Source organism: Corynebacterium aquilae DSM 44791 (assembly GCF_001941445.1).
Lineage (GTDB): Bacteria > Actinomycetota > Actinomycetes > Mycobacteriales > Mycobacteriaceae > Corynebacterium > Corynebacterium aquilae.
In genome coordinates, this window is the sequence record NZ_CP009245.1 from 2304026 (window position 1) to 2361696 (window position 57671).

A 57671-nucleotide genomic window follows, 5' to 3' on the forward strand; every position below is an offset into this window, starting at 1 on the left:
TTAGGCGTATCGACCCTCAAGCAACAATGGTTTTCCAATCTGGAATAACCCCCAACCTCCATGTATATGACAGCCAAGAAGATGGCTCTATCACCCCCATACCTTTTAGTGCCCCACCGGACACAAGCGACCTAGACGGCTACGAACCCCACCTCCACGCCGTCGCGGACGAATCCCCCAACGATCCGGACGAACTGGACAACACCCCATAACCACAGGTGAACACACGTTTGCGGGGTGGGTGTCAAAATAATCCCCCACCCTTCACACGGAAGGCCAAAACCTTGCACACCTTCACCGCGCTTGAAAACCTGGCATACTCCGCCGGCATTCGAATCATCTGGCACAACGGCCACGCCCGCGGCTACTACGACAACGAACGCCGTGTGATTTCCCTCCGCAACGGAATGAGCGACAGGGAAGCCCGCTCAACCCTCGCCCACGAACTAGGGCACGCCCTCCACGGCGACACCCCAACACCCGATCCAGTGCTCCACGCACGTCAAGAACGGCGCGCCAATGAGTTCGCCGCCCGCCTACTAATCGACCCCGCGGAACTTGCCGTCGCGGAAGCCGCCTACGGCGCGGACACATTCACCCTTGCCCGCGAACTAGACGTATCACCCCACCTAATCGACACCTTCCGGGCCACAGTCCGCACCCGCTAAAACCCAAAAGCCCCGCGGCAATCGACAACCGCGGGGCAACCCTACACACTCCCCCTAGCTACGAAGGAGCGCGCCCCGCAAGCATATCAAGGCGGGGCCAAACAACTATGGTTGGCATACACAAAAAACAACTAAAAAACGGCTTTTCATGGCGAGTGTCCTACGTAACCCCCACCGGGGAACGCCGCTTTAAAGCCGGCTTCCGAACGAAAGACGCGGCAAAAGCATGGGCGGAACAACACGCCCCCGGCCAAGACACGTCAACATGGATCGACCCGAACGCCGGGCGGATAACCGTCGCGGAACTATGGCCCCTATTCGAAGCGTCAAAAGCACACCTTTCACCGGCTACGGTCCGTGCGCTTGATTCGTCCTACCGAACCCACGTGTCCCCTAAGTGGGGTGCGCGCCCCGTCGCGTCCATTCGCCGCACGGAGGTTCAAACATGGGTAAGCGGCATGAAGGATCAACCCGTCATAGCGCGGCGCGCTCATGGAGTCCTAGCCGGGATTCTGGACATTGCGGTCTATGACCAACGAATAGCTTCGAACGTATCGCGGGGCGTGTCCCTTCCCCGCAAGCCGGAACCGAAGAAAGTGTATTTCACCCCACAACAGCTACAGGCCCTTGCGGACGCGGCCGGAAGCCGGAAGCTTATCGTCCTCACACTAGGCACTGTGGGGCTTCGTTGGGGCGAGCTAGCCGGACTACAGGCTAGGGACGTTCTAGTAGACCGCCGAAGGCTTCACGTCCGGCGGGCTGTGACGTGGCAGGGCGGGCAATTCACGGTAGGGCCGTTGAAGGGGCATGAGTCCCGCGTAGTGACGGCCCCGGCGATTGTGTTTGATTCGCTTGTGGCGAAGGCGCGGGAGCTTCCGCTGGAAGGGTGGTTGTTCGGAGACAACGCGAAGGGCCGCCCGTTGAGTGGTTCGTCCTCCGCGAGGTGGTTTAAGACCGCGGTTAAGAATTGCCGGACGGCCAAGACGATTCCGGAAACGATTACCCCGCACGGGCTTCGGCACGTGGCGGCGGGGCTTCTGGTGGGTGCCGGGGCTTCCGTGAAGGCTGTGCAGCGACAGTTAGGGCATAAGTCTGCGGCTATGACTCTTGATGTGTATTCAGACCTTTTTGATGGGGATCTAGATGAAGTTTGCGCCGCGCTAGATACACTTTTTCCTGGGAAGCGGGGGTAGCTAAAAAGCAACCTGAGAATTAGATAAGCGCCCCTAGCGAGCCCTGGGGGCGGGTGACAAAATAAAAACCCCCGGTCAAGGGGGGTTTTTAGTGGTGCGCCTGGGGAGACTTGAACTCCCACGTCATAAGACACTGGAACCTAAATCCAGCGCGTCTGCCAATTCCGCCACAGGCGCATGCGTTGATTCACTTTAGCCGGAAGATAACTCATGCGCCAAAGAAGCACATCAATTCATGTCAATCCCCGCTTACGACCACCGGGAGCGCCAGGTAGACTCAACCGATGTGACAGTAAACGACACCTCAGGCAGCACCACATCAAAGACCCGCCGCAAACCCAAGCCAGCACACCTGGTCTTGCTGGCGCTGGTCTTTGCAGCCTGCCTTGGCCTGTCATGGTGGCAATGGACCCGCTTCGAATCCGGAAACGGCTCCTTCCAAAACCTGGGATACGCCCTACAGTGGCCGGTCTATGGCGTGGTTGCCATCATCGCTTACCGCAAGGTTCTCGCCTACGAGGACGATCTGGAGGAAAGCGATGAAGCCCCGGTGACCCGCGAGATGAAAGCCAAAGGCGAGATCACCCAGATTGATGAGGATTTTCTCCCACAGCGCAAGGCTGTCAGCGTGGAGGAATTCAATGCCATGAATAGGCCGACTCGCCGTCGCGGGCCCGCGGCCGACGATATTGGCTAGCCCAGCAGTTCGTTTACCCGTTTTCTCTTCCCACCCCGCATCCTGCAAAAACTCAAGGACATCCCACCGCATGAGCACCCCCACCGTTACTCCCGCCCGCCAAAAGCGCGTCGCTGACGCCCTGAAACTGTTCCGCATCGCTGCCTGGGTTACCGGTGTGTGGCTGCTGGTTCTTACCGGTCGCCTCATCCTGGACTACGGATTCAAGATGGATCTGCCCCAGTGGGCGTTCTACATCGGCCAGGTTCACGGACTGTTCTACGTGCTCTACCTGGCGGCCACCGTGAACCTGGGCACTAAGGCCCGCTGGGAGCCCACCAAGTGGATTTTGACCGCACTGGCCGGCACCATCCCCTTCCTCTCCTTCTGGGCTGAGCACGTCCGCACCAAGGAAGTAAAAGCCGCCTTCCAGCTGCCCTAATCTCCAACACCACCGTGACCGGCCTGCGTCCACCCGCACAGGCCGGTTTTTTCATACCCTCTCTCCACTGCAAGCCTTAAGCCGCACGGGCGATGGGATCCACACCCCCAAAGTGACAGTAAACCTACCTGTTAAGTGTTAGTATGACTATCAAATGATGTGTTGTTGCCGAGCACCCGCCCGGCCACCAGTGCCTTCGAGGACGAACATGCAAGCCACCTCCCCCATCACCCTTCGCGAAAAAGTCTTTTGCGCCATCTGGTTTAGCGGACACAGCCTCGCCATCTTTAGCGCCGCCGGCCAATCCCTGTTCACAGCCAGCAGCTGGTGGGAAAAACTCTGCGCAGCACTCGCCGCACTGGTCACCGGCTTCATGCTCATCCGCTACGGTTCCGCAGCCCGCACCACCCCAGCGTCCACCTTGCTCAAAGACTCCTACGACGCCCTGTTTATCGCCTACTTCCTGTGGGCGATCTCCTGGCGCGACGGCGGGCTTTCGCTGGTCGCCCTGGCCATACCCTTCATCATCTACCTCGCCTTCGTCGGCAACGACCGCTTCATCCACTGGCTCAACACCGGGGAGAAAAACTAACGCAGCCGGGGTCGAACCGTTGCACACTGTCAACGCTTCGACCCCGGCTCGAAAAGCTCGCAAACGGGCTGCTTCAGGCTTAAGCCTTGTCCTCCCCCGCCGCGGTGATCCCTTCCACGGTGGTGTCGGGTGAAGATACCGGCGCGGAATCCGCATCCGCGGCAGCTTCCTCGGCCTGCTTGGAGGCCTTTTCTTCTTCGGCTTGCTCTGGTGAGACAACCTCAATCGGAGACTGCTCCTCCTCCTGATCTTCCTCATCAGCGCGAGCGCTCACCGCCGATCCGTCCTCCGTGTACTTCTCGGCCAGCTCCCGCAACACCGGAACCAGCGCCTGCAATGCCTTGCCACGATGGGACAAGGCATCCTTTTCCGCAGCGGAAAGCTCCGCGGAGGTACGGGGACGCTCGTCCAGATCCGCCACGCGTGCATCCTCCTCCGCCGGGATAAACAACGGATCATAGCCAAACCCATTGTCACCGACCGGGGTGCGCACCAGGCGGCCCTCCCACACGCCCTTTTCCAAGTACTCATCCCCATCAGGGGTGACCACCGCGCACACGGAAACAAACTGAGCGCTGCGGCGCTTCAGCGGAACATGCTCCATCTGCGCCAACAACAGCTCATTGTTGGCCTCATCATCACCGTGCTTGCCCGACCACCGGGCAGACAGCACGCCCGGCATGCCACCCAACTCGTCGACCGCCAAACCGGAATCATCAGCCAAGGTCACCAGGTGCGTTTCCTTCGCACCCGCCCGGGCCTTAATCAGCGCGTTATCGGCAAAAGTACGGCCGTCCTCGACCGGCTCCGGGTAGCCCAGCAAATCCTCGCTGGACACCAGCTCAATGCCCTCAATGCCGGCATCCTTGATGACGCGGTTGAGCTCCTTGAGCTTTTTTACATTGTGCGTTGCAACATGCAGCAACATGTCTGAAAAAACAACTCCCCTTATTCAGCCAGCGCAGCAGCCTGCGCCTCAAATAGTTGTCGGCAACCAATCTCAGCCGCATCCAGAAGCTCATTCATTTGCTCCCGGCTAAACGTGCCAGCCTCACCGGTGCCCTGAACCTCCACGAACTGGCCAGAATCAGTCATGATGACGTTCATGTCGACCTCGGCGCGGGAATCCTCCTCATAAGGCAGATCCAAGCACACCCGCCCGTCAATCAGGCCGACGCTGACCGCAGCGACCGGCTGGCGCAAGGGTTGACCGGTGAGAACCCCGCGGCGCTTGAGTTCGGCAACCGCGTCAGCCAAAGCCACATAGGCGCCCGTGATGGCGGCCGTGCGGGTACCGCCATCGGCCTGCAGCACATCGCAGTCAATCGCAATGGTGTTCTCGCCCAGCTGGCTCAAATCAATGGCGGCGCGCAAGCTGCGCCCCACCAGACGTGAAATCTCGTGGGTGCGACCCTTGACCTTTCCCCGCATCGACTCGCGCGGCATGCGCTCGTGGGTGGCCGCCGGAAGCATGGAGTACTCAGCGGTCAGCCAGCCCTCGCCGCTGCCCAGCTTGAAACGCGGAATGCGTTCCTCCACGCTCGCGGTGCACATCACGCGAGTGTTGCCGAACTCCACCAGCACACTGCCAGCCGGATTCGTCGTGAAACCACGGGTAATGCGCACGGGGCGCATCTCGAGGCCGTGGCGACCATCGGCGCGAACAAAGGAAGAAGAATCAGTCATGCCCCTCATCGTAATGGCCAAACACACCCATCACGAATAAGAAAAATTCCCCGCATAAAAACCCACGTCACAGCGCACCCCTTGCACCACCCCACCCCCGCCAAGTGTTAGCCCAGCAGCCACCGTTGCGTTGCGCTGAACTGCCCTGAAACACCGAAAGCCCTGCCCCATTTTTAACGGGGCAGGGCTTCACGGCGAACAGGTGATCTAAAACTCGATCACGGTGCCAGATTCGCCAACGATGATCTCCCCATCGAAGGTGGAACGGGCAGCGTTGACCGCATCGGCCGGGTCGGTCCACGGCGGAATGTGCACCAGCACCAGCGTTTTCACACCGGCCTCCTGGGCGATAGCTCCTGCTTCCGCGCCGGAAAGGTGCATCGCCGGCGGTTTTCCTGCGCTGGAATCTCCCCAGGTGGCCTCGCACAGGAATACGTCCGCGCCACGCGCCGCATCGACCAACGCATCCGTCACCGCGGAATCCCCCGAAAACGCCAGCACTTTGCCGGTTTTGGGTTCCTCTAGCCGCAACGCAAAGGTTTCAATCGGGTGCACTACCCGGAAAGGAGTGGCAAACAGGCGATCCACCATGACTTTTTCCCCATGTCGCCACGGGGTGAAAGCGAAAGTGTCCGACATGTCGTCAATCTCGTCGGGGTGATCCGCGCTCAGGCGGCCCAGATGACGAAAGGTGGCTTCCGGGCCGTAACACAGATTCCGGCCGGTGCTGGGGCGCTGCGGGTGGAATCGGCGCCACACCAGCAAAGATGGGAAGTCCATGCAGTGATCCGGGTGCAAATGGGAAAACAGCACATGCACATCGGAAGGATTAGCCACGCTGGCCAATTCCGCGAACGCACCAGGCCCTAAATCCATGACCACATCAGACATTCCCTCAGAGGTCACCAGGTAACCGGATGCGGGATTGCCCCGGCGCGCCACGCTGCCAGAGCATCCGAGGATCCGTACTTTCATGCGGCTATCGTGCCACGGCAACTGCTCTTTTCGCTAACTAACCGCCTGGACTATGGCGCAGATGACGCTGATCTTGGCTTCGTGGGCTGGGCGACATTGGCTGGGGTGGTGGTGGGAACTGCCCTGCTGAGCGGGTCGGTAGTGGGGTTGGGGTGGGTGGTTTTAGTTGGCTGGGTTGGGTGAGACTTGGCTGACTGAGGTGATGTGGGGGCCGAGGAAGCGGCCGGCGAGTGCGGCGAAGAGTTCGGGGTCTCCGGTGGATTCGAAGCTGCGCGTGGGTGGGGTGTCGGTGGGTTCTGCCAGCATGTCGGTGGTGGACAGGATCCGTACGACGTCTTTGGCGGTTTCTTCTGCGCTGGAGACCAGGGTGACGTGGTCGCCCATGGCGAGTTGGATGACGCCGGATAGGAGTGGGTAGTGGGTGCAGCCGAGCACGAGGGTGTCTACTCCGGCGGCTTGGAGTGGTTCTACGTAGGCTTCGGCGACGCCGAGGATTTGTCGGCCGGAGGTGATTCCTCGTTCGACGAAGTCGACGAAGCGGGGGCAGGGCTGGGCGTAGCATTCGACGGCTGGGATGGCTTCGAAGAGTTCTTGGTAGGCCCCGGAGTTGACGGTGCCTTGGGTGCCGATGACTCCGACTTTGCCGTTGCGGGTGGTGGCTGCTGCGCGGCGCACGGCGGGGAGGATCACTCCGATGACGGGCACGTCGTAGCGTTCGCGGGCGTCGCGGAGAAATGCTGCGGTTGCGGTGTTGCAGGCGATGACGATCATTTTGCAGCCGCGGGCGACGAGTTCATCGGCGACGTCTTGGGAGTGTTGGCGTACTTGGGAGATGCTCAGTGGGCCGTAGGGGCCGTGGGCGGTGTCTCCGATGTAGATGATGGATTCGTGGGGTAGTTGGTCGACGAGGGTGCGGGCTACGGTGAGTCCGCCGACGCCGGAGTCGAATACTCCGATGGGTGAGTTGGGCCCGATCGGCCCTGGTGCGGTGACTTTTTTGTCTTCGGGTGTGTTCACTTCGCTTGCGTCGCTTCCCACGTGTTGTGTGTTTTTGGCTGCGCTGGTGGTGGCGCTGGTGGTGTTGCTCACCACGCTAGTCGGCTTGCCTGTCGGCTTTCTTGCCGGCTGGTTGTTTTTGTTTGGCGGTTACCAGGCGGGTTGGGCGGGGGTGGTGGTGTCGGGGGTTGTTTTCTTTGGTCGGGTTCCCATGAGGCGGGCTGCGATGATGCCGCCGATTGCGCCGCAGAGGTGGTATTGCCAGCTCACTCCTGGGGTTGTGGGCAGTAGTGCCCAGATCCAGCCGGTGTAGGACAGTCCGAGGACGACGCCGAGGATGAGCTGCAGTAGGTTGCTGTTGAACCAGCCACGCACCACGAGGTAGGCAAGCCACCCGTAGATCACTCCGGAGGCGCCGATGTGCACGCTGTTGGGTCCGCCGATGAGCCACACGCCCAGCCCGGAGATGATGGCGATGATGAGGGTGGATTGGAAGAAGGCGCGTTTGCCGGATAGGGCGATGAGGAAGGCAAAGAGTGCGCCGGGGATGCTGTTGGAGATTAGGTGTTGCAGGCTGCCGTGCAGGAGTGGGGCGGTGAAGATGTCGGGCAGGCTGGTGACGTCGAGGGGGTGGACGCCGAATTTGAGGGCGGATTGCCCGAAGAGGATTTCCAGCCCGTAGATCACCCACAGCACGACGAGGTAGCCTACGGCGATGGCGGCAGCGCTTTTGAGGCGTTGGGGTTTGTGGTTTTGGGGGCGGGTGGGGGTGGTGGGCAACGGTGGCTGCTGAAAAGTCACGGTGTGTTCCCTCGTGGGTTGGGGTAGGGGCACGTTTTGTGTGCCCTTTTTCCTTGTCCTGGGTTTAACGCTGCGGGCACCCGCTGGTGTTCCCGGCTATCCCGGGGCGGGTGTTAGGTGGTGGTGCGGATGTCTGCCAGGCAGGCGGTGTTAAGGCCTGGTTCGGCGGATAGTACGGCGTCGACGATGGCGGCTTCGACCATGTCGGCTGCTGCGGCGCACAACTGGCCCAGGAGGTCTACGTCTACTCCGCTGCCGTCGCCGGTGGACAGCGCGAAGAGGGTGTCGCCGTCGAGTGGCGAGTGGGCGGGGCGGATTGCGCGGGCGAGTCCGTCGTGGCCGGTGAGTGCGAGTCGGCGGGCTTGTGCTTTGGTGACGGGGGCGTTGGTGGCGATCACCCCGATGGTGGTGTTGAGTTTGGTGGCGAGGGATTCTAGGTCGGCGTAGGCGGCGGGGTCGACTGTAATGGTGGGGTCGCCGTAGAGCTGGCCGGTGTGGGGGTCGACGACGTGGCCGACGGGGTTGGCGACGACTCCGGCGGCGACCACATAGTCGCCGATGGTGGTGTTGGCGGTGCCGTAGCCGCCGCGGATTTTTCCGGCGGTGGCGCCGCAGCCGGCGCCGATGCTGCCGCGCGCTGCGGGGTGGGGGGATGTGGTGTGCGGGTCGCGCTGGGCGAGGTCGGCTAGTGCTTGGCGGGTGGCGGCGGCGCCGTCGTGGCGGGTGGGCCGGTGTTGGGGGTCGCCGACGAGGAGGTCGAAGATGACTGCGCCGGGGACGATGGGCACGATGGGGCCGGGTTTGTCGGGGCCGAGGACGGGAAAGCCGATGCCGGCTTTTTCGAGTTGCGCCATGACGCCGTCGGCTGCGGCGAGTCCGTAGGCGCTGCCGCCGGACAGGAGGACGGCGTGGACTTGGGCGACGGTGTTGTGGGCTTCGAGCAGGTCGGTTTCGCGGGTGCCGGGCCCGCCGCCACGGACGTCGACGGCGGCGTAGGCGCCTGCCGGTGCGACGACGACGGTGCAGCCGGTGTCGCCTGCGCTGGTGTGGCCGACGCCGATGCCGGGCACAGCGGCTAGTCCGAGGCGGTGGTTGTCACTGTGCGCGGGCGCTGTCACGTCAGAGATCTCCCATCATGGCTTGCAGCAGGCTGTCCTGGTTGAAGCCCAACCAGTCGACGAGGACGTCGCGGTCTTCTGCCGAATGCGGGCCCGGCCCGTCTTGTACGTCGCTGGAGGCCAGGTAGATGCGAACGTCGTTGAGGGCTTGTAACCATCCGTGGGCTTCGTCTTCGGTGATCACTACCGTTTCGGAGCCTTGCTCGCCGAGTGCCCAGATGATCAGGTTGAGGTGTTCCAGCTTGGCGGCACAAATGTCGGTTTCGTGCAGGCTGCGCAGCAGCTGGTTGTCGCCTTCGTATTCTTCGTCGCCGTCGCGTTCGAAGTTGGGCAGGAGGCGGGCGAGTTCTTTTTCTTTGGGGGGTTCTTTATGCCCGGAGGGCATGCCGGTGAGTTCGGCGAGTTCGTCTTTGGGGGCCGATTGGCAGCGCCGGATCAGTGCCTCGGAGACGGTGGCGGCGAGGTCGGCGAGGACTTCCCGTTCCACGGGTTCGAAGGTGGTGGTGTATTTGGCGGCGCGGCTCAGGCCGCGTTTGCGTTTCCAGCTTTTCATGGTGTGTCTTTAGCCTCCTTGCTGCATGGTGGCCCACAGGCCGGCGGTGTGCAGCTTTTTCACGTCAGCTTCGACTTTGTCTTTCTCGCCGGAGGACACGACGGCTTTTCCTTCGACGTGGACTTTCATCATGAGTTCTTGGGCGCGTTTTTTGTCGTATCCCAAGACCGTGTGGAAGACGTAGGTCACGTAGCTCATGAGGTTGACGGGGTCATCCCAGACGATGCACAACCAGGGCAGGTTTTCGGCTGTGGTGACTTCCACAGCTACGTCCTCCACAACGTCGGGGGTGGCCATCGGGGAACCACCGGCGGTGATGGGCGCGCCGCCGACAAGGCGCGGCAGGTGTGCGTGCATATACATACCCCTATGCTAACCGCGTTATGGGCACTTAGCCACGAATCCGCTTTGCGGCGCAAAAGATAACCGATTCTTATGGTTTGTTCTGTTGCCCCACCTCGCACCTGCGCAGCCCCTCCCCCGCCCCGGGCGGGCACCCCCACGGCGAGGCCCGTAGCTACGGCGCGGGGGTGGTGAAAACCGGGTGCTTTCGTGCACCAAGTGGTGTTCAAGCCCTACGATGGTTCCCGTGAATGAACGTCACCGCTCTACAGCCCTTTTGACCGACAAGTATGAGCTGACCATGCTCATGGCCTCCCTCGCCGACGGCACCGCCGATAGGGAGTGCACCTTTGAGGTCTTTACCCGCCGCCTGGCCGGCGAACGCCGCTATGGCGTGGTCGCCGGCACCGCCCGCGTCCTGCGCGCCATCGAGGACTTCGTGTTCACCGACGAGCAGCTCGCCGGCATGGATTTCCTTGACGACCGGACCCGCGAGTTTCTCCGCAACTACCGTTTCCGCGGCCAGGTCGATGGTTATGCGGAGGGCGAGTTGTATTTCCCCTACTCCCCTGTGTTGACGGTGCGCGGCACCTTCGCGGAGTGCGTGATCCTGGAAACCGTGATTTTGTCAATCATGAACGCGGATTCCGCGATCGCTTCCGCGGCCGCCCGCATGGTCACTGCCGCCGATGGTCGCCAGATCATCGAAATGGGCTCGCGCCGCACCCACGAATACGCCGCGGTGACCGCCTCCCGCGCCGCTTATCTCGCGGGCTTCGACGCCACCTCCAACTTGGAAGCCGCCCACCGCTATGGCATCCCTGCATCCGGCACGGCCGCACACGCCTGGACGCTGGCCCACGTCAACCCGGACGGCAGCCCCAATGAGGAGGCCGCCTTCCGCTCCCAGGTGGAAGCCCTCGGCAAAGACACCATCCTGCTGGTCGACACCTACGACATCACCAAAGGTGTAGAGACCGCCGTGAAGGTGGCCGGCACGGAACTCGGTGGCGTGCGCATCGACTCCGGCGATCTTGGCGTCCTCACCCGCCAGGTGCGCAAACAGCTCGACAGCCTCGGTGCCACCAACGCGAAAATCGTCGTGTCTAGCGACCTGGACGAATTCACCATCGCCGGATTGCGCGGCGACCCAGTAGACGTTTTCGGCGTCGGCACTTCCCTGGTCACCGGCTCCGGGGTTCCCACCGCCGGCATGGTGTACAAGCTCGTCGAGGTCGACGGCAACCCCGTCGCCAAACGCTCCCGCAACAAAAAGAGCATTGGCGGCGCCAAGCGTGGCATGCGCGTGCACCGCGCAACCGGCACCGCAGTTGAAGAAGTCGTGCGCCCCTTCAACGCTCCCGCCCCCGACACCGGCTCGTTGGAACAACGCGAACTCAGCGTGCCGCTGATGCGCGACGGCCGCACCGTTGACGGTTTGCCCGATATTCATCAGTCCCGCATGCACCTTGCGAAACAGCTCGTGTCGCTGCCCTGGGAAGGCCTCGCCCTATCCCGCGACGAGCCGGCCCTGTCCACCCGCTTCGTCGGCTTCAGCGACTAGCCACTTCCCCACACCAACAGAACCGGATGGGCGTCGCAGGAATCCTGCGGCGCCCACACCCATCTGCCCTGCCGGGTGTCTTGGCACAATCCCACCACTGCCCCTAGGGTGAACACGTACTTTTTCACCAGCTTCGACAGGACACAAACCATGGCGACTTCGGAGATCGACAAAGCCACCACGGAACTTTTGGGGCACGCCGTCACCGCCCTAGGTGGTGCGCGTCGTGATGGCCAAGTGCTGATGTCCTGCGCTGTCGCCCGGGCGCTGGCCAACGAACGACACCTGGCAGTCCAAGCCGGCACCGGCACCGGTAAATCCCTCGCATACCTGGTGCCCGCCGCCGCCCACGCCATCGCCTCAGAACAATCCGTCGTCGTCTCCACCGCCACCATCGCGCTGCAACGCCAGCTCGTCGGCCGTGATCTTCCCCGCCTCGCGAAAGCCCTCGAACCGCACCTCGACCGACCCCTAACCTTCGCAATCCTCAAAGGCCGCTCCAACTACATTTGCCTCAACAAGCTGGCCACCGGCCAAGCCGCCGAAGACGGCCTGCTGTCAGAAGAAGAACTTTCCGGCATCGGCAAAGAAGTCAGGCACCTGTCCGACTGGGCACAAGACACCGACACCGGCGACCGCGATGATCTCGAAGAAGGCGTATCCAACCTGGCGTGGCGCCAACTGTCAGTCACCGCCAACGAATGCCTCGGCGCATCCCGCTGCCCCCAGGCGGAAGAATGCTTCGCGGAAGCCGCCCGTAAAAAAGCCCGCGAAGCCGACATCATTGTCACCAACCACGCCCTTTTGGCCATCGATGCGCTTGCCGAAGTCGATGTGCTGCCCCAGCACGACGCGGTCATCATCGATGAGGCCCACGAACTCGACGGCCGAATCACCGGAGTCGCCACCAACGAACTCACCGCTAATGCGCTCGTGCTGGCCGCCCGGCGCGCCAAAAAGCTCGGTGCCGACGGTAAGGATGACGAACTGGTTGGCCTGGCCGACGATTGGCCTATCGTGTTGGACTCCGCCCCGCGGGGCCGGTGGACCACCCTGCCGGAGGAAGTGGCGGGCCCGCTGGTGAAACTGCGGGATACCTTGTGGTCGGTGCGGACCGCGATTCATACCGCCCCCGATGGTGAGGCCGCCAGTGATCCGGAAAAGAATGCGGAGCGCCATCACTTGTCGCAGCATTTGGTGGAATTGCATGACACCTGTGTGCGCATTTTGGGCGTGTTTGAGCAGGAAGATCCCGCCAAGCAGGTCGATGTGGTGTGGTTGAGTGATGAGCCGCGCCGTGGTGCGACGTTGCGGGTCGCGCCGTTGAGTGTGTCGGGGTTGTTGGCGACGCGCTTGTTTGCGGAGAAAACGGTGGTGCTCACGTCGGCGACGTTGACTGTGGGCGGGAATTTTCAGGCGATGGCGGCGTCGTGGGGTTTGGCGAAGGGCTCCTATGACCACCTGGATGCGGGCACCCCGTTTGATCCGGCCAAGTCTGGCATTTTGTATGTGCCGGTGCATTTGCCGGAGCCGGGTCGGGATGGTTTGTCCCCGGAAGCGCTCGCGGAGATCAAGGATTTGATCATGGCCGCGGGTGGTCGCACTTTGGGGCTGTTTTCTTCGCGGCGCGCGGCGGAGCAGGCGGCGGAGTTTTTGCGGCCGCGGATTCCGATGGATGTGTTGTGCCAGGGGGAGGATTCCACGCCGAATTTGATTAAGCGTTTTGCGGCCAATGAGAATGCGGTGTTGGTGGGCACGTTGACGTTGTGGCAGGGCGTGGATGTGCCGGGCAAGAGTTGTTCCGTGGTGATCATGGACCGGATTCCTTTCCCACGCCCGGATGATCCGTTGTTGCAGGCCCGCAAGGAGGCGGCGGATGCTGCGGGGCGTAATGGTTTTATGGAGGTCGCGGCGACGCACGCTGCGTTGTTGATGGCGCAGGGCGCGGGTCGTTTGTTGCGCCATGTGGATGATCGTGGAGTGGTGGCGGTGTTGGATACCCGCTTGGTGAGCAAGCGTTATGGGGGCTTTTTGCGGGCGAGTATGCCGGCGTTTTGGCCTACCACCGACAAAAAGACTGTGATTTCCGCCATAAAGAGGCTGATTTCCCGCTAATATGTGTTCCACACCACGTTTTGTTGGGGTGAGGGCTACTCCAGGTGGGACTAGCTGTCTATCAACCCCTGTTGTTTTCCGCTAGATGCACACTCTCGGCGACGAAGAGGAGGTTTTTATCCCATGATGTACGCCGATATTTTCACCACCAACCTGCCCGACCGCGCCGAGCACCCCGCGGTGACCTGCGGGGACACCACGTTGACGTATGGCCAACTGCACGAAAACGTGGTGCGCGCCGCCGAAACACTGCTACGCGCAGGCCTCTACCCCGGCGATGTGGTGGCCCTATGGCTGCCGAACAGCATTGACTATGTGGTGATGTTTCACGCCATCGCCGCCGCCGGGATGGCCTCCGTCCCAATCCCCGTGTACGCCACCGCTCGCGATGTCAATGAGGCGGTGACCGCCACCGGAGCCAAAGTCGTCATCGACGAGCAAGTGGCTGCCGCGGTCATCGGTGGTGACGCGCACGCACTCGCAGCGGCTGGTGGCACCACTAGCCTGCCCGCCGGTACACAAGTACAACTGCCCCAGGTCGCCGAACAGGCGGTGGCCAGCATGCCGCTATCCTCCGGGACGACGGGCACCCCGAAGGTAGTGCAGCTGACTCACGCCAACCTCAGCGCGAACATCCGCCAATTCGCCGAGGCGGTACCCATCACCCCCGAGGACACGGTGCTCGCGCCGCTGCCATTGAGCCACATTTATGGCCTCACAGCGACGATGAATGTGCCCTTAGCGATCGGGGCACACGTGGTGGTGATGCAATTCGACCCCAAAGCCTTCCTGCAAGCATTCGCCGACCACGACATCTCGGTGCTCTTTATCGCCCCACCGGTCGCACCGCTGCTGGCGGGGGCACCGGAATCGACCCGCTTCGAACACCTCCACCACATCATCAGTGGCGCCGCAGCACTTTCCGAAACCGCCGGCCGCGCAGTCGAGGAACGCACCGGGGCGAAAATCTTGCAGGGCTACGGCATGACGGAAGCTTCCCCCGTCACCCACCTCAGCCGCCTGGACTCCACCCCCCTAGAATCCATCGGCACCCCGCTGGTCGACACCGAGCACAAAATCATCGACACCATCACCGGTGAAGACATCACTGCCACCGGTAAAGCTGGTGAGCTGTGCGTGCGCGGACCACAAGTCATGCTCGGCTACCTCAACAACGACACCGCCACCGCCGCCGCACTACAACACGGGTGGCTGCACACCGGCGATATCGGCCAGCAGCTCGCCGACGGCTCCATCGTGCTATCCGGACGCATCAAGGACATCATCAAGTCCCACGGCGTACAGGTCAGCCCCTCCAAGGTGGAACAAAGACTCATCGAACACCCTGACATCACCGACGTTGCGGTGTTCCGTGGCACCACCAGCCGCGGGGAAGAATGCCCCCTGGTCGCCTACACCGGGCAGCTAACCCCCGAGGAAGTCCTCGCCCACAGCCGGCAGGTCCTCACCCGCTACGAATGCCCCCGCGCCGCCTACGCGGTCGACGCAATCCCCCGCAGTGCCTCCGGCAAAATCCTGCGCACCAAACTCCCCGACGTCATCGGCGCCACGGCAGCCGCCTAAACCCCACCCCCGCACACCGGCTGTGGTGGGGCAAGACCACCCCCACCCCGGCCGGGGAACTACCCCTGCAAATCCGCGGCATCATCCTCAAAGAAGCGCACTGCGTCCACCTCATCAGCATCCCCATCTCGATCCGCGTCACCAAACACCCCACTGCGCTCATCCACGGGCTCCATCCCCTGCCAATACGCCTCAATCCACATCAACGCAATAATGGGCACCAGCGGGGCAAACAACGGCAACAGGTACAAAGCGAAACGGGCAACCCCCAAGGCCGCACCCACCACCGCCAAGGTAACCGCCACCAAACCCACCGTGGCCATGCGATGCTGACGGAAAAAAGCAACACCGAAGGCAAAACTATGGCCATCGGCAACAGCGACCGGCACAAAAGACAACGGGATCAAAAGCAACAAGGAACCCACCATCGCGACCACCACAGTCGACCACACAATCGCCGGGCGCCCCTCAGCGGCCTCCAGCATCGTGCCGCCCCACACATGCTGAGAAATGCCAGCCACCGCCAAAGTGCCCACCACCCCCAGCGCCGAAGGCAAAAGGGACGCGAAAAACGTAGAAAACCAGCGGGGCCGATCGGTGGTGCGGCGCTGCGTCCACACCGCAGACACCGTCACAAAACCCGCAACCCCCACCACCAGCATCAACGCAATGATCCCCACCCACCACCAATTATCGCAAGCAACATTGTTGCTGGGCGTAACCACACACTGGTGGCTCAACTTGGTCACCGCCTGCGCCACCAAGGTGCCAAACGTGACCCCATACACGAAGCTAAAAGCAATCCATTTGGGCCAACTCATCACAAAGGACGAAGCGCCCCGCACAATCGCATCGGACAGGTGAATGCGAGCAAAAGCTGAAGTGGACACGAAAGATGAGTCTAGACCCCACCCGCCAGGCGTGCAGGCAAAGCAAGCCACACTTTTCCCAGCCACCTGCGGCACCGCACGGGGCAGCAGCCTAAACCAAGGACACCAACACCGCATCCACCACCGCGATCACCCAAATGCCCTCAATCATGCCCACCAACTTCGGAGTCATCGGGCGTTGCATCCGCGCACTAATAAAAGGCATCGCCCAGGCGCGGACCGCCACCGCAACCATCACCACAAACGGCCACACCGTGCACAGACCGGCCTGCCACAACCACGCCACCACCGCCGCAGCCAAAAGGTGATACACCACCGAAGCCGTCAACCACGACTCCTGACCCCGATGACGGATCATCGTCTTCACAAAAAAGATAGTTCCGCACTGATACAAAGCAATCACCAACGCCACCACCCACAACGATGACATCGTGGCCGAATCGGCCCCCGTCGCCAAGCCACACGCGGGAATCAGCCCGGCACTAGCCAGGGTCGTGGACAGCCCAGATGCCACAGAGCGCGGCCTTTTCCTATAGGCCTCCACCACCGCAATGACAACGAGCGGGGCAAACCACAGCGCCGACAATAGCACCCGAGGTGCCATGGCAATCACCACAGCACTAGAAACAATGCACAGCAGCCCGTAGGTGAGGCAGGCAGGCTGAAACGTTTTCTTCCGGGACGGGGGAACCTTCAGCCACAAGCCCAGTGCAAAAAATGCGAAATAGCCGCTAAACCAGGCCAAGGCCAGGGGAAGATGCACCAGGTGCGGGCGGGTGATGATGATGCCCAGCAGGATAGGCACGATAACCATGACCCAGGCGCCGTGCTGGTCGGGTACCCAGCCGGTATTTTTTCGACGAGACACAAACGCCCCCTTGAGCGACGATGTATTGCATGGTGCGGATGCGGTCAACACCCACACTTAATATGCATTAACAATACCCGTTTTAGGTGTTTGCCTCAGCACTTGCCCACCCCGCCGGAACAGCAACCACCGTATACGCCCCAGGTGAGACCTCCGTATACCCGGCATCCTGAACCACTACTGCCCCGGGCCGGGCGCACAAATCAACAAAATCCTCGTGCTCAACATCGCGCACCGACAGAGGAAAACCTTCGCGAGCCCAGCGGGTCACCTCAGCCAGGGACATGCTCGCGGCAAGCAGCATGGAACCATGACCAACCTGGGCAGCTGCCTTACCAGTGCTCATCTTCAAGCTCTGGTCGATCGCAATGAGCACCCCATCACTAGAGGCGGGCCCCGGAGCATCATCTTCCAAATCGGTGCCCTTGATCTGCAGGCGCGCCACATCCTTGTCGACTTCAGAGACCAGCCCCGGAATAAACGCCCGCGCCTGGGCCTGCCCTTGCGCTACGGTGATCCCTTCCACGCTGTGGCACCGCCGCCATCCGGCACCATGCGCCCGCCGCGCCACCTTCCTGATCTTCAACCCGTACCACTGATCCAAACGGCGATAAAACAACGATTCCTCATCCCCCGCATCCCCGACGAGGCAGGCCGCAACGCAGGCCCTGGCCGCGGCGGCGAGAATTTCGCTGCGCGCCGGTGGCTGGGACTTTTCAATATGCAACACGATCTGCATCGCCCGGGCTGTCGCTGGGGTTTCTTCTTCCCGACGCGGCTGACGTTCGACCAGGTGGGTGTGGGCCCGGGCAATGGAAGCCTCACTGGCACTCACCGTGACTAAACTTTCCACCTCACCAAGGGGCACGGTGAAAAACTGCTCGGGCGCATCGATGTGAGGGGTTCGACTGCTCATGGGCTCTCCAAAAAATGCGTAGGGGCTTTGGGGTTTTGAGGGGCTTTGAGGGCATGAAAAGACCCCGCAGGGAAAGGCTGCAGGGTCAGATCAGGCTAGTTATTTTCTCCAGAAGGCACGGTGTCTTCGAGTACGGGTTCCCGCTCCGGGAGGGGGACTCGACGATAAGTACCGTCGCCACGATCCGCCTCGTCGATTTCCTCACGGGAGATACCGAGAATGTAAAGGACCTCGTCCAGGAAGGGGTGGTTCACGCTAGCGTCGGCGACCTCCTTCAGCGCAGGCTTGGCGTTAAAGGCAATACCGAGGCCGGCCGAGGAGAGCATGTCGATGTCGTTGGCGCCGTCGCCGACAGCCACGGTCTGGTGCATGTGCAGACCGGAATCCTCGGCGAACTCCTTAAGGAACTCCGCCTTGGCTGCCCGATCCACCACCTTGCCGATGACCCGACCGGTGAGTTTGCCGTCCTCGATTTCCAGGGTGTTGGCTCGCACGTAGTCCAGCTCAAGTTCTTCCGCGAGGTCTTCGAGGACCTGAATGAAGCCACCGGACACGACAGCCGCGCGGTATCCCATCCGCTTAAGGGTACGAATCGTGGTGCGGGCACCCGGGGTGAGCTCAATGCTCTTCGCCACCTCATCAATGACGCTGGCGTCCAAGCCTTTCAGCGCAGCGACGCGCTCACGGAGAGATTCCTCAAAATCGAGTTCGCCCCGCATGGCGCGTTCGGTAACCTCGGCAACCTCGGCTTCGCGGCCGGCATGTGCGGCCAGCATCTCAATCACTTCACCGGTGATCAGAGTCGAGTCGCAGTCGAAGCAGATCAAACGCTTCGAGCGTCGCAGCAGGCCGGCGCGCTCGATGGCGATGTCGACACCGATTTCGCGTGTCAGCGCAGCTAGCGCTTTACGCATTCCAACGCCGCCACCGGGACGTGGGTTGGCGACGGTGATCTTCAGCTCCAAGCCGGTCAGGGGGTAGTCAGCGATTCCCCGAATGGTGTCGATGTTCGCGCCGTAGTCGGCCAGGGTTTGGCCGATGCGGGAGATATGGCTGGCGGTCACCGGATCGCCGAGAACAACGACGGCGTGGGTGGATAGCGGGCGATTTTGGTCGAGGTGGTCTTTCAGCTCGACGGTAACTTCCTGGCCGTAGGCCTGCATGGTGATCTCTAGTCCCTCGGATAGAACCTCCAAGCGGTCTGCTTCGAGCCCGACGAAAGCTGCGAGGTTGAGCCGGCCCCGGAACTGGGACTGTTCGACGTCGAGGATTTGTACTCGGTGGGATGCCAACACCCGGAAGAAAGCTGCGGACACACCGGGGCGGTCGGATCCGTGCACGGTGATCACGGCGGGTGTGAGGCCATCTTCGAGGGCGACTGTGATATCGGGGTCTACGGCGTTTTCGTTCACGCGTTTTATTCTTTCACTCCGGAGGAAAAGTGCCTAAATACACCACTACCCCCGGCCCACTCTCGGAGAGCAGGTCGGGGGTAAGTGGTGCGTAGTGGTCGGTATCGACCGGAGGCTTTAAGCCTTGGAGACGGTAGCTTCGTCGCGCTTCATGTCGCCAGCGTCGCGGCCGAGCATCGCATCGGACTTGTGGCCGATGTGAGCCTCAGCGCGGAAACGCTCAACCATGTGCGGGTAGTGCAGCTCGAACGCGGGGCGCTCGGAGCGGATACGCGGCAGGGAGGTGAAGTTGTGGCGCGGCGGCGGGCAGGAGGTTGCCCACTCGAGGGAGTTACCGTAACCCCACGGGTCGTCGACGGTGACGACCTCACCGTAGCGCCAGGACTTCCAAGCGTTCCAGATGAACGGGATGAAGGAGATACCCAGGATGAAGGAGAAGACGGTGGACACCTGGTTCAGGGTGGTGAAGCCGTCGGAGTCCAGGTAGTCGGCGTAACGACGGGGCATACCCATGTTGCCCAGCCAGTGCTGGACCAGGAAGGTGCCGTGGAAGCCGATGAACATGAGCCAGAAGTGGATCTTGCCCAGCTTCTCGTCCAGCATGCGGCCGGTCATCTTCGGGAACCAGAAGTACACGCCAGCGAAGGAAGCGAACACGATGGTGCCGAACAGGGTGTAGTGGAAGTGAGCAACCACGAAGTAGGTGTCAGAGACGTGGAAGTCCAGCGGCGGGGAGGCCAGCATAATGCCGGTCAGACCACCGAAGAGGAAGGTTGCGATGAAGCCGAAGGCGAAGATCATCGGGGTCTCCCAGGTCAGGTGACCCTTCCACATGGTGCCAACCCAGTTGAAGAACTTCACGCCGGTAGGCACGGAGATCAGGAAGGTCATGAAGGAGAAGAACGGCAGCAGGATGGCGCCGGTCACGAACATGTGGTGAGCCCACACGGCCATGGACAGGGCGGCGATGGAGATGGTCGCGAAGACCAGACCTGCGTAGCCGAACATCGGCTTGCGGGAGAAGACCGGGAAGATCTCAGACACGATGCCGAAGAACGGCAGTGCGAGGACGTAGACCTCGGGGTGGCCGAAGAACCAGAACAGGTGCTGCCACAGGATGGAGCCACCGTTGGCCGGGTCGTAGATGTGGCCGCCGAGCTTGCGGTCGTAGAGGATACCCAGAGCAGCTGCGGTCAGCATCGGGAAGATCAGCAGCACCAGCAGAGAGGTGATGAAGATGTTCCAGGTGAAGATCGGCAGGCGGAACATGGTCATACCCGGTGCACGGAGGCACACGATGGTGGTGATCATGTTGATTGCGGATGCAATGGTGCCGATACCACCGACGCCGACGCCGAGGATCCACATGTCAGAACCGACGTTCGGGGAGTGGATAGCGTCAGACAGCGGGGAGTACATGGTCCAGCCGAAGTCTGCGGCACCACCGGGGGTGGCGAAGCCGGAAAGCATCATGACGCCGCCGGCGCCGGTGAACCAGAAGCCCAGGGCGTTAAGACGGGGGAAAGCCACGTCGGGAGCGCCGATCTGAAGGGGCATGATGTAGTTTGCGAAGCCCCACACAACGGGGGTTCCGTACAGCAGCAGCATCACGGTGCCGTGCATGGTGAACAGCTGGTTGAACTGCTCGTTCGACAAGAACTGCAGGCCCGGGTGGTAGAGCTCGGCGCGGATGAGCAGCGCCATAAAGCCACCGAGGAAGAAGAACATGAAGGACATGATGATGTACATGATGCCCAGCGTCTTATGGTCGGTGGATGTCAGCATCTTCCAGGCGAAAGTGCCCTTGCGGGCGTTGCCCGTGGGGGCAGGCCGGGCCGGTGCGACCTGGTGGTCGCCCTTTGGCGCGACAGCGGTCATAGGTTCCTCCTGACTACGCGGTCGTCCCCGCACAATTGCAGGGACGTCCTCTTGGTGCCTTTAGATCGTATCGAAGGCACGCTCGGGTATCTAGCCTTTTCGTTAGATATCGCAGTCGAGATTACCGCCTTTACCGCCTGTGATCTAACTGGATAAGGGCTACATAAGGGCTGGAAAGTGGCTTTCAACTCACCAAACGAATATTTACTGTGACAAATGCCACTGCCCGCTGTGACCCAATGCGCAAATCGCACGCGTCACACCCGTCACCCATAGCCCCCTATTGAGTCATCCTTAAGTTGGAGAGTTAACCCTTGGGCGCGTCGCTTCGACCATTGTGGGACCAACCTCGTCTAGTTCACCCCCTAATTCGCTTCTGCCCAGCTCTCGCGAACAATATTCAACACACAGAGGTTCACTACTACCCCACCCCACCGGCTTGGGCGCGGAGTTCTGGACGAAAAAATCCCCATACCCTGCGGGGTATGGGGATTTGGAGGGAAAACTTAGAAGTCCCAGTCGTCGTCTTCGGTCGCTTCGGTCTTACCGATCACGTACGACGAACCGGAACCGGAGAAGAAGTCGTGGTTCTCGTCAGCGTTGGGCGACAGTGCGGACAAGATAGCCGGGGAGACCTTGCATTCATCTGCCGGGAACATCCCTTCGTATCCGAGGTTATTCAGCGCCTTATTCGCGTTGTAACGCAGGAAGCGCTTGACGTCCTCGGTCCAGCCCAGCGGGTCGTACAGATCTTCGGTGTACTGCGCCTCGTTGTCGTAGAGGTCGAACAGCAGGTCGAAGGTCCAATCCTTCTGTTCCTCACGCTCCGCTTCGGTCAGCTGCTCGAGCGCCTTTTGGTACTTGTAGCCGATGTAGTAGCCGTGGACGGCCTCATCGCGAATGATGAGGCGAATGACATCGGCGGTGTTGGTCAGCTTCGCATGGCTGGACCAGTACATCGGAAGGTAGAACCCGGAGTAGAACAGGAAGGATTCCAGCAAGGTCGAGGCAACCTTGCGCTTGAGCGGATCCCCACCCTCGTAGTAGTCCAAGACGATCTTGGCTTTCTTCTGCAGGTTGTCGTTTTCCTCAGACCAGCGGAAAGCATCATTGATTTCCGGGGTGGAAGCCAGGGTCATGAAGATGGAGCTGTAGCTCTTGGCGTGCACGGATTCCATGAAGGCAATGTTGGTGAGCACTGCCTCCTCGTGGGGGGTCTTCGCGTCCTGAATCAGCGAAACCGCACCCACGGTGCCCTGAATGGTGTCCAGCATGGTCAAGCCTGTGAAGACTCGCATGGTGGTTTGCTGCTCCAGGGAGTTCAGCGTGTTCCAGGACTTGATGTCGTTAGACAGCGGCACCTTTTCGGGCAGCCAGAAGTTACCGGTCAGACGGTCCCACACCTCGAGGTCTTTTTCATCCGGGATGGTGTTCCAGTTGATTGCAGACACCGGAGCGTTGCGATCCTCCGGGTGGTACTCGTGTTGTGCCGGGGAAATGGCGGCCTTGTCGTTAGCCATGGGGATTCCTTTTGCCTCTTTTTAAGGTGCGGCGCGTACGCCCTCGAACGGTCGTCTTCCAACTCTCGCCTTCACCGACCGCCCCACCCGAAGCACACCCCTATATAGAGGTATGTCTTTTTACGGCAGCCGGTGCGCGAGAAAGCTCGTTGTGTGGCGCCCTGTCTAGGGCGCACTTTCTAACGAGGGTACGTCATATCAGCCGGCCGGGGAGACACCCACCCCACCCATCTCCCCTACTCCTGAAAAAACCCTGCGCTGATGTGCCGTTTTGTGCGCCCCGCACGGCTTCGAAGATTATCTCCCGCCCACTTTTATCCCTTGCAATGGCGTCTTGAGGGCGCACAGCCCGAGAGCAGCGATACGGGTTTGTACCCTGCCTCAGCAAGGGAAGTGTGGACCCTCAGGAAACAGGAAATCGGTGCGGACACTCGGGTTGTGCCGGATTCGATTACAGGAAAGGGATCAACGCCTGGAAAGCCAAAGCGGAGATCCAAGAAAATTGGATCGGTAGCAAGGCTTGGGCGCTGAAATGCTCGGCTACATCTCGTGATTTGTAGCCCGTTCGGTGTTGGCAAGTGTTTCCGTTGGGGCTACGACAGTCATTTAATTATTCATCTAATTGATAGGTGTGGCGGTTAAGGATAGGGAAACTTTGCAGGCGAACTGGAAAAACAGGCGGTAGACTGAGCCCCATGAAACTTTCTGACACTCTTGCACAGGCTTTCAACAAGCAGGTTACTGCCGAGTACGAAGCATCCCTCGTCTACCGCCAGCTCTCCTTCCTTCTCGACGATCTCGGCCTCGTCGGCATGCGCGACTGGATGAAGCTCCAGGCCGACGAAGAGCTCACCCACGCCCAGATGTTCGCGGACCACATGCTCAACCGCGACGCGGTTCCGCAGATCGGCGCCATTGAGGCTCCCTCCCTGACCGTGAACAATGCCGTCGACGCTTTCGAAGCCTCCCTGGCTCACGAGCAGAAGATCTCCGGCATGATTCGCGACCTGGCCGCACTGACCCAGGATGAGCGCGATTTCGACTCCCGTCCGCTGATCGACTTCTTCCTGGCAGAGCAGATTGAGGAAGAGTCCACCGTCGGCGAGATCCTCGACCGTCTTCGCCTCATCGGCTCCGACGGCTCCGGCCTGCTGCGCATCGACGCCGAGCTCGGCGCCCGCAACGCTGAGTGATATTGCTCACTAAAGAGCGCGCCTTTATGTAAAGGCTTCATGCAGTGCCCCCGCCCTCCGGTGGGGGCACTTTTGCGCGAGCAGCCTCCATCAACCACACACAACTCCCCCACCCGCTTGCCAGCCACCGCGTTTACCGCATAGATAAGGCCACACGCTGGAACAATGGCCAGGCCCACTAAAGATTGTGGCTGCCACTATGCAGCGCGCTATACGTTGTTTAATTTTTAGGAACCGAAAACCCCATGAACTCACCCAGTGCCCCACTGGAATAATCTTGCAATAACACATAAAATGAGGTGTTTTCACATGTGCTAACCCTCGCCATCACGGCGGGAAATTCATAAGAGTATTAACATATGATTATGGCCCCGTTTTTGGGAGGTTGTCGTGCAGCGCTCATCGCGCCCATCGACGGCCCACCTGCACGCCACTGTCTGGCATCTGCCCTAAGGCAGCTGTCGACTGTGTCGTCTTCCCAAAAAGGACCGTGGAACCGAAGGAGCTCCGTGGTAGCGCCGCCTCATGGCGGACGCCGCGAACTTCGCTTTCGCAAGGAACGCTCATTGGCTGAGATTTCTTTTCGAAAGTTTTCGGATTATGCCCCCACCCGCGGGGCCGTCCGTACTACCATAAGCCCAAAGCGCATGCATTCGTTTTCGATAGTAAGATGCATGCTTCTGGCAATATCGTGCCAACGCCAATATTGCGCACTGGAAGGGAGGTAACAGTGGCTGTCATACATCAAACGACGAAGCTCGATTACGCCCTCAATCAACTGGGCACCGAGATCGTCTCCGGGGTGCTACCCGCTGGTGCCACCTTTACTCTCGCCACCATCTGCGAGCGCTTCGATATTTCGCGCACTGTCGCGCGTGAGGTGATGCGCGCCCTCGAGCAGTTAAACCTGGTGAAGTCTTCCCGCCGTATTGGGTTGAAGGTGTTGCCGCGCAGCCACTGGTCGGTGTTCGATGAGGCCATCATTGAGTGGCGTTTGCGCACCCCCGGCGAACGCGATCACCAGTTGCGTTCCCTGACCAGTTTGCGCCTGGCGGTGGAGCCTCAGGCCGCCCGTGGCATGGCTCATCACGGTACCGATGAGCAGATTGAGCAGCTGCTTGAGTTGTCTAATCGCTTGCACAATTTAGGTGCGGCCGGTCGCGCGAACTCTATGGAGTTCCTCAAGGCCGATGTGGATTTTCACACCTTGATTCTGACCTGTAGCGGAAATGAGATGTTTGCGGCGCTGGCGCCGACGGTGACGACGGTACTTATCGGCCGAACCGAATTGGGTATCCAGCCGCATCATCTTCCTGAGACCGTGCTGACTGGCCATGATGCGCTGGCGCACGCGATTGCGGTGCGCAATCCCGATCGTGCGGAACGGTGCGCACGGATGTTGCTGGATGAAGTGCGTGACGCGCTGGACTTGACCTAAGGCAGCTGTTGTAAGCCGCTTCCCAACCTTTGTGGGAGGCGGCTTTTTGCTGCGCATATAGACAACTCCCCGGCACCGGGGCCGCAGTTGCGGTTTTCGGTGCCGGGGAGTACGCCTCACCGGGTGGGCTTAGAGCATGCAACTCACGCAGCCCTGGACTTCGGTTCCTTCGAGCGCGGTTTGGCGCAGGCGGATGTAGTAGATGGTTTTAATGCCTTTACGCCAAGCGTAAATTTGGGCCCGGTTGATATCACGGGTGGTGGCGGTGTCTTTGAAGAACAGCGTCAGCGACAGGCCCTGGTCGACGTATTTGGTGGCTTCCGCGTAGGTGTCGATGATGGCTTCGAAGCCGATTTCGTAGGCGTCCTGGTAGTAGTCCAGGTTCTCGTTGGTCATGTAGGGCGCCGGGTAGTAGACGCGACCAATCTTGCCTTCCTTGCGGATCTCGATGCGGGATGCGATCGGGTGGATCGACGACGTCGAGTTATTGATGTAGGAGATGGAACCGGTCGGCGGCACGGCCTGCAGGTTGCGGTTGAACATGCCGTAGGTGGCGACGTCCTTTTTCAGTGCCGCCCAGTCCTGCTCGGTGGGCGTGTGGATGGAGGACTTCGCGAACAGATCCTTGATGCGCTGGGTGCGCGGCTGGAAGTCCGCCGGGTCGTAGGAGTCGAAGAATTCGCCGGTGGCGTAGGTGGAGTTTTCGAAGTTGTCGAACTTCTGGCCCCGCTCCTTGGCGATCTGGCAGGACGCCTTGATGCATTCGTACATCACGGCTGCGAAGTAGGCGTTGGTGAAGTCGAGGCCTTCCTCGCTGCCGTAGTGGATGCACTCGCGACCGAAGAAGCCGTGCAGGTTCATCTGGCCCAGGCCGATGGCGTGTGCGGCGTCGTTGCCTTTGCGCACAGAGGGGACGGAATCGATGCTGGTTTGTTCACTGACGGCGGTCAGCCCGCGGATGGCGGTTTCGATGGTGGCGGAGAAGTCCGGGGAGTCGAAGGCCTTGGCGATGTTCAGGGAGCCGAGGTTGCAGGAGATGTCTTCGCCGATGTGGTCGTAGGTGAGGTCGGCGTGGTAGGTCGAAGGGGTCGACACCTGGAGGATCTCGCTGCACAGGTTGGAGTGGGTGATGCGGCCCTGGATCGGGTTCGCTTTGTTCACCGTGTCCTCGAACATGATGTAGGGGTAGCCGGATTCGAATTGGATTTCGGCGAGAGTCTGGAAGAACTGGCGGGCGTTAATCTTTTGCTTCCGGATCCGCGGATCCTCCACCATCTCCTCGTAGTGCTCGGAGATCGGCACGTCGGCGAAGGGCTTGCCGTAGATGCGTTCCACGTCGTACGGGGAGAACAGGTACATGTCGTCGTTGCGCTTGGCGAGCTCGAAGGTGATATCCGGGATCACCACACCCAAAGACAGGGTCTTGATGCGGATCTTCTCGTCGGCATTTTCGCGCTTGGTGTCCAGGAACTTCATGATGTCCGGGTGGTGCGCGTGCAGGTAGACGGCGCCCGCGCCCTGGCGTGCCCCGAGCTGGTTGGCGTAAGAGAAGGAGTCTTCCAGCAGCTTCATCACGGGAATGACGCCACTGGACTGGTTCTCGATCTTCTTAATCGGGGCGCCGGATTCACGCAGGTTGCTCAGCAGCAGGGCGACACCGCCGCCGCGCTTGGACAACTGCAGCGCGGAGTTGATGGCGCGACCGATTGATTCCATGTTGTCTTCGATGCGCAACAGGAAGCAGGACACCGGCTCGCCACGCTGGGCCTTGCCGGAGTTCAGGAAGGTCGGGGTAGCCGGCTGGAAGCGGCCCTCCATGATCTCGTCCACGAGGGACTCAGCCAGCTTCGTGTCACCGGCGGCCAGCGTCAAAGCGACCATGCACACCCGATCCTCGTAGCGCTCCAGGTAGCGGCGACCATCGAAGGTTTTCAGGGTGTAGGAGGTGTAGTACTTGTAAGCGCCCAGGAAGGTGGGGAAGCGGAACTTCTTGGCGTAGGCCCGCTTAAACAGGCTCTTAATGAAGGCGAACTCGTACTGATCGACCACTTCGGGCTCGTAGTAATTGTTGCTCAGCAGGTAGTCGAATTTTTCTTCCAAATCGTGGAAGAAAACCGTGTTCTGGTTGACGTGCTGCAGGAAGAACTGGTTAGCAGCTTCACGATCCTTGTCGAATTGGATCTTTCCGTCGTCGGAGTACAGGTTCAGCAGTGCGTTGAGCGCATGGTAGTCGAGCTGCTCGGAAGCGTTTACTGGCTCGGCTACGGTTTTTCCCAGGTCGGTCACGGCGGTAGAGGTCCCTTAGTGTGTCAGTAGTGAAGTTGTTTCACAGCCTTTTGCCTGACCGCGTAAAAGCGGCAGCGCGAGACTGGATGCTTTAAAAATTTTGCTCGTCATGTGCGCACGTGGCGCGCTGTGATGAGGTGCGCCCCCTTTCCCGATGAGGGGCTTAAAAGGGGCGGGGTGCTGCGCCCCAGTATTCCGAAAAAATTCGGGATGCGCAGCGGTGCTGGTCACGCAGCTTCTAAACCCAGCTGCTGCGCATTGTCCAAGAGGCCTTGGCGCACCGCGTCGACGTCTTCTGGGGTTCCCAAAAGTTCAAAGCGGTACACGTAGGGCACTTGGCATTTTTTGGAGATCACCTCACCTGCTTTGCCGTAGTCGCTGCCGAAGTTGGTGTTGCCGGAGGCGATCACTGCGCGGATGAAGCTGCGATTGTGTTCGTCGTTGAGAAATTTGATGACCTGCAACGGCACCGGGCGGGAGTTCTCGCCGGTGATTGAGGCTCCTCCCCCGTAAGTTGGGCAGATCAGCACATAGGGCTCATCCACCCGCAGGGGCGGGTCGGTCTTCTTTAAGGGGATGCGCTGGGCGGGCAGCCCTAATTTCTTGACGAAGCGGTGGGTGTTTTCCGTCGCACTCGAGAAATAGACGACGAGCATATGCAGACGCTTCCTCGGAGGGTCAATGGTGGGTTTGCGGGTGCGACCGCACGAAGGCAGCCACAGAAAAACCCGCCCAGGATGCCGGTTGATGGGTGATGGTGTCCAGTTCCGGCTGGGGCGGGTTGAGGGCATGGCGGGCGGCCCAGGGAGCTTTTAGGCGACCTGTGCGGCAGCCAGGCCGCGGATGCGCTCGGGGCGGAAGCCGCTCCAGTGCTCGGAGCCGGCGACGACGACCGGGGCTTGCAGGTGACCGAGAGCCATCACGTACTCGCGAGCCTCATCGTTGGTGCTGATATCAATGAGCTCGTATTCCAGACCTGCGCGGTCGAGAGCCTTCTTGGTAGCGGTGCACTGAACGCAAGCGGGCTTGCTGTAGACGGTGATAGCCATGCGGTTTCCTAACGCTTCAAATTCACAAATTCTGGGAAGACACGAGGTCGTTCAAACGTCACCCCAGGTGGGGTGCGTGCCACGTCTGGGCGAACGTTTCGGGTTCCCCTTGCGACATGGAGAGACACTATACGTAGTGGTTAAATAGTGCAACCAGCACAACATATAGTAGTTACATCGGGGGAATTCCCAGGATGACAGCCGGTACAGCCACAACATCTAGCGACCACCCATCAACATCTCGGGCATAGCTTGCCGCGAGCGAAACCTCACGGATGTCATTTTGCCAGTTCGCCCCTTCCCGCCCCCGATTAGATATGACGCACATCACACATATTATTGGCAGGATCCCCCAATAATTACCCCCATGTGATTCCACCACCGGCACCAGCCCTCTCCCCCTTACCCGCACACACCACCAAGCAACGCACGCAACGGCCGCAGCTGCCGACGAACACACCACAGCCACTCCCCCACCCCTCACAACCGACAACACCGCCACCACCGCCCTAAAGGCCACACAGGCCCCACAACCACCCAAGCCAGCACCTTGCCCCGCCCCGCCCCGCACACCACAGCAAGCCACCCACGCACTCACGCGCCGAACCCGCCACAAACCCGTTCCGCCAGCCCCCTCCCCTACCAGGAAGCCCCGGAACTCAGCGGGCACAAAACGGCGCCCCAACATCCCACCACACCCACCACAGAGGCGTCCTATAGGACAAAAAGTGTGTCCGCACCCCGTGGGCAAGCCACAACAAGTGTGTGTGAAACCCCGCCCTGACTCCTGGGCGCACTGCATTCACACCGAACGCATAAGGAAACCCCACCGGCAAAAACCGGTGGGGTGTACCCGAGCCCGCGTAACCGCAGGCGGTTTTCTTAGCCCTGGCGAGCCTTGAAACGGGGATCCTTCTTGTTGATCACGTAGACCTTGCCACGACGACGCACGACCTGGGCGCCCGGCTTGTTCTTCAGCGACCGAAGGGACTTACGGACCTTCATCGGGCGCTCCTTTCTCTTCGTTGCGCGACTACCACCACCGGCAAGAAAACCACACGACCGCAAGGATCGTTACTGAGAGGTAAAGCTCTTACCGTGCGGCCGGGCAACTGCACATGTTGGTGCCCGGTCTATGGCATTTCCATAACACACCCGAATTTAGGCATCCGGATGCGACACGAAAGAACATACTAGCCCCATATGTCGGTTTTATCCAAACCCGCAACCACCCCACGGTCATAGTGCCACCCATCCTAGGCGCTAGCACCCCCAGCACAGCGCGGGCGACACACCGCACAAGCGCCCGAGAACTACACTCGTGCACATGACTTCCTCCCCCACCCCAGAACAACACTTAAACTTGCGCCGCCACATTCAGCAGCGCCTCGAGGTCAAGCCCACCATCGATGCTGCGCAGGAAATCGCCGCACGCGTGGACTTCCTGGCCGATTACCTGAAAAATGCCCACGCCCGTGGCTATGTGCTCGGCATCAGCGGCGGGCAGGACTCCACCCTGGCAGGCCGCCTGGCCCAGCTGGCAGTGGAGAAGCTACGCGCTGACGGCTATGAGGCGCACTTCCACGCGGTACGCCTGCCCTACGGCGTGCAGGCCGATGAGGACGACGCCCAGATGGCGTTACGCTTCATCCAGCCCGATAACACCCACACCATCAATATCAAGGACTCCGTTGATGCGATGAGCCAGGCGGTGGCCTTAAGCATCGATGCGCAAGACTTGAGCGATTTCAATAAGGGCAACGTCAAGGCCCGCGCCCGCATGCTCGCACAGTATGCCCTCGCCGGGGAGACCGGCAGCCTGGTCATCGGCACGGATCACGCCGCCGAAAACATCACCGGCTTTTTCACCAAGTTCGGCGACGGGGCGGCGGACATTCTTCCCCTGGCGGGGCTGAGCAAGCGTCAGGGCGCGGCCCTGCTGCAGGAACTAGGCGCCCCCGAGCGGGCCTGGAAGAAGGTCCCCACCGCCGACCTGGAAGACGATCGCCCCGCACTGCCCGATGAGGAAGCGCTCGGCGTCACCTACCAGCAGATCGACACCTACCTGGAAACGCAAAAGCCCATCGCAGCGGAAGCTGTCGACAGGCTCGAACATTTGTGGCGCATCGGTGAACACAAGCGCCACCTGCCGGTCACCCCGGCAGACACCTGGTGGCGCTAGTAGCGCTCCGGCTCCTCCCCGAGGTCAAACTCACGACCGGAGACCTCGGTGGGGGTAATGGTGACGTAGTTGTATTTCAGCGTCGGCACCCACGGCTTCAGCGGCAAGGAATCCGCATGGTGAATGGCTTCCGCGTCCTTGAGCACCTCGGCGCGCCCCTTGACCACCACAGACCAGGCGTGGCCATTATCGACGTGGTCGGCCTCAAACAACACATCGTTGTTCAACGCGAGGCTGAACAGCTTATTGCCTTCCGCGGTGCGCAGGTAGATGATTTCGTTATCGATGACGTAGTTGACCGGAAAAATATCCATGTCATCTTTACGGCGGACAACAATGCGCCCCAACGAGACTTCACTCATTCGGTTCAGAGCGTCAGTGCGGTCCAGGACAGTGATTGCTTCGTGGTTCGACATGCCCCCATTGTCCCATTAACCGGGTGCCATGTGTGGGAAATAGGAGAAAACCTCACCAGAATGAGACCAAATCAATAGTTTGACGCTCAATTAGTGGGCTGTCAGGCACACCTCACCCGGGGTGAGCCATGGCAACGAAAAAGGTGCCGGCGTGGATAAAAATCCATGCCGACACCTTGTGTCAGTGGAGCTAACGGGACTCGAACCCGTGACCCCCACACTGCCAGTGTGGTGCGCTACCAGCTGCGCCATAGCCCCTCAAAAGTTATCCAGCCGAAGCTGGAGCTTTTTGTGGTGTTTAGTTGTAGCGTCCCTCGCGGTGCGAGTTTCGCTGTGGAGCTAACGGGACTCGAACCCGTGACCCCCACACTGCCAGTGTGGTGCGCTACCAGCTGCGCCATAGCCCCATAAAATGGTTGCGCCGATGACGGTAACAACCCATTATGGGTTGGTCATTCGACTGTGAATAATTTACACGCCCCAAACCAGGCGAACAAATCACCTGCTCAATGGCCCCCATCACAGCGAAAGACCCGCCGCGGACGATGGCGTTGCGGCGGGTTTAGCGTAGAAAGGTTCCTGCGATCTCAGCGAGTTTACTTATTTCGCTTTGGTGACCTCGGAAACCCAGTTGGAGATGTCTTCGACGTCCTTGCCGTCGACCAGGACACGCGGGGAAGAAACCTTGCCGGTCAGCTGGTTGAGCTTCTCGGCGTCCTTCTTGGCCATCTCGCGCATCTCGTCAGCATCCTTGCCGTCGCGGATGGCGTCGACGGTTGCGGAATCCATGCCGAAGGACTGTGCAGCGTTGGCGAAGTCCTCGTTGCTCCACTTGTTGTAGATCTTGGCCTGGTCGCGCATCAGCATTGCGCGGTAGTTCCAGTAGTCGGTGGCGTTGCCGCTGTTAGCGACGGCGAGGGCGGCGGCGCCGGCCTTGGTGGAGTGGCCGTCCGGCTCATTGCGGTCGAGGAAGTTCAGGGGGTGGATGTTGACGATCATCTTGCCGGCTTCCACTGCGGCACGCATGTCGTCGTCGGTGGCTTCAGCCAGTTCCGCGCAGTGAGGGCAGGAGTAGTCCTCGTAGAGGTCTGCGACCGGGGTGCCGGCGGCGTCGCCGCCGTCCTTGGACAGGGTGATCATGCCGTCGTGAACCTTGACGGACATGTTGACCTTGTCGACGTTTCCTTCGGTCAGTTTCTCCGATTCGGCCTTTTCACCGTTGGTGACAATGTAGGCGAGCACCGCGGCGATGACCATGGCCACGATGACGAGAGCCCAGATAAAACCGTGGCTCTTTTCGTTGGGGGACTTAATTTTGTTACTCACGCGTCGTTTCAGCCTTCGCTTGAATGTGTTGAAGAAAAAGGGGGGGTGCGGTTCACCGGGGTTTCGCGGAAAATTAGCGAGGGGTGAACGCTTAACCTAGGTCAACCTTAAAGGAGTTGGCCTGGTTGTGTGTAGCCGGGGGGAATGCCTGGCTGGGGCGGTGCCGTGGGTCACTGTGGGTCAGGGCCATACGGCGAGTTTGGTCCAGGGGCGTCGCGCGGTGATGACGGCCATGGCCACGAAGATGGTGTCGCGCAGAATTTCGCTGGCGTATGTCCACCAGGTGACGTCTTCGTTGTAGCCGCCGGCGCCGAAGCAGCCGCAGTCGATGGTGAGGCCGCGCGCCCATGCGGAGGCGATGCCGGCGATGAAGCCAAGGAAAATCAGGGCGGATAGTCCGCCCAGCCAGCGCAGGGCGATGCCGAGCAGGATCAGCACTCCGAGGGCGATTTCCACGGGCGGGAGCACGGTGGCGATCAGGTCGGAGACGTTTTGGCTGAACAGCTCGTAGGCGGCGACGGATTGTTTGGTGGCGACGGGCTCCGTGATTTTGGTGGCGCCACTGATGATCCAGACCAGGGCGAGACCGAATCGACAGGCCATGGACAGCCAGTCGCGCCAGCTGGTGGCGCGTGCGCTTGCGGTATCGTGCGGCATGCTTTAAACCCTAGTTCACCGGCACATTGCGGGGGTATTGGTGGGGCTTCCCGGCCGGTTTTTCACAGCATTCTTGCAGCTTTGGGTTGGTGGTGAGCCGCTGGGCGCACAGGGCTAGGCCCCACATCGTTGGGTTGATGTGGGGCCGTGCGGGGTGCGCCGTCGGGTTTTAGGAACCGAGGACGCTGGAGACCAGTTCTTGGGCTTCTGCTTGGACGCGGGCGAGGTGGTCTGCACCCTTGAAGGATTCGGCGTAGATCTTGTATTTGTCTTCGGTGCCGGAGGGGCGGGCGGCGAACCACGCGTTTTCGGTGGTGACTTTGAGTCCGCCGATGGCTGCGCCGTTGCCGGGGGCTTTGGTGAGCTTTGCGGTGATGTCTTCGCCGGCCAGGGTGGTGGCGGTGACGTCTTCCGGGGATAGCTTTTTCAGGATGGCTTTTTGCTCGCGGTTGGCGGCGGCGTCGGTGCGCGCGTAGACGGGGGCGCCGAATTGTTCGGCGAGTTCCGCGTAGCGCTGGGAGGGGGTTTTGCCGGTGACTGCCAGGATTTCGGAGGCCAGCAGGTCGAGGATGAGGCCGTCTTTGTCGGTGGACCAGACGGTGCCACCACGGCGTAGGAAGGAGGCGCCGGCGGATTCTTCGCCGCCGAAGCCGATTCCGCCGTCGATCAGGCCGGGGACGAACCATTTGAATCCGACGGGGACCTCGATCAGGGTGCGGCCGAGGTTGTTGACGACGCGGTCGATCATGGAGGAGGACACCAGGGTTTTGCCGACGGCGGTGCCGGGCGCCCAGTCGGGACGGTTGGTGTAGAGGTAGTCGATGGCGACGGCGAGGTAGTGGTTCGGGTTCATCAGGCCGGCGTCTGGGGTGACGATGCCGTGGCGGTCCGCGTCGGCGTCGTTGCCGGTGGCGATGTCGAAGTGTTCACGGTTGCCGACGAGGGAGGCCATGGAGTTCGGGGAGGAGCAGTCCATGCGGATTTTGCCGTCGGTGTCGAGGGTCATGAATCGCCAGGTGGCGTCGACGCGGGGGTTGACGACGTCGAGGTTGAGGCCGTAGTGCTCGCCGATGGCGCCCCAGTAGTCGACGCTGGCTCCACCCATGGGGTCCGCACCGATGTGGATGCCGGCTTTTTTGATGGCGTCCATGTCGACGACGTTGTTGAGGTCGCCGATGTAGTGGTGCATGTAGTCGTGGCGCTGGCAGCGGGGGTCGAGGACCCCGGCAACGCTGGTGCGCCGGAGGTCTTTCATGCCGCCGCGCAGGATCTCGTTGGCGCGGTTGGCGATCCAGTCGGTGGCGTCGGTGTCGGCGGGGCCGCCGTTGGGGGGATTGTATTTGAAGCCGCCGTCGCGGGGCGGGTTGTGGGAGGGGGTGATGACGATGCCATCGGCCCGCTTGGGGTCGGTGCCGGTGACGCCGCCGGTGAGGGTGGCGTTGTGGCTGAGGATGGCGTGGGAGACCGCCGGGGTAGGCGTGTAGCGACCGGCGGCATCCACCAGCACGTCGATATCGTGCGCGAGGAGGACTTCCAGGGCGCTGATCATGGCGGGCTCGCTCAAGGCGTGGGTGTCCCGGCCGATGTAGACGGGGCCGCCGATGCCGTTGGCGGCGCGGTATTCAACGATGGCTTGGGTGGTGGCCAGGATGTGGTTTTCGTTGAAGGCGGTGTCGAGGGAGGAGCCGCGGTGCCCGGAGGTGCCGAAGACGACCTGCTGATCGGGGTTGTCGGCGTCGGGGGTGCGGGTGTAGTACGCGGTTACGAGCTCGGCAATGTCGATCAGGTCGCTGTCTTGCGCAAGCTGACCAGCGCGGGGGTGAGCCATGGCTCCTCCTAGGAGTGAAATGTGGTGTGTGAAAACTTTTGGGGCTTTCCCGCCCGCCACCAGCCGCGGTGTGCGCCTGCGCGCCAAACTTGAGGTGTTCACAAGGTTCTGCGGGTGGCGGTTCGGGTGAGACCTAACGCTTCCATTGTTCCCCCAATCCCGGTGGCTTCGCAGGCGATATACCCCCCTTTTGTTTCCCCCTGAGGTACTAGGGCTGAATAGTACCCATGCCACCGATGGTGGCGCGGGGCGGTTGTTTTCACCCGTGTTGGGACACCTGCGCTGCAGTTGGCGTGGTCTCCTGTCCCCGGGCGGGGCGGATGGGAGGCGTGGGGAGCCTTTTCCGCTGTAGAGTTGCCAAGGTTTTGCCAGGTTCACAGAATTCAAGTCACATAGGCGGGGGTAGCGATTGGGGTGAATGATGGGTTAAAACAATGACAGTTAACGCATAGTATGAGATAGTAGTCACACTCACCAGCAGAGGTGGTCTCCCCCACCCCTGATCGGCTGGTTGCGCACAATGCCAACCGCCGACCTCGTTTTCATCGGCACTGCACCCCCTTAGTGGGTACGGACATGGTCGATGCTGTCATCCCAAGGAGTCCGCCATGGCGACACTACAGTCAACGCTGGATACTGTTTCCGGCTTTATTTGGGGCCCGTACCTGTTGATCCCCCTCCTCGTGGGGGCGGGCCTGTACCTCACGATCCGTCTCGGCGGCATCCAGTTCCGCGCCCTTGGTCGCGGTTTGCGACACGGCCTCATCGACGGGAGTGATTCCGGCGCGGGCGATATCTCCAACTACCAGGCGCTGACTACCGCCCTGGCCGCCACGGTGGGTGTGGGCAATATCGTCGGCGTGGCCTCCGCACTGTCGATTGGTGGCCCGGGTGCCCTGTTCTGGATGTGGATGACCGGCCTCGTCGGCATGGCCACCAAGTATGTCGAGTGCTACCTGGGTGTCCGCTTCCGCGTCACTGACGCCGCCGGCGAGCAATCCGGCGGCCCCCAGTACTACCTCAAGCGCGGCATCAAGGGTGGCCTCGGCAAGGTGCTGGGCGTCGCCTTCGCAGTCTTCGCCGTAATTGCGGCTTTCGGTATCGGCAACATGACCCAGGCTAATGCCGTCGCAGAAGGGTTGAGCAACTCCTTCAACATCGATCCGGCGATCACCGGCATCATCCTGTTCATCCTCGTTGGCACCGTGCTGCTGGGTGGCATCCAGGCCATCGGTAAAGTGACCGCCGCCTTCGTGCCACTAATGATCGTCGTCTACATCGTGGGCGCCATCATCGTGCTCATCCGCAACGCCGCGGATATTCCGGGCGCCATCGAGCTGATTTTCACCGATGCTTTCACCGGTACCAGCGCAGTCGGCGGCTTCATCGGCTCCGGTATCGCCTTGGCCATCCAGATGGGTGTGGCCCGCGGATTGTTCTCCAACGAGTCTGGCCTGGGTTCCGCCCCGATCGCTGCAGCCGCCGCGCAGACCACCCACCCGGTCCGCCAGGGTCTGGTCTCCATGACCCAGACCTTCATCGACACCATCGTCGTGGTCAGCTTCACCGGCCTAGCAATCGTCACCACGAACAGCTGGGACCTCGGCAGGGAAAACGCCGGCATCATCACCGCCACCGCTTTCAGCAAGGGTCTGCCCGGCTCCTGGGGTGACACCGTGGTCAGCCTGTCTGTGATCTTCTTCGCGTTTTCCACCATGCTCGGCTGGTCCTACTACGGTGAGCGCTGCCTCGAATCCCTCGTTGGACGTAAAGGCACCAAGCCCTACCGCATGGCGTTTACCTTGGTGGTGCTGGTCGGCGCCACGACCCCGTTGACTATCGTGTGGACCATCGCCGACATCATGAATGGCCTGATGGCGCTGCCGAACCTCATCGGATTGCTGATTCTGTCGGGCTTGGTCGCCCGCGAAACCCGTGCCTACCTCAAGTTCGACCCGCAGCTGCGCAAGAGCCCCGAGGAAGTGGCGGCATTCATCGAATCCCAAAACATGAACTGGAAGTAGCACTGGTGGCCACACCTTAAACGTGAACCACAGGTGCACTAACTAGGCTGCACCCAACCAGCCACACAAGCAGCCACACAACCAGCCAAACAACCAGCCACTGTGTTCCTACTCCTGCTTTGAAGGGGGAGTTCGAATACAGTGGCTTTTGTGAAAAGCACACACATACCCACCGCCATTGTTGCGGGTGCAGGAGCCTCCTTGGGGGCGATCACCCGCTATGCGGTGGGTATTGTCATTCCGGGACTTGCCGGCCTGCTCATCATCAATATTCTGGGCTGCTACGCCATGGGAAGGTTGAAGCCACCGGTATTTTGGTCAACGGGTTTCCTCGGGGGATTTACGAGCTTTTCCAGCTATATTGCTGTCTCCCACGCGCAAAGCATCACCACCCAAGTCGGCTATCTACTCGGCACTCTTCTTTTGTGCGTGGCCGCGTGGCTTATCGGGGACACAAGGGAAGAAAAAAGTGCTGGGAGCAAACCATGACGCTCCTGACGCACACTCTGATCCCGATCATCGTCGGCGGCTTTTGTGGCGGCGTGAGCAGATATACGTTGTCGAAACTTCCGCACGGAACCCACGTGGCGAACATGTTCGCCTGTATCGTGCTGGGAATCGTCACAGCGATAGCCTCACACGCCCCGTGGGCTGTGTTTTTAGGCGTTGGCTTTGCAGGCGCCCTATCGACGTGGTCGACGTTGGCAAAAGAGTTGGGACAACACTTTAAACAGCACCGCCCTACTGCTTATCTCCACGCGTCGATCGCTGTAACAACGGGTATGGCCATGTTTGTCCTTGGAAGCGCACTCGGCTCCTTAGTGCACTAACTACGCCGATTATGAAACGCCCCAAAGAACACTGCACCTTTCAATATCAAGCAGAGACACTAGCGGCGCGAGGTTGGGAGAAACCCCTCCCGGTGGGGAATGGGTCAAAGAATAGGGCTCAAGCATCCCAGACACCACACCAGGCGCCTTATCCCCTACCCTGTGCGAGCACTACCCTAGAATTACCCTTATCAAGACGTCAGGCCCCATCCCCCGCCGTTGCTTGGTGGTATCGGGCAATCGGTGACTCCCGATAACCCCTCGGCAGCTGCAACGCCCCCTTGGAAACCAGGCCCTGATCCCCTTTTTGGGTATGCGTGAAGCCCCCCAAAACTGTCACCACCAACCGGTGGTCACAGCCTGGGGGGCTCCATCATCATTATTCAAGTTTAGGTCGGCAGTGTCCTACTCTCCCACACACTCCCGTGTGCAGTACCATCGGCGCAGGTGAGCTTAGCTTCCGGGTTCGGAATGGGACCGGGCGTTCCCCCACCGCTAAAACCACCGACACAATCAACACTGTGTGACACGTGTGCTGTTTCTAACACTGCATAGTGGACGCGAACCTATATGTTCTCTTTGTTGTTACGCTTTTTAAGTTGATTATCAAGCAGTTCTAGACAACCACCACACACCCAACAATCAGGGTGTTTTGTGTGGTGTGTTCGGTGAATTAGTACCAGTCACCTCCACACATTACTGTGCTTCCAGATCTGGCCTATCAACCCCATAGTCTCTAGGGCACCTAATAACGAAACCTTATCTTGAAACGGGCTTCCCGCTTAGATGCTTTCAGCGGTTATCCCTTCCGTACGTAGCCAACCAGCCATGCCACTGGCGTGACAACTGGCACACTAGAGGTACGTCCGTCCCGGTCCTCTCGTACTAGGGACAGCCTTTCTCAAGTTTCAACGCGCACGGCGGATAGAGACCGAACTGTCTCACGACGTTCTAAACCCAGCTCGCGTGCCGCTTTAATGGGCGAACAGCCCAACCCTTGGGACCTACTCCAGCCCCAGGATGCGACGAGCCGACATCGAGGTGCCAAACCATCCCGTCGATATGGACTCTTGGGGAAGATCAGCCTGTTATCCCCGGGGTACCTTTTATCCGTTGAGCGACACCGCTTCCACAAGCCGGTGCCGGATCACTAGTCCCTACTTTCGTACCTGCTCGACCTGTCAGTCTCACAGTCAAGCTCCCTTGTGCACTTACACTCAACACCTGATTGCCAACCAGGCTGAGGAAACCTTTGGGCGCCTCCGTTACTCTTTGGGAGGCAACCGCCCCAGTTAAACTACCCACCAGGCACTGTCCCTAACCCAGATCATGGGCCGAGGTTAGATGCCCACTACGATCAGAGTGGTATTTCAACAACGACTCCCACACCACTGGCGTGATGCGATCACAGTCTCCCACCTATCCTACACAAACCGTAGCAGACACCAATACCAAGCTATAGTGAAGGTCCCGGGGTCTTTTCGTCCTGCCGCGCGTAACGAGCATCTTTACTCGTACTGCAATTTCGCCGGGCCTGTGGTTGAGACAGCAGGGAAGTCGTTACGCCATTCGTGCAGGTCGGAACTTACCCGACAAGGAATTTCGCTACCTTAGGATGGTTATAGTTACCACCGCCGTTTACTGGGGCTTAAATTCTCCGCTTCGACCCCAAAGGGTCTAACAGGTCCTCTTAACCTTCCAGCACCGGGCAGGCGTCAGTCCGTATACATCGACTTATCGTCTTCGCACGGACCTGTGTTTTTAGTAAACAGTCGCTTCCCTCTATTCTCTGCGGCCACAACACGCAACCATCCCGCAAAAAGGATGGCACCCGCCGTGGCCCCCCTTCTCCCGAAGTTACGGGGGCATTTTGCCGAGTTCCTTAACCACAGTTCACCCGATCGCCTTAGTATTCTCTACCTGACCACCTGTGTCGGTTTGGGGTACGGGCCATACACACACATCGCTAGATGCTTTTCTCGGCAGCAGAGGATCATCAACTTCACCCAAAAGGGCTACGCATCACGCCTCACCCACAATGCAGGACCGGATTTACCTAGTCTGCGGGCTACACGCTTACACCACAATCCAATAAGTGGCTCAACTACCTTTCTGCGTCACACCATCGCTTGGCTACTACCACATCAGGTCCCACGCACGCACACAACAACACAATCAAAGAAAGCATCATCATGATTATGGGCGGTTAGTATCAATGATTCACCATGGGCGCATGTGCACGGGTACGGGAATATCAACCCGTTGTCCATCGACTACGCCTGTCGGCCTCGCCTTAGGTCCCGACTCACCCTGGGAAGATTAGCTTAACCCAGGAACCCTTGGTCATCCGGCGGATGAGTTTTTCACTCATCATTCGCTACTCATGCCTGCATTCTCACTCGCACAGCGTCCACCACTCGGTCACCCGGCGACTTCACACGCTGCACGACGCTCCCCTACCCACCCCAACAAAATTGTTGGAGTGCCGCGGCTTCGGCGGTGTACTTGAGCCCCACTACATTGTCGGCGCAGAACCACTCGACCAGTGAGCTATTACGCACTCTTTCAAGGGTGGCTGCTTCTAAGCCAACCTCCTGGTTGTCTTCGCGATCCCACATCCTTTTCCACTTAGTACACGCTTAGGGGCCTTAGCCGGCGATCTGGGCTGTTTCCCTCTCGACTACGAAGCTTATCCCCCGCAGTCTCACTGCCGTGCTCTCACTTACCGGCATTCGGAGTTTGGCTGATGTCGCTAAGATGTTGGTCCCGCTAAACCATCCAGTAGCTCTACCTCCGGCAAGAAACACACGACGCTGCACCTAAATGCATTTCGGGGAGAACCAGCTATCACGGAGTTTGATTGGCCTTTCACCCCTACCCACAACTCATCCCCTCAGTTTTCAACCTAAGTGGGTTCGCGCCTCCACAGAGTCTTACCTCTGCTTCACACTGGCCATGGGTAGATCACCCCGCTTCGGGTCCAGGACATGCAACTAAAAAAACACCCTCGTTAGGATTCGCTTTCGCTACGGCTACCACACAACGTGTTAACCTCGCCACATGCCGCTGACTCGCAGGCTCATTCTTCAAAAGGCACGCCATCACCCCACAAAGAGGCTCTGACGGATTGTAAGCACACGGTTTCAGGTACTATTTCACTCCCCTCCCGGGGTACTTTTCACCATTCCCTCACGGTACTAATCCGCTATCGGTCACACTAAGTATTCAGGCTTACCGGGTGGTCCCGGCAGATTCACAGCAGATTTCACGGGCCCGCTGCTACTCGGGAAACAACAACAACTATCGCGACATGCTTTCATGTACGGGACTCTCACCCTCTCCGGTAGGCGACTCCACACCACTTCCACTAACACGCGCACACAGAAGCTAAGACCGGCAGACCTTAGAAACATTGCTCCCACAACCCCACGCACGCAACCCCTGCCGGGTATCACACGCACATGGTTTAGCCAACATCCGCGTTCGCTCGCCACTACTAACGGAATCACTATTGTTTTCTCTTCCTACGGGTACTGAGATGTTTCACTTCCCCGCGTAACCTCCACACACCCTATGTATTCAGATGCAGGTGACCGCCCATAACGACGGCCGGGTTTCCCCATTCGGACATCCTCGGATCAACGCTTGATTGACAACTCCCCGAGGCTTAACGCAGCCTTCCACGTCCTTCATCGGCTTAGTGTGCCAAGGCATCCACCGTGTGCCCTTACAACACACAACACAAAAAATGGTCACTAGATACTTGACAATCACCAACACACACCAACAAAAAATCAGTGCGTGCTGGTAGCAAACAAAAAGAATATAAGAAATTACATACAAAACAACCAACACACACAACCATTAGGCCATGCGCATCAATCGTTTGATGCTCGCGTCCACTATACAGTTCACAAACAACACACACCCCACCACCAACCACCACAGCACAACACATTCGTTGCACCACAACAGCCACCAGCAAGGCGTCACACACGAGCACAAATGCCCGAGACACCCAACAGTGCACCAACATACAAACAAAGGTTTTCTACAGCGTCTTTATCATGAATAAACGTGTGCTTCCACGTCAAAAAATAATCAAACAGTCACACACAACAAACAAGCCACCACACACAAAACGCATGGCAACCGGTGTGCAACCAGCAAAAAATATGCTCCTTAGAAAGGAGGTGATCCAGCCGCACCTTCCGGTACGGCTACCTTGTTACGACTTCGTCCCAATCGCCGATCCCACCTTCGACAGCTCCCCCCACAAGGGTTGGGCCACTGGCTTCGGGTGTTACCAACTTTCATGACGTGACGGGCGGTGTGTACAAGGCCCGGGAACGTATTCACCGCAGCGTTGCTGATCTGCGATTACTAGCGACTCCGACTTCATGGGGTCGAGTTGCAGACCCCAATCCGAACTGAGGCCGGCTTTCAGCGATTAGCTCACCCTCACAGGCTCGCGACGCGTTGTACCGACCATTGTAGCATGTGTGAAGCCCTGGACATAAGGGGCATGATGATTTGACGTCATCCCCACCTTCCTCCGAGTTGACCCCGGCAGTCTCTCATGAGTCCCCACCATCACGTGCTGGCAACATAAGACAAGGGTTGCGCTCGTTGCGGGACTTAACCCAACATCTCACGACACGAGCTGACGACAACCATGCACCACCTGTATACAAGCCACAAGGGAAACTACATCTCTGCAGCGATCCTGTATATGTCAAGCCCAGGTAAGGTTCTTCGCGTTGCATCGAATTAATCCACATGCTCCGCCGCTTGTGCGGGCCCCCGTCAATTCCTTTGAGTTTTAGCCTTGCGGCCGTACTCCCCAGGCGGGGCGCTTAATGCGTTAGCTACGGCACAGAAACCGTGGAAGGTCCCTACACCTAGCGCCCACCGTTTACGGCATGGACTACCAGGGTATCTAATCCTGTTCGCTACCCATGCTTTCGCTCCTCAGCGTCAGTTACTGCCCAGAGACCTGCCTTCGCCATCGGTGTTCTTCCTGATATCTGCGCATTTCACCGCTACACCAGGAGTTCCAGTCTCCCCTACAGCACTCAAGTTATGCCCGTATCGCCTGCACGCCCGGAGTTAAGCCCCGGAATTTCACAGACGACGCGACAAACCACCTACGAGCTCTTTACGCCCAGTAATTCCGGACAACGCTCGCACCCTACGTATTACCGCGGCTGCTGGCACGTAGTTAGCCGGTGCTTCTTATCAAGGTACAGTCACTAGCAAGCTAGCTTCGTCCCTCGCGAAAGAGGTTTACAACCCGAAGGCCGTCATCCCTCACGCGGCGTCGCTGCATCAGGCTTGCGCCCATTGTGCAATATTCCCCACTGCTGCCTCCCGTAGGAGTCTGGGCCGTGTCTCAGTCCCAATGTGGCCGTACACCCTCTCAGGCCGGCTACCCGTCGACGCCTTGGTAGGCCATTACCCCACCAACAAGCTGATAGGCCGCGGGCTCATCCTGAACCGAAAAAACTTTCCACCACACACACTAAAGTGCGGTCCTATCCGGTATTAGACCCAGTTTCCCAGGCTTATCCCAGAGTTCAGGGTAGATCACCCACGTGTTACTCACCCGTTCGCCACTCGAGTACCCAAGCAAGCTTGGGCCTTTCCGTTCGACTTGCATGTGTTAAGCACGCCGCCAGCGTTCGTCCTGAGCCAGGATCAAACTCTCCACAAAAAATCAGACATAAAATCCACTAATCAAAGTGCAAGAGTCCAAAACCTGAACAAAACAAACAACCAGCACACAACACACAAAAAACTGCGCATCATGTTCTAATGTTGTTGAATCCAAAAATTACATGAACAAAAACCAGACCCCATCCCGACGGGGATAAGCGGGGCCCGGCAACAAATTTTCTACAAAACCTGTCAATCCGTTCACATGAAAAAACTGTCACCACAAAAACAGTGGTGTTAAAGGGACAAGCAGCCCCCGACAGCACACACATGAAAAGACCAACTGTAAAAAACAAGTACATTGGTACACTATTGAGTTCTCAAACATCGTGCCCACCACACACAACAACAAGCAAAAAACGTAAACAAACGTTCACCAACTCGTTGCCGCACCATGGCGGTTCCACCGAGACTACACAAACCACAAACAGCTTGCAAATCCGGCCGCCAACACAACCACAATCCCAACCCCCAAAGCCACTTAACGTGACCTCAGAAGCAACAGAACCTGTCGCGCTGACCCGGATAAAGTTACACACCCCCACACCAGAACACAAAACCCCAGCACAACACAGGTTTTTTACAAGCGATATGTTGCTACCCAAGGGTTTTTAGGTCCGGTTGATGCCCAAACAGGTCCGTTTGTGTCCTTTATGTGGTTGCTTGTCTGTTGGGTTTGTCCCCAACAACGCACAAAGGTTCTTGCCCTGCTTCAGTGAGCGAGGGCAAGAACCTGTATGTGTTTTCTACTCTTGGATTCTTTCGATGTCCGCACCGAGCTTGCGGAGATCTTCAACGAAGTTTGGGTATCCGCGGTCGATGTGGAAGACGTCATGCACGCGGGTAGTGCCATCGGCGCAGAGTGCGGCGAGGACAAGTCCGGCGCCGGCACGGATGTCTGAGCTCCACACGTCAGTGGAGGACAGGCCTTCGCGGCCACGCAGCACCACGTGATGCCCGTCGACGCTGGCGTCTGCGCCGAGGCGCTGCATCTCGTCGACGAAACGGAAGCGGGACTCGAAAACGTTCTCGGTAATGACGGATGTGCCCTCAGCGACTGCGGCCAAACCAATAGACATGGGTTGCAGGTCAGTGGGGAATCCCGGGAAGGGCAGGGTCTGGTAGTCGACCGCCTTGGCCCGCTTAGTCATGCGCACCCGGAAGCCCTGTTCATAGGTTTCCACCTCGGCGCCCGCGTATTTCAGCTTTTCCAGCGGCAGGTGCAGGTTCTTCGGCGCGATACCACCGACGGTGATATCACCTTGGGTCATCGCTGCGGCATAGGCCCAGGTTCCGGCCACGATGCGATCGCCGACAACGGAGTGTTCTGCAGGGTGCAGCTTGTCAACGCCAGTAATGGTGATGGTGTTGGAACCTGCTCCCTCAATCTTGGCGCCCATTTGGATCAGCAGTTCGCACAGATCCACGATCTCGGGTTCGCGGGCTGCGTTGTCGAGGGTGGTCACGCCTTCCGCCAGGACTGCGGCGGTGAGAATGTTTTCGGTGGCACCCACGCTCGGGAATCCCAGAGAAATGTGCGCGCCTTTAAGACTATCGGCCTGAGCAACGACGCAACCGTGCTCAATCATGGTGGTTGCGCCCATCTTTTCAAGGCCGGATTGGTGCATGTCGAGGGGGCGGGATCCGATGGCGTCGCCTCCGGGAAGGGCCACCTTCGCCCGGCCACAACGCGCGGTAAGCGGACCGAGGACGCACACCGAGGCACGGAACTGACGGACTGCGTCGAAATCCGCATCGCTGGTGAGCTCTGCCGGGGTGGTGATGTGAACGGTCTGCCCGTCAATCTCTACCTCGCATCCCAGGCCGACGAGTACGTCGCGCATGAGGGGGACGTCGAGAATTTCAGGACAGTTATGCAGCGTCGTGGTGCCCTCGGCGAGGAGGGCTGCGGCCATCAGCTTCAGCACGCTGTTTTTGGCTCCGCTTACTTTGACTGCCCCGTTGAGTCGGGCTCCACCAGTGACGAGAAATAGGTCTTTCACGCGACCCAGCCTAGCGAAAGAAACTAGGCTGGGAGGCATGTCTGTGCACTTGACCAAGATTTACACCCGTACCGGCGACGATGGAACCACCGGCTTGGCGAATTTTTCTCGCGTCCCTAAGGACGATCCGCGCTTGGTGGCTTATGCCGACTGCGATGAGGCCAATTGTGCTATCGGGGTGGCGGTAGCGCTTGGTCAGCTTAACGAGGACGTCAAGGAAGTTTTGCTGCGGGTGCAAAATGAGCTGTTCGATGCGGGTGCCGATTTGGCTACTCCCCTGGAGGAGAACCCGAAGTATCCGCCGCTGCGGATTGAGCAGGACTATATTGACCGGTTGGAGGCGGACTGCGACCGTTTCAATGAGCGACTGGAGCCGCTGAGTTCCTTTATTTTGCCGGGCGGCACGCCGGGGGCGGCGTTGTTGCATTCGGCCCGCGCCATCGTGCGTCGTGCGGAGCGTGCCGCGTGGGCGGCTGTGCGCAGCAATCCGGAGACGACGAGTGTGGCACCGGCGAAGTATCTCAATCGCCTGTCCGATCTGCTTTTTATTTTGTGCCGTATCGCTAATGGGGGCGACGATGTGCAGTGGGTTCCGGGTGGCGACCGCAACGACGGGCCCGCGAAGAAGCAGTAGGGTTTAGCGGCTGAAACGCTGAACTGCCCCGCACCTCGGAGATTCGGGTGCGGGGCAGTTCTTTTTCGGTAGTGGGGCAATCAGGGCAGTGCGCCGATGCGACGGGCTGCATTGACGGCCTCGTAGCGGGTGTGGGCACCGAGTTTGCGCATCACGCTGCGCAGGTAGCTCTTGACGGTTTCGGGACCAATGCCCATTTCTTGGGCGGCTTCGACGTTGGTGTGGCCGAGGGCAACGCAGGCGAGGACGTCGAGTTCGCGGGCAGACAGCTTGGTGGTCTGCTTGACCCGGACTGGGGTAACCATTTGGTCACACACTTCTTCAAGTTCCTGTCGCAGCTCACCATCATCGAGCCGGTTGACGACCATGCGAAGTTTGCCATGCGCGGAGCGGATCTGTTCCCATTCAGCACCGTTCATCATGCGCCCCTGCTTCATGGGGTTCAGGCGGCCCATGTCATTGCGGCGGAAGGCCGCGTTGACGGCAAACTCTTGCTCAAGCACCCGGGCGGTCATGGTGACTTCTTCGATGACCTTGTCACCCAGGCGAACCGGGGAGTGCACACCCACGTACAGCACACCGCGAATTTCGCGGCCCACGATGACAGGGACTGCAACGATGCTGAACAGTCCCTCGTCGAGGACTGCGTCGTCGTATTCGTGGCTGATCACGTTGGCGCGGGAGTAGTCGGACACGCCGACGGGGCGGCGGGTCGACATCACGCGGCCACCGACACCGCAGCCGGTGTCGATGATGAGGTTTTGCAGTGCGGGGGTACGTAGCCCCACCCAAGAGTGAATCTGTAGACGACCATCCGGCAGGACGCCGGCAAACATGGTCACGGGAATACCCGTCGCAGATTTCAGCTGGGTCAGTGCTGAGCGAATGGCGTCTTCGTCATCCTTCAGGCGTCCGGAATCCACGCGTTCCTCCTAGGAAAAGGGGTTGTATTAGGCCTGTGACATGGGAAGTTGGCAATCCTGCGCGCGTGCGCTGGCTTACCTTGGGCTGGGATTACCCGATAGGCCTCAATTACTGAACAGATTATAACTGCCAATCGGGGGTGATTCGCCAGGTTTTCGTGTTGTCTTTTTCGCCAAAGGTGCCCGAATGGTGTTGCCTCCGCCACCATTTCGCCCGGAGGAAGCCCCCTCGCTTTCACCCCTTGGGCCAAATTTTTTGCATGGAAAGTCCGTAAGTCACCACCCCCACAAAGTACTCCCACCCCCAGGAAACTGCTGGCAGTAGGGTTTTTCTTATAGGAAACCCCCGGGGGTTTATGGCGGGAAGTCGCGGGGGTAGCCACATGGGATGCCCCCTACCGCGTGAAGCACCCCCAAAGTTGTCATAGTCATGCAGAACACCCACCCCTGTGGGGTGAATTACACAAGTTTTTTTCACATATCTGCCCTGCCTGCCCCGGCGTCGATGTCCGAACGGAAACTTTTGCGTGCCCTATGCCCCTCCCCCGCGGGCGCACCCGCAAGTTAGCCCCGGGGGTACCGGGCCGCATTGGCTTAGGGTGGACTTCCCCCGGAGGGTTGAAAAGCGCTACAATTACTCCTTGCAACATGGTTCGCCCGTGACATACCCGCATTTCGATCGTTGAGCGGTGCGCGCACTATTTTTCCATCCGGCACGGTGGTTGTTTGTGCGCTTTAAGCTCGCTTTTCGGGATCGGGGTTGACGCGGCCGACGCAAGAGGGAATCCGATGCAATTTCGGAGCTGTCCCGCAACGGTAAGCACAGGGATCAATCTCCTTGATGATTGTGTAAGCCCGATACCTGCCTGTTGTGTCACAACATGTGTGCGCCGACGTCGTTTTCGTGGGTCTTCGGCGCACCTCAACTCATAGCTTTTCTTTCCCAGCTACTGGCTGTCAGGTGGGAAAGTTTCCATCGCTGAGGTTTGCTCGCGGTGTCGTTGCTCCCGTTTCACTGGGCGGCACCCTGGCGACAACGTTTGTTGTTGCACGTGGCTCGGGCGCAATGGTTTCGCTGCGTAGATTTTGCTGCGGTGGGAAGTGATGGTTGTCGTTGTGTCCCGTTACATGCCCGTGGATAGGCATCGTCGGTGATAATTGATTGCACTTCGCTTCGCGCGCCGTGGCGTGCGGGGTGATGGCACTGGATTCTCCAACATCCGGTTGTGGCTTTTCTCCCCTTTTTCAAGTCACGGTTAGTGCAGTCGATGGTCTCTTGTCGAGCTATCGGCGGGCATGTGCTTTTGGGGAGTTATTTTTTTGTCTTTTTACGCCAAAACCCTGCCTTTTGGGGGCAGGGTTTTGGTGTGTGGGGGTCTTTAGAGGAGTTGCTCTGGGTGTTCGATGGTGCGCCCGAGCGCGTGGCTGACGGCTGGCGCCCAAGGCAGTTCCAGTCGGGCCCGGCTGATGAGTTCCTTGTCGGTCATGATCTCGCCTGGGGATCCCACGTGGAGTTTTCCGTCGACTAGGACGGCTACTGTGGTGGCGAATTCGTAGGCCATGTTGACGTCGTGGGTGGATAGGACGACTGCGGTGTGCCGCTCGTGTAGGGCGTTTAGGGTGTGGTGGAGTTGGCGGCTGCCTGCCGGGTCAAGTCCTGCGGTTGGCTCGTCGAGGAGGAGGATTTCTGGCTGCATGGCTAAGGCACCTGCCAGAGCAACGCGTTTGCGTTGGCCGTAGGACAGTTGGTGTGGCACGCGGTGGGCCAGGTCGGTGATTTCTGCGGCTTCCATGGCGGCGGCGACTCGTTGGCGGACTTCGTCTTCGCTCAGGCCTTGGTTGGTGGGCCCGTAGGAGACGTCGGCTGCGACGGACATGGCGAAGATTTGGTCGTCGGGTTCTTGGAGTACGAGTTGAACGCTGCGGCGCAGGGCGTCGCGCCCGGCCCGGTTGTAGGTGACGGGTTGTCCGCGGTGGATGATGTGTCCCTGGGTGGGGACCCAGGCGCCGGCGAGTAGTCGAAAGAGGGTGGATTTGCCGGATCCGTTGGCGCCGAGCAGGGCGATGCGGTCGCCGGGGCGGATGTTGAGGTTGATGCCGCGGAGGACCTGGTATCCGTTGTCGTGCGTGAAGTGCACGTCTGCGCAGCGCAGGAGGGTGTCTTTTGCGGCTGGTGGGGGTGTGGTGGCCACGGGGGTTCCTTGGGTGAGCTATTAACGCCACACGATGCCTGCGGCGGCGAGGGCGATGAGGGCTGCGGCGGTGAGGATGAGGACTTTCGGGCGGGCCGGTGTGTAGGGGTCGAGTGTTGCCGACGATCCCATGGGGGCGCGCAGTTCGAGTCCTTCTTGCAGTGTTTTTGCCCGGGTCAGGGATATGACAAACAGGCTGGCGGCTTGGCTGGCTACGGAGGTGATCCAGCGGCGCATGCTGGTGTGTCCGAGGCGTTGTGCCTGGGCGAGCCACATGGTGCGCGCGGTGTCGATGAGGGTGCCGACCATGCGGTACATCAGCATGGTGACGTGGGCGAGCTCTTCGGGGTAGCCGAGTTTGCGCAGCCAGACCAGGAGTTGCGCCATGGGGGTGGTCAGGGCGAACAGCATGGTGGCGCTCATGCCTACGGTGCAGCGGGCGAGGACGATGAGTGCGTCGTGGACGCCGCCGTCGATGCGGACGAAGCCGTGGGGGGTGAGTGCCACGATCAGGGGTGCCAGTCCCAGGGCGATGAAGCTGGCGGGGGCCAGGATGAGTGCGGCGTAGAGTTTGGCCGGCACGCGGGCAGCGATCGCGAGGGCGAGGATGGCTGCTGCAACGACGGGAAGCACTGGCCATACGGGGACGCTGATTGCCAGAATCAGCAGCCCGAGGATGGCCAGTGCTTTCTCCCCCACTGATGCGTATGCCCATCGGTTGTTCGCCGCGGCGAGTTCCAGGGGGTTCACGTCGGTGGTGTCCTTGGGGGTTCGCTTAGCTGGTGGCGCCTGTGGCGTCGACGGTGATGCCGAGGGCTTCTTCTGCCTTGCGGCGGCCGCGGTAGCTGCCGAGGGCGTAGCCGACCACACCGGCGCCGAGGCCAGCTTGCAGTGCGAACAGTCCGGATTCGACTTCGCCGGGCAGTTCGCCGATGAGCGGGTTGAACCAGGGTTCGTAGTCGGGGTTTTCTTCCTCGACGATGGTTTCGGCGCCGTCGTCGGTGCCGGTGAATTGTTCTTCAGCGTCCTTGTCGCCGAGGTTGAAGAACATGGGGAAGGCGGCGATGCCGAAGGCCAGGGCGATCAGGCCGACGGTCAAGCCTTTGTTGGTCTTTGGGGTGCTGTTGCTGCTCATGGATTTTCCTTTTTTGTGTGGGGGTGCTGTTGGCGGTGAAGATGTTTAGGCCGCGACCGGGGTTGCGGTCGGGGTGGTGGGAATTTCACTGCGCTTGAGCACGCCAAGGTCGAGCAGTTCGCGGGTGGCGATCACACGCAGGCTCTGGAAGATGAGCACGGTCACGATGGACTCGATGATGGCCAGCGGCACCTGGGTGGGTGCGTAGAGCATGAGGAAGTTGAAAAAGGCGGTGGCGTAGCCGCTGCCGTGGTGGGCCAGGGAGAGTTCGAAGGCTGCCACGACATAGGTGGACAGGTCAGCGAAGAAGGCCGCGAAGAACACACCCCAGCTCAAGCTGAGGCCGGCTTTGCGTGCCAGCACCCAGGCGCCGTAGCCGACCCAGGGGCCGACGATGGCCATGGAGAAGATGTTCGCGCCGAGGGTGGTGATGCCACCGTGGGCCAGCAGCAGTGCCTGGAAGAGCAGCACGATGGAACCCATGAAGGCCATCACTGGGGGTTTGAACAGCACGGCACCCATGCCGGTGCCAGTGGGGTGGGAGCACGATCCGGTGATGGAGGGGATTTTCAGGGCGGACAGCACGAAGCTAAACGCGCCGGCGGCTCCGAGGAGCATGCCCGCATCGGGGTGCTCTTTGAGCTGTTTTTTGACGGAGTATGCGCCATGAATGACGAAGGGTGCGGCGACGACGCCCCAACCAATGGCTTGCTCGACGGGAAGGAAACCCTCGGCAATGTGCATGATGAACTTCTTTCGTGAACGTGGCCCGACACCTCGTGGGCCTGAAATGGATGTCACAACTTCTTAAGCGTTGCAGCCGGTCTCCTGGCTTACCCGCGATACCGCACCACCGCAGTGGACCGCGAAACCTTGTCGCGGTCGGGTGGTGGCACAAGTCCTTCCCACGTCGGTGCCTGCGTGAGGGGTCGTGGTGGAATTCTGCATGGCGCGCACCGCCAATTGACGCCTTATTGAAAAAGCGGCGGTGTGCACGCGGGTTCACAGTGGCGAGGGCCGCTGCCGAATTTTCATCGGCATTCCCGAGCACTGCAACGGGCACAAATTTACGCCCCCAACCTGCAATAACATAAAAGAAAAGCAATGTGGGGGTAGCCGAAATCAAGCTTTTTCGGGGACTGTTTTCCCGTCACTCGGCAGCCAGGTTTTGTCATTGGCGCTCAATTTTGCTGCATATTTCCGCATTCCATTATCTGCGCACACATGCAGGTTTTCATTTAGTGGGAGACCAATACTCCGGGACACCTCCCCCCTTTAGTGACCGGACACACCTTGGGTCCACCTTCGGCTGTTTATTCACATCCACTACGCAAGCTTTAGGACTTCGAACGCTCTTTTACCGCGCCCACCTGCACAGATCCCACATTTATAGACCGCTCTGTCTGATTGCCTGTCTATTTTTTGGGTGTATAGTGAGCATCATTGCAGCGCCCAACATCCCACCCGCAAGCGGGCGCACCACCAATCCCAGGAGCAAGTGACAATGTCCAACATCAAAAACAACATCACCGAAACCATCGGCAACACCCCCCTGGTGCGCCTCAACCGACTCACCGAGGGCCTCGACGCCGAAATCCTCGTCAAGCTCGAATTCTTCAACCCCGCCAACAGCGTCAAAGATCGCATCGGCCGCGCCATCCTCGACGCCGCCGAAGAAGACGGCTCCCTGACCCCCGGCGGCACGATCGTTGAGGCCACCTCCGGCAACACCGGCATCGCGCTGGCCATGGTCGGCGCCGCACGCGGCTACAACGTCGTCCTCACCATGCCAGAAACCATGTCCATGGAACGCCGCATCATGCTGCGCGCCTACGGCGCTGAAATCGTGCTCACCCCCGGCGCCGCCGGCATGCAGGGCGCCGTGGATAAGGCCAACGAAATCGTCGCGGAGCGCCCCGGCGCCATCCTCGCCCGCCAGTTCGCCAACCCCGCCAACCCCGCCACCCACCGCGCCACCACCGCCGAAGAAATCTGGCGCGACACCGACGGCAACGTCGACATCTTCGTCGCAGGCTTCGGCACCGGCGGCACCGTCACCGGCGTCGGCGAGGTCCTCAAGGAGCGCAAAGACACCGTCCAAATCTTCGCCGTCGAACCCGCCGACTCCGCCCTTTTGACCACCGGCAAGGCCGGCCCCCACAAGATCCAGGGCATCGGCGCCAACTTCATCCCCGACGTCCTCAACCGTCGCGTCCTCGACGACGTGCTGACCATCGGTAACGAAGAAGCCATCAACGCCTCCCGCGAACTCGCAGCCAAGGAAGGCATCCTCGGCGGCATCTCCACCGGCGCAAACATCGCCGCCGCCCTCAAACTCGCCGCCAAGGAAGAAAACAAAGGCAAGACCATCGTCACCGTCGCCTGCGACTACGGCGAGCGCTACGTCTCCACCCCGCTGTTCGAAGACATCCGCCAAGAGTTCTAACTCCTAGCACCCCACTCACACCGCCCCCGCGCCAGCTGCCCGGGGGCGGTGCACCTTATTAACCACCGCAACGCACCCAACCACAAACAAACCACCACCCCACCACGCTGATAGAGTAGGCAGCCATGAAGCGCCTCATTGCGATGATCCGGGAAGACCTCCACAACGCCCGCGAACACGACCCCGCCGCCCGCGGCGACGTCGAAAACGCCATCGTCTACTCCGGCCTACACGCCATCTGGGCATACCGCATCGCCCACGCCCTATGGGTGCGCGGCTTCAAAACCCCCGCACGCATCCTCTCCCAAGCCACCCGATTCTTCACCGGCATCGAAATCCACCCCGGCGCCACCATCGGGCGACGCTTCTTCATCGACCACGGCATGGGAATCGTCATCGGCGAAACCACCGAAATCGGCGACGGCGTCATGCTGTACCACGGCGTCACCCTCGGCGGTCAGGTACTCACCCAAACCAAACGCCACCCCACCCTCCACGACAACGTCACCGTCGGCGCCGGCGCGAAGGTCCTTGGCCCCATCACCATCGGCTGCGGCAGCGCCATTGGCGCCAACGCCGTCGTCACCAAAGATGTGCCCGACAACCACATCGCCATCGGCATTCCCGCCAAAAACCGACCCCGCAAAGAAAACGAGTGCCTCAAACTCGTCGACCCCGACCGCTACGTTGCCGGAACCTTCGAAATCTAACCCAACGGATGCACAAAGTCCCTGCCACCTGGTTCTCAACTCAGATGGCAGGGACTTTTTTCATGGTCTTACTCCGCGAGCTGCTCCGCATACTCGGGGTTCTTAGCGATGAAGTGCTCCACAGCAGAGCACGTCGCCTTCACCTTGACACCAGCATCACGGGAATCATCCAGGGCCGCCTTAATCAGCGGGGAGGACAGGCCCTGACCGCGATACTCATCAAGAACCACAGTGTGGTTAAAGTCGCGAACCCCATCCGAGCCCTCCGCATAGTCGGCATAGCCGGCGAGATTACCCTTCACCATGAGTGCAAAACGGCCATTATCCGGCTCGTGAACGATCTCAGCATGCTCAAGCATGAAAACTCCTTCTTTACAGCGTGCTCAAAGCCCGCGAACGCGGGCCCCACGCCGCCACACACCCACACAAGGCGCTGTGACGCGCGTGACAGCCCAGTGTAGGCAAAGATGCACAATCCCGCAGAAAACGCACCACACGCCCCCACACGGCCCCACAACGCCGCCTCATACATGTCTCGCAACCACGGCCCCCAGAAAAAATCACGTGGCACGCGAAAAGCCCCACACTTTCGTGTGGGGCTTTAACTGTGGCCAGAGCCGGGATCGAACCGGCGACCTTTCACTTTTCAGGCGAACGCTCTACCGACTGAGCTATCTGGCCATATCCCAAAACTATACCAGTTAAGGAATGGCGACCCTGACGGGACTCGAACCCGCGACCTCCGCCGTGACAGGGCGGCGCGCTAACCAACTGCGCCACAGGGCCGTGACACTCGCACCAAGCAGTGAAAATATTTCATTGCCTTGCGCTGTGCACGAGGAAGTACTTTACCCAGGAAGTGCAATATGACACAAATCAGCAGCATGTAACCCTTTTTCGCATACTCCCCCACCCACCACACCACCAGCAAACCTCCGCAAGCGGGCCCCACAAGGAAAGCCACCACCAAACATCAACGCACCTGCCCTATAGAACTAAAAGCCTGGCGACCTCATAGAAATCGCCAGGCAACACGACTTCGGGACTCACGAACTCGCCAAAGTTAAAACAGCCACCGAAGCACTAACCGACAGCAACCCCACTGGAGCTCCTGCCGAATACGACACCGGTATCGACACCGGCTACACCCGCTCTATAGGAATCCGAAAAGGCAAACCCCGCTAAAACCGGACACACTTTTTGTCCTATATCCACGACACGCCGTACAGACACACATTTTGTCGCATAACCCCCACCCCACGCGAGGTTCACATAAACCCGCAAACAGCAAAAAGCGCCAGTAGATTTTCTCTACTGGCGCTGCCTGCGACCCTGACGGGACTCGAACCCGCGACCTCCGCCGTGACAGGGCGGCGCGCTAACCAACTGCGCCACAGGGCCACTGGCCTTATGAAAATAAAGCCTTGTACTCCCAACGGGATTCGAACCCGTGTCGCTGCCGTGAAAGGGCAGTGTCCTAGGCCCCTAGACGATGGGAGCGTGTCATAAAGAAGCGGTGTAGCACCTGCTGCTTTGCGACTTCGTTCATAGTACACGACATGAGCGAAAGACCAAAAAACGCCGGTTGAAGCGCATTTTTCAACCAACAAAGCACCATAAAAAACGTATGCGATCAAAGATGAAGCCGACACGATGAGAAAACACCCCTCACCATCCCCGTCACAGCACCCCAGACAGTTACGGCCTAGCGCCCTGACCCCGCACCCGGACGCCCTATTGGGGCCTATAGGACAAAAAGTGTGTCCGCTGGTGCAACGACGGTTTGAAACCGCCCGGGCAAGGAAAAGACAAAGCTCCCTTTCACCGAAGTGAAAGGGAGCTTGTTTGGTGGGCCCTGTGGGGCTCGAACCCACGACCTGCGGATTAAAAGTCCGTAGCTCTACCAACTGAGCTAAAGGCCCACGGAACAATCGCAACTAGTGCGTAGTCCGCTGTATATCGTAACCGGTTTTTTCGGCCACATCAAAACGGAACACGCCGATAAGTTTTTTGGAGCCGCCACCAGGCCACCCCAACGGGCCTGTAACCGGGTCTCAACGCACCGACGCCCCTTCCACAAGGGTAAGGGGCGTCGTGGTTCTAGGAAGCGCGAGAAGGCACTTCCTGGGGTCCTAAAGGTTTAGGACAGCTTCATGGAGCCGGTCTCCTTGAAGCGCTGGTGGAAGGACAGAGCCTCATCCAGCAGGTGCGGGGTCTGCATGGTCTTGTTGGCCTTGGCCTCAGCCAGTGCACGGTCGTAGTAGTCCTGCAGCATCGGACGGTAGTCCGGGTGAGCCAGGGCGATCATCTTTTCGACCTTCTGGCGCGGTGCCAGGCCACGGAGATCCGCGTAGCCGTACTCGGTGATGATGACCTTGACGTCCTGCTCGGTGTGGTCAACGTGGGAGACCATCGGCACGATGGCGGAGATGGCGCCACCCTTAGCGTCGGAGGGGGTGATGAAGGAGCTGACCAGGCCGTTACGGGTGAAGTCAGCGGAGCCACCGACACCGTTCATCATGCGGGAGCCAACCACGTTGGTGGAGTTGACGTTGCCGTAGATGTCGGCCTCGATCAGACCGTTGGTGCAAATAAGGCCGAGTCGACGGACGACCTCGGGGTGGTTGGAGACCTGCTGGGGGCGCAGGATGATGGTCTCGCGGTACTTGGAGGCCTCCTTGTTCATACGCTCTGCGTACTCCGGGGACAGGGAGAAGGAGGTTGCGGAAGCAACGGTCATCTTGCCTGCGTCGATGAGGTCGACCATGCCGTCCTGGATGACCTCGGTGTAGGCCTTGATGTTCTCGAACTTGGAGTCGAGCAGGCCGCTCATCACAGCGTTGGGCACGTTACCGACACCGGACTGCATGATGTAGCCGTCGTAGGTCAGGCGACCTGCACGAACCTCGCCCTCCAGGAAGTCGAGGAAGTGGCCGGCGATCTGCTTGGACTGATCGTCGATCGGCTTGAACGGTGCGTTGCGGTCGGGGGCGTCGGTCTCGACGACTGCGACAACCTTGTCAAGGTCGATGTCGATGTAGGTGTTACCGATGCGCTGGCCCGGCTCGGTGATCGGGATGGGCTGACGGTTGGGCAGCGGGGCGATGCGGTAGATATCCGCCATGCCCTCGAGCTCCTCGGACTGCCAGGAGTTGACCTCGATGATGATCTTCTCGGCGGCGTCGAGGTATTCGACGTTGTTACCGACGGACGAGGAAGGAACGATGTGGCCTTCCTCGGTGATGCGGACGGCCTCAACGATGGCGACGTTCATCTGGCCGAAGAAGCCCTGCTGCACGTACATACCGGACTCGGAGAGGTGGTAGTCCATGTAATAGCTGGTGCCGTCGTTGATCTTGCTGCGCAGGATCGGGTCGGACTGGTAGGGGGTGCGGAAGTGAATGGCGTCAGCCTCAGCGAGGACACCATCGCAGTCCGGCGCGGTGGAGGCGCCGGTGAACAGGTCGATCATGTACTCATCGCCGCGGGCGTGTGCTTCCTTGGCACGCTCTGCGATGGCGGTCGGCAGTGCCTTGGGGTAGCCGGCACCGGTGAAGCCGGAGATACCGACCTTGTCGCCGTGGTTGACGAACTGAGCGGCTTCTGCAGCCGTCATGACCTTGTTGCGGAGCTGTGCGTTAGCGATCCGATCAGACATGTATTCCTCCTGGGAAGGCCCCCACGCACACAGTGTGCAGTGCGGGAGGGCTTGATTCTTTACTAAAGATGGTCCTCGCGAGTGCGGGGCATGGCGTACAAACGTTGCAACGTTGGCAGCGCTGACACCACAGTGTGACCCACCATACGCGATTCGCGCTGTAGTTACTGTGACCACATTAATAGATGTGGGGCCTTGTTGCCCCTGCTTTTTGGCAGTTTTCTCCCCAATTCACCC

Annotated in this window: 47 protein-coding genes, 8 tRNA genes, 3 rRNA genes, 1 pseudogene and 2 riboswitches (1 of these 61 cut by a window edge); of the genes and pseudogenes, 18 read left to right on the forward strand and 41 right to left on the reverse strand. The window is 59.9% G+C overall.

Translation table 11 applies throughout. The features are described from left to right. From CAQU_RS12735 to CAQU_RS13310, 3 genes are all read left to right on the forward strand, one after another. Positions 1-212, forward strand: the 3' end of a protein-coding gene (locus tag CAQU_RS12735) for a helix-turn-helix domain-containing protein (protein WP_157108990.1). It extends 271 nt beyond the left edge of the window; 212 of the gene's 483 nt are visible here — the last part of the coding sequence; its start codon lies beyond the left edge, outside the window; its stop codon occupies positions 210-212. Positions 213-284: 72 nt separating this feature from the next. Further along, positions 285-668: an ImmA/IrrE family metallo-endopeptidase gene (locus CAQU_RS09735; protein WP_075727301.1), complete on the forward strand. Its 384-nt coding sequence runs from the start codon at positions 285-287 to the stop codon at positions 666-668. Between the two features lie 458 nt (positions 669-1126). After that, entirely contained in the window at positions 1127-1861 is a 735-nt protein-coding gene (locus tag CAQU_RS13310) for a tyrosine-type recombinase/integrase (protein ID WP_169836038.1), read from the forward strand. 92 nt (positions 1862-1953) lie between these two features. Here CAQU_RS13310 and CAQU_RS09745 read toward each other — a convergent pair. Then, positions 1954-2038 (reverse strand) — tRNA-Leu (locus CAQU_RS09745). 58 nt (positions 2039-2096) lie between these two features. On the opposite strand from CAQU_RS09745, the gene CAQU_RS09750 reads away from it, so the two are divergent. From CAQU_RS09750 to CAQU_RS09760, 3 genes are all read left to right on the forward strand, one after another. Continuing rightward, a complete protein-coding gene (locus CAQU_RS09750) occupies positions 2097-2558 on the forward strand; it encodes a hypothetical protein (RefSeq protein ID WP_245797253.1) in 462 nt (153 codons plus the stop codon). Between the two features lie 70 nt (positions 2559-2628). After that, positions 2629-2979: a DUF3817 domain-containing protein gene (locus CAQU_RS09755; protein ID WP_075727305.1), complete on the forward strand. Its 351-nt coding sequence runs from the start codon at positions 2629-2631 to the stop codon at positions 2977-2979. 208 nt (positions 2980-3187) lie between these two features. Continuing rightward, on the forward strand, positions 3188-3571 hold the full coding sequence (locus CAQU_RS09760) for a hypothetical protein (protein WP_075727307.1): 384 nt from the start codon (positions 3188-3190) through the stop codon (positions 3569-3571). Positions 3572-3872: 301 nt separating this feature from the next. Here the strand turns inward: CAQU_RS09760 and rdgB are convergent. The 8 genes and pseudogenes from rdgB to clpS all read right to left on the reverse strand — a co-directional run. After that, positions 3873-4499, reverse strand: a pseudogene (gene rdgB / locus CAQU_RS09765) (RdgB/HAM1 family non-canonical purine NTP pyrophosphatase); the annotation flags it as partial. Positions 4500-4519: 20 nt separating this feature from the next. Beyond that, positions 4520-5257: a ribonuclease PH gene (gene rph / locus CAQU_RS09770; RefSeq protein ID WP_075727309.1), complete on the reverse strand. Its 738-nt coding sequence runs from the start codon at positions 5255-5257 to the stop codon at positions 4520-4522. A 207-nt stretch (positions 5258-5464) separates the two neighbouring features. Next, complete coding sequence (locus tag CAQU_RS09775; RefSeq protein ID WP_075727311.1) at positions 5465-6232, reverse strand: MBL fold metallo-hydrolase; 768 nt, start codon at positions 6230-6232, stop codon at positions 5465-5467. A 162-nt stretch (positions 6233-6394) separates the two neighbouring features. After that, a complete protein-coding gene (murI, locus tag CAQU_RS09780) occupies positions 6395-7249 on the reverse strand; it encodes a glutamate racemase (RefSeq protein ID WP_075728668.1) in 855 nt (284 codons plus the stop codon). Between the two features lie 129 nt (positions 7250-7378). Then, entirely contained in the window at positions 7379-8029 is a 651-nt protein-coding gene (locus tag CAQU_RS09785) for a rhomboid family intramembrane serine protease (protein WP_169836039.1), read from the reverse strand. A 113-nt stretch (positions 8030-8142) separates the two neighbouring features. Continuing rightward, on the reverse strand, positions 8143-9147 hold the full coding sequence (locus CAQU_RS09790) for a P1 family peptidase (RefSeq protein WP_075727313.1): 1005 nt from the start codon (positions 9145-9147) through the stop codon (positions 8143-8145). 1 nt (position 9148) lies between these two features. Continuing rightward, complete coding sequence (locus CAQU_RS09795) at positions 9149-9700, reverse strand: DUF2017 domain-containing protein (RefSeq protein WP_075727315.1); 552 nt, start codon at positions 9698-9700, stop codon at positions 9149-9151. 9 nt (positions 9701-9709) lie between these two features. Beyond that, entirely contained in the window at positions 9710-10063 is a 354-nt protein-coding gene (gene clpS / locus CAQU_RS09800; protein ID WP_245797254.1) for an ATP-dependent Clp protease adapter ClpS, read from the reverse strand. A 226-nt stretch (positions 10064-10289) separates the two neighbouring features. On the opposite strand from clpS, the gene CAQU_RS09805 reads away from it, so the two are divergent. From CAQU_RS09805 to CAQU_RS09815, 3 genes are all read left to right on the forward strand, one after another. Beyond that, complete coding sequence (locus tag CAQU_RS09805; RefSeq protein WP_425429694.1) at positions 10290-11606, forward strand: nicotinate phosphoribosyltransferase; 1317 nt, start codon at positions 10290-10292, stop codon at positions 11604-11606. Positions 11607-11756: 150 nt separating this feature from the next. Next, complete coding sequence (locus tag CAQU_RS09810) at positions 11757-13721, forward strand: ATP-dependent DNA helicase (RefSeq protein WP_075727321.1); 1965 nt, start codon at positions 11757-11759, stop codon at positions 13719-13721. A gap of 123 nt (positions 13722-13844) precedes the next feature. Continuing rightward, complete coding sequence (locus CAQU_RS09815; RefSeq protein ID WP_075727323.1) at positions 13845-15305, forward strand: class I adenylate-forming enzyme family protein; 1461 nt, start codon at positions 13845-13847, stop codon at positions 15303-15305. Positions 15306-15364: 59 nt separating this feature from the next. On the opposite strand, the gene CAQU_RS12740 is transcribed toward CAQU_RS09815, so the two are convergent. From CAQU_RS12740 to nrdF, 6 genes are all read right to left on the reverse strand, one after another. Further along, on the reverse strand, positions 15365-16195 hold the full coding sequence (locus CAQU_RS12740) for a hypothetical protein (protein ID WP_157108991.1): 831 nt from the start codon (positions 16193-16195) through the stop codon (positions 15365-15367). A gap of 91 nt (positions 16196-16286) precedes the next feature. Further along, positions 16287-17063 (reverse strand): YwiC-like family protein, encoded by a 777-nt coding sequence (locus CAQU_RS09830; protein WP_075727328.1) that lies wholly within the window; start codon positions 17061-17063, stop codon positions 16287-16289. Between the two features lie 82 nt (positions 17064-17145). Next, the gene (locus CAQU_RS09835) at positions 17146-17979 is read right to left on the reverse strand and encodes an aminoacyl-tRNA hydrolase (RefSeq protein ID WP_084563018.1); all 834 of its coding nucleotides are present in this window, start codon (positions 17977-17979) and stop codon (positions 17146-17148) included. Positions 17980-18074: 95 nt separating this feature from the next. After that, positions 18075-19391 (reverse strand): phosphoserine phosphatase SerB, encoded by a 1317-nt coding sequence (serB, locus tag CAQU_RS09840; protein WP_084563020.1) that lies wholly within the window; start codon positions 19389-19391, stop codon positions 18075-18077. A 117-nt stretch (positions 19392-19508) separates the two neighbouring features. After that, positions 19509-21269, reverse strand: a complete 1761-nt coding sequence (gene ctaD, locus CAQU_RS09845; RefSeq protein WP_075727332.1) for an aa3-type cytochrome oxidase subunit I — start codon at positions 21267-21269, stop codon at positions 19509-19511. A gap of 506 nt (positions 21270-21775) precedes the next feature. Further along, positions 21776-22789, reverse strand: a complete 1014-nt coding sequence (nrdF, locus tag CAQU_RS09850; RefSeq protein WP_075727334.1) for a class 1b ribonucleoside-diphosphate reductase subunit beta — start codon at positions 22787-22789, stop codon at positions 21776-21778. 695 nt (positions 22790-23484) lie between these two features. Here nrdF and CAQU_RS09855 point away from each other — a divergent pair. Together CAQU_RS09855 and CAQU_RS09860 are read left to right on the forward strand one after the other, a co-directional pair. Continuing rightward, on the forward strand, positions 23485-23982 hold the full coding sequence (locus CAQU_RS09855; protein WP_075727336.1) for a ferritin: 498 nt from the start codon (positions 23485-23487) through the stop codon (positions 23980-23982). A 730-nt stretch (positions 23983-24712) separates the two neighbouring features. Continuing rightward, complete coding sequence (locus tag CAQU_RS09860; protein WP_075727338.1) at positions 24713-25420, forward strand: FadR/GntR family transcriptional regulator; 708 nt, start codon at positions 24713-24715, stop codon at positions 25418-25420. A 129-nt stretch (positions 25421-25549) separates the two neighbouring features. Here CAQU_RS09860 and nrdE read toward each other — a convergent pair whose 3' ends face one another. From nrdE to ykgO, 4 genes are all read right to left on the reverse strand, one after another. Then, positions 25550-27706 carry a class 1b ribonucleoside-diphosphate reductase subunit alpha gene (gene nrdE, locus CAQU_RS09865; protein ID WP_075727340.1) on the reverse strand — a complete coding sequence of 719 codons (2157 nt, stop codon included), beginning with the start codon at positions 27704-27706 and terminating at the stop codon, positions 25550-25552. Between the two features lie 227 nt (positions 27707-27933). Beyond that, entirely contained in the window at positions 27934-28362 is a 429-nt protein-coding gene (gene nrdI / locus CAQU_RS09870; RefSeq protein WP_075727342.1) for a class Ib ribonucleoside-diphosphate reductase assembly flavoprotein NrdI, read from the reverse strand. A gap of 156 nt (positions 28363-28518) precedes the next feature. After that, entirely contained in the window at positions 28519-28755 is a 237-nt protein-coding gene (gene nrdH, locus CAQU_RS09875) for a glutaredoxin-like protein NrdH (RefSeq protein ID WP_075727344.1), read from the reverse strand. Positions 28756-29637: 882 nt separating this feature from the next. Continuing rightward, the gene (gene ykgO, locus CAQU_RS09880; protein WP_003852698.1) at positions 29638-29760 is read right to left on the reverse strand and encodes a type B 50S ribosomal protein L36; all 123 of its coding nucleotides are present in this window, start codon (positions 29758-29760) and stop codon (positions 29638-29640) included. A gap of 322 nt (positions 29761-30082) precedes the next feature. Here ykgO and nadE point away from each other — a divergent pair, with 322 nt between their 5' ends. Next, on the forward strand, positions 30083-30937 hold the full coding sequence (nadE, locus tag CAQU_RS09885) for an ammonia-dependent NAD(+) synthetase (protein WP_075727346.1): 855 nt from the start codon (positions 30083-30085) through the stop codon (positions 30935-30937). Here nadE and CAQU_RS09890 read toward each other — a convergent pair. The 6 genes from CAQU_RS09890 to pgm all read right to left on the reverse strand — a co-directional run bounded on the left by CAQU_RS09890 (position 30934) and on the right by pgm (position 35164). Next, positions 30934-31353: a pyridoxamine 5'-phosphate oxidase family protein gene (locus CAQU_RS09890; RefSeq protein ID WP_075727348.1), complete on the reverse strand. Its 420-nt coding sequence runs from the start codon at positions 31351-31353 to the stop codon at positions 30934-30936. The genes nadE and CAQU_RS09890 overlap by 4 nt on opposite strands. A 185-nt stretch (positions 31354-31538) precedes the next feature. Next, positions 31539-31611, reverse strand: a tRNA-Ala gene (locus CAQU_RS09895). Positions 31612-31687: 76 nt separating this feature from the next. Then, a tRNA-Ala gene (locus tag CAQU_RS09900) sits at positions 31688-31760 on the reverse strand. Positions 31761-31953: 193 nt separating this feature from the next. Further along, complete coding sequence (locus CAQU_RS09905; RefSeq protein ID WP_075727350.1) at positions 31954-32679, reverse strand: DsbA family protein; 726 nt, start codon at positions 32677-32679, stop codon at positions 31954-31956. Positions 32680-32859: 180 nt separating this feature from the next. Then, entirely contained in the window at positions 32860-33336 is a 477-nt protein-coding gene (locus CAQU_RS09910; protein ID WP_075727352.1) for a MauE/DoxX family redox-associated membrane protein, read from the reverse strand. Positions 33337-33505: 169 nt separating this feature from the next. Next, positions 33506-35164 carry a phosphoglucomutase (alpha-D-glucose-1,6-bisphosphate-dependent) gene (gene pgm, locus CAQU_RS09915; protein ID WP_075727354.1) on the reverse strand — a complete coding sequence of 553 codons (1659 nt, stop codon included), beginning with the start codon at positions 35162-35164 and terminating at the stop codon, positions 33506-33508. Positions 35165-35772: 608 nt separating this feature from the next. Between pgm and CAQU_RS09920 the strand changes: the two genes are divergently transcribed. The 3 genes from CAQU_RS09920 (at position 35773) to CAQU_RS09930 (ending at position 38018) form a co-directional block, all read left to right on the forward strand. Continuing rightward, the gene (locus CAQU_RS09920; RefSeq protein WP_075727356.1) at positions 35773-37188 is read left to right on the forward strand and encodes an alanine/glycine:cation symporter family protein; all 1416 of its coding nucleotides are present in this window, start codon (positions 35773-35775) and stop codon (positions 37186-37188) included. Between the two features lie 150 nt (positions 37189-37338). Beyond that, the gene (locus CAQU_RS09925; protein WP_245797255.1) at positions 37339-37677 is read left to right on the forward strand and encodes a fluoride efflux transporter family protein; all 339 of its coding nucleotides are present in this window, start codon (positions 37339-37341) and stop codon (positions 37675-37677) included. Next, positions 37674-38018 (forward strand): fluoride efflux transporter FluC, encoded by a 345-nt coding sequence (locus tag CAQU_RS09930; protein WP_075727358.1) that lies wholly within the window; start codon positions 37674-37676, stop codon positions 38016-38018. Before CAQU_RS09925 ends, CAQU_RS09930 begins: the two co-directional genes overlap by 4 nt. Positions 38019-38410: 392 nt before the next feature. Here the strand turns inward: CAQU_RS09930 and rrf are convergent. The 4 genes from rrf to murA all read right to left on the reverse strand — a co-directional run bounded on the left by rrf (position 38411) and on the right by murA (position 45736). Continuing rightward, positions 38411-38527: ribosomal RNA gene (gene rrf / locus CAQU_RS09935) — 5S ribosomal RNA — on the reverse strand. Positions 38528-38671: 144 nt separating this feature from the next. Continuing rightward, positions 38672-41760, reverse strand: a 23S ribosomal RNA gene (locus CAQU_RS09940). Positions 41761-42204: 444 nt separating this feature from the next. After that, positions 42205-43731 (reverse strand): 16S ribosomal RNA (locus CAQU_RS09945). Together the 16S, 23S and 5S rRNA genes form the textbook arrangement of a ribosomal RNA operon. Positions 43732-44479: 748 nt before the next feature. Beyond that, complete coding sequence (murA, locus tag CAQU_RS09950; protein ID WP_075727360.1) at positions 44480-45736, reverse strand: UDP-N-acetylglucosamine 1-carboxyvinyltransferase; 1257 nt, start codon at positions 45734-45736, stop codon at positions 44480-44482. Between the two features lie 37 nt (positions 45737-45773). Here murA and CAQU_RS09955 point away from each other — a divergent pair, with 37 nt between their 5' ends. Continuing rightward, entirely contained in the window at positions 45774-46370 is a 597-nt protein-coding gene (locus tag CAQU_RS09955) for a cob(I)yrinic acid a,c-diamide adenosyltransferase (RefSeq protein WP_075727362.1), read from the forward strand. 80 nt (positions 46371-46450) lie between these two features. Here the strand turns inward: CAQU_RS09955 and ramA are convergent, their stop codons facing one another. The 5 genes from ramA to CAQU_RS09980 all read right to left on the reverse strand — a co-directional run bounded on the left by ramA (position 46451) and on the right by CAQU_RS09980 (position 51364). After that, positions 46451-47293, reverse strand: a complete 843-nt coding sequence (ramA, locus tag CAQU_RS09960) for an acetate metabolism transcriptional regulator RamA (protein ID WP_075727364.1) — start codon at positions 47291-47293, stop codon at positions 46451-46453. Between the two features lie 733 nt (positions 47294-48026). Then, positions 48027-48177, forward strand: a riboswitch (cobalamin riboswitch). Between the two features lie 495 nt (positions 48178-48672). Then, entirely contained in the window at positions 48673-49485 is an 813-nt protein-coding gene (locus CAQU_RS09965; protein ID WP_075727366.1) for an energy-coupling factor ABC transporter ATP-binding protein, read from the reverse strand. A 21-nt stretch (positions 49486-49506) separates the two neighbouring features. Beyond that, positions 49507-50235, reverse strand: a complete 729-nt coding sequence (cbiQ, locus tag CAQU_RS09970; RefSeq protein ID WP_075727368.1) for a cobalt ECF transporter T component CbiQ — start codon at positions 50233-50235, stop codon at positions 49507-49509. 25 nt (positions 50236-50260) lie between these two features. Next, positions 50261-50620 (reverse strand): energy-coupling factor ABC transporter substrate-binding protein, encoded by a 360-nt coding sequence (locus CAQU_RS09975; protein ID WP_075727370.1) that lies wholly within the window; start codon positions 50618-50620, stop codon positions 50261-50263. 45 nt (positions 50621-50665) lie between these two features. Next, positions 50666-51364 carry an energy-coupling factor ABC transporter permease gene (locus CAQU_RS09980; protein WP_075727372.1) on the reverse strand — a complete coding sequence of 233 codons (699 nt, stop codon included), beginning with the start codon at positions 51362-51364 and terminating at the stop codon, positions 50666-50668. A 57-nt stretch (positions 51365-51421) separates the two neighbouring features. Further along, positions 51422-51690: riboswitch (cobalamin riboswitch) on the reverse strand. A 434-nt stretch (positions 51691-52124) separates the two neighbouring features. On the opposite strand from CAQU_RS09980, the gene cysK reads away from it, so the two are divergent. Together cysK and epsC are read left to right on the forward strand one after the other, a co-directional pair. Next, positions 52125-53066, forward strand: a complete 942-nt coding sequence (gene cysK, locus CAQU_RS09985) for a cysteine synthase A (protein ID WP_075727374.1) — start codon at positions 52125-52127, stop codon at positions 53064-53066. Between the two features lie 125 nt (positions 53067-53191). After that, entirely contained in the window at positions 53192-53776 is a 585-nt protein-coding gene (epsC, locus tag CAQU_RS09990) for a serine O-acetyltransferase EpsC (protein ID WP_075727376.1), read from the forward strand. A gap of 68 nt (positions 53777-53844) precedes the next feature. On the opposite strand, the gene CAQU_RS09995 is transcribed toward epsC, so the two are convergent. The 7 genes from CAQU_RS09995 to scpC form a co-directional block, all read right to left on the reverse strand. Further along, on the reverse strand, positions 53845-54135 hold the full coding sequence (locus CAQU_RS09995; protein WP_075727378.1) for a GNAT family N-acetyltransferase: 291 nt from the start codon (positions 54133-54135) through the stop codon (positions 53845-53847). 249 nt (positions 54136-54384) lie between these two features. Next, positions 54385-54457: transfer RNA gene (locus tag CAQU_RS10000), tRNA-Phe, on the reverse strand. A gap of 28 nt (positions 54458-54485) precedes the next feature. Beyond that, positions 54486-54562, reverse strand: a tRNA-Asp gene (locus tag CAQU_RS10005). 541 nt (positions 54563-55103) lie between these two features. Continuing rightward, a tRNA-Asp gene (locus CAQU_RS10010) sits at positions 55104-55177 on the reverse strand. A 26-nt stretch (positions 55178-55203) separates the two neighbouring features. Further along, positions 55204-55276 (reverse strand) — tRNA-Glu (locus CAQU_RS10015). A gap of 346 nt (positions 55277-55622) precedes the next feature. Beyond that, a tRNA-Lys gene (locus CAQU_RS10020) sits at positions 55623-55698 on the reverse strand. A 218-nt stretch (positions 55699-55916) separates the two neighbouring features. Further along, a complete protein-coding gene (gene scpC / locus CAQU_RS10025) occupies positions 55917-57434 on the reverse strand; it encodes a succinyl-CoA:acetate CoA-transferase ScpC (RefSeq protein WP_075727380.1) in 1518 nt (505 codons plus the stop codon). Positions 57435-57671: the final 237 nt, after the last annotated feature.

Excerpts from the sequence above, each read along its gene's own strand:
- CAQU_RS09810 (WP_075727321.1), top strand. The coding sequence starts at position 11,757 with ATGGCGACTTCGGAGATCGACAAAGCCACCACGGAACTTTTGGGGCAC.
- CAQU_RS09755 (WP_075727305.1), top strand. The coding sequence starts at position 2,629 with ATGAGCACCCCCACCGTTACTCCCGCCCGCCAAAAGCGCGTCGCTGAC.
- CAQU_RS09815 (WP_075727323.1), top strand. The coding sequence starts at position 13,845 with ATGATGTACGCCGATATTTTCACCACCAACCTGCCCGACCGCGCCGAG.
- CAQU_RS09890 (WP_075727348.1), bottom strand. The coding sequence starts at position 31,353 with ATGTCGAACCACGAAGCAATCACTGTCCTGGACCGCACTGACGCTCTG.
- CAQU_RS09930 (WP_075727358.1), top strand. The coding sequence starts at position 37,674 with ATGACGCTCCTGACGCACACTCTGATCCCGATCATCGTCGGCGGCTTT.
- CAQU_RS13310 (WP_169836038.1), top strand. The coding sequence starts at position 1,127 with ATGAAGGATCAACCCGTCATAGCGCGGCGCGCTCATGGAGTCCTAGCC.
- epsC (WP_075727376.1), top strand. The coding sequence starts at position 53,192 with ATGAAGCGCCTCATTGCGATGATCCGGGAAGACCTCCACAACGCCCGC.
- scpC (WP_075727380.1), bottom strand. The coding sequence starts at position 57,434 with ATGTCTGATCGGATCGCTAACGCACAGCTCCGCAACAAGGTCATGACG.
- CAQU_RS09760 (WP_075727307.1), top strand. The coding sequence starts at position 3,188 with ATGCAAGCCACCTCCCCCATCACCCTTCGCGAAAAAGTCTTTTGCGCC.
- CAQU_RS09955 (WP_075727362.1), top strand. The coding sequence starts at position 45,774 with ATGTCTGTGCACTTGACCAAGATTTACACCCGTACCGGCGACGATGGA.
- CAQU_RS09750 (WP_245797253.1), top strand. The coding sequence starts at position 2,097 with ATGTCAATCCCCGCTTACGACCACCGGGAGCGCCAGGTAGACTCAACC.
- nrdI (WP_075727342.1), bottom strand. The coding sequence starts at position 28,362 with ATGCTCGTCGTCTATTTCTCGAGTGCGACGGAAAACACCCACCGCTTC.
- CAQU_RS09795 (WP_075727315.1), bottom strand. The coding sequence starts at position 9,700 with ATGAAAAGCTGGAAACGCAAACGCGGCCTGAGCCGCGCCGCCAAATAC.
- CAQU_RS09975 (WP_075727370.1), bottom strand. The coding sequence starts at position 50,620 with ATGAGCAGCAACAGCACCCCAAAGACCAACAAAGGCTTGACCGTCGGC.
- ykgO (WP_003852698.1), bottom strand. The coding sequence starts at position 29,760 with ATGAAGGTCCGTAAGTCCCTTCGGTCGCTGAAGAACAAGCCGGGCGCC.
- CAQU_RS09910 (WP_075727352.1), bottom strand. The coding sequence starts at position 33,336 with ATGCCGCACGATACCGCAAGCGCACGCGCCACCAGCTGGCGCGACTGG.
- CAQU_RS09920 (WP_075727356.1), top strand. The coding sequence starts at position 35,773 with ATGGCGACACTACAGTCAACGCTGGATACTGTTTCCGGCTTTATTTGG.
- CAQU_RS09855 (WP_075727336.1), top strand. The coding sequence starts at position 23,485 with ATGAAACTTTCTGACACTCTTGCACAGGCTTTCAACAAGCAGGTTACT.
- rph (WP_075727309.1), bottom strand. The coding sequence starts at position 5,257 with ATGACTGATTCTTCTTCCTTTGTTCGCGCCGATGGTCGCCACGGCCTC.
- CAQU_RS09980 (WP_075727372.1), bottom strand. The coding sequence starts at position 51,364 with ATGCACATTGCCGAGGGTTTCCTTCCCGTCGAGCAAGCCATTGGTTGG.
- clpS (WP_245797254.1), bottom strand. The coding sequence starts at position 10,063 with ATGTATATGCACGCACACCTGCCGCGCCTTGTCGGCGGCGCGCCCATC.
- CAQU_RS09835 (WP_084563018.1), bottom strand. The coding sequence starts at position 17,979 with ATGAGCAGTCGAACCCCTCACATCGATGCGCCCGAGCAGTTTTTCACC.
- nadE (WP_075727346.1), top strand. The coding sequence starts at position 30,083 with ATGACTTCCTCCCCCACCCCAGAACAACACTTAAACTTGCGCCGCCAC.
- ctaD (WP_075727332.1), bottom strand. The coding sequence starts at position 21,269 with ATGACCGCTGTCGCGCCAAAGGGCGACCACCAGGTCGCACCGGCCCGG.
- cysK (WP_075727374.1), top strand. The coding sequence starts at position 52,125 with ATGTCCAACATCAAAAACAACATCACCGAAACCATCGGCAACACCCCC.
- CAQU_RS09995 (WP_075727378.1), bottom strand. The coding sequence starts at position 54,135 with ATGCTTGAGCATGCTGAGATCGTTCACGAGCCGGATAATGGCCGTTTT.
- CAQU_RS09775 (WP_075727311.1), bottom strand. The coding sequence starts at position 6,232 with ATGAAAGTACGGATCCTCGGATGCTCTGGCAGCGTGGCGCGCCGGGGC.
- pgm (WP_075727354.1), bottom strand. The coding sequence starts at position 35,164 with ATGGCTCACCCCCGCGCTGGTCAGCTTGCGCAAGACAGCGACCTGATC.
- nrdH (WP_075727344.1), bottom strand. The coding sequence starts at position 28,755 with ATGGCTATCACCGTCTACAGCAAGCCCGCTTGCGTTCAGTGCACCGCT.
- nrdF (WP_075727334.1), bottom strand. The coding sequence starts at position 22,789 with ATGGCTAACGACAAGGCCGCCATTTCCCCGGCACAACACGAGTACCAC.